This window comes from Pseudoneobacillus rhizolycopersici, from assembly GCF_054786815.1.
In genome coordinates this window covers 1-57,671 of record NZ_JBTOOE010000017.1, presented here as the reverse complement: position 1 = coordinate 57,671, position 57,671 = coordinate 1, and the positions used below count along the sequence as shown (strand labels likewise).

The window sequence follows — 57,671 nt, the reverse complement described above, 5'->3', positions numbered from 1 at the left end:
CAATGTTAACATCTGCCAATCTCCTATCTAAACCGCTTAAATCAATGGATTGAAGTTGGCCAATTGCCCCGCCACCAAATCCCAGTTCTACACCCGCCTTATCTTTAAAGGATACCCCAAGTGCTTGCAGCATTCCGACTCCACCATCGTTCGTGGCACTACCGCCAATACCAATTAAAATATTTTTAACACCATCATCCAGAGCAAGTTTAATTAGTTCACCCGTTCCATATGTAGTGGTGAGCAGTGGGTTACGATTCTCTTTTTTAATTAATTCAAGCCCACTCGCGCTTGCCATCTCGATGACCGCTGCTTCTCCGTTGCCAAGCAAGCCGTATTCAGCGATGACCTTTTCTCCTAGTGGACCGATCACCTCGACCTTTTTGATAACACCATTCAGTCCGTCAACTAATGATTGAACGGTTCCTTCCCCACCATCAGCCATTGGAACGATAACACATTCCGCTTCAGGATAGACCCGACGAATTCCCTCCTCCATGGCTAATGCGGCTTTTTTAGCTGTCATACTCTCTTTAAATGAATCTGGAGCCAAGATAAATTTCATTTACGCTCGTCCCTTTTCAATATACACACTCATATTTTCAACTAGTATAATTGCATTAATAAATTGGCTGAGCTATCTTCCTTTATCGTTTGGGATGGGTAGAGATAGACAGAAGGATCACGCTCACAGAGTATCCTCCATGCTTCTACACATCTTGGGTCAAAATGAACTCCTTTTTGTCCCTCGATGAATTTCATTGCTTCTTCATGTGTCCATGCTTTCCGATAGGAACGATCAGAGGTAAGTGCATCATAAACATCTACAACGGCCACAACTCTTGCAAGAAAAGGTATTTTCTCTCTCTCTAGTCTATCGGGGTATCCTGACCCATCCCATTTTTCATGATGAGATCTAATGATGCTCATTTCTTCTTTCATAAACCCAATATCTCGGCACATTTCATAGCCATATAAAGGATGCTGCTCAATGACGATTCGCTCCTCTGGAGATAATCTGCCCGGTTTATTTAATATGGAATCAGGGATTCTTATTTTCCCAACATCATGAAGAAGAGTCCCTTGAGCGATAGCACGGAGCTGCTCAGGGTTTAGCCGAAGAGCTTCCGCTAATTTTAATGCATACATCGTTACCCGGTATGTATGACCAACTGTATAAAGGTCCTTTTCCTCTGTTTTCATAACAAGCTTTCTAACACTTGGAGAAACGCTACTTGTGATTCTTTCAAGAAGGTCATTGGTAAATATTGCTTTCAGCGCAGCTGATAAAGTACCTTTTTCAACATATTGATTTTTTAATCCAACCAGCATAACAATCATTGAAGCAAGCAATAAGAAATGGTATAACCACCAGCTTAACTTCCACAATTCACCGTTGATCATGATAATTTGTGAGACAATTAACCATCCTGTACTGTAGACAATCGATATTTGCAATGAAAATCTTGTAAACCGATACGACTGATAGTAGCGAAACATTGTAATGAGATTTAACACAATCGTCATAAGCATAACTATATAGTTTAATGGCCTAACGGTTAACGGGATAAAGTCCACAATATGAGGGTTTAGCATCGTAACTACACCAAATACCATTAACATTAATATCCAGATTGGCAACAAACGTTGTATTCTTCGTAAAAAAAAGACAACTATTTTATTATCGGTTGATAAGGAAGAAAGCCAAAGCCAAATCGTCGCTAACACCATGCTTAATTGGGCAGCAACACTTGGTAGGTGAGACATCTCTAGTATAAAATTTGGTGTTGATAACCCGTGAATCGCAAACAATTGCGCTAAGGAAATGAAGGCCAATGATAGAAAAGTAATCTTAATATTTCTTAGTCTGTAACCAACGAACCCAATAGCTATGGCAAAAAATGTCGCAAGTAAAGATACTGCTGTTACAATATAAAAATGACCAAAAGGCATTGGTAAGTTGGGATCTACAAACAAACCAGATCTTAAGCTTTCAAAAAATAAATACGGAAATATCATCGCTAATATTGGACCAAAAAGCCTATGCCTTCTCACGCAATTTCCCCCAGAAATGTATAAAAATGAAAAAGAATGACTTTATATTAGCATAATTCTTAATAGTAGAAAACTATATATTGACAAAATAATTAGAAAAGTGGCAAATTTCGACATGAAATTTGCCACTCCTTTCTATTCTTTTTCTTCTAACATTAATTCTAATATTAGTTTATCCGTTTGCAGCGTCCCTTGGTTTCCAAGTTTACAGAAACTTTCGATGCTTTTTTCAACATTATTATGAATAAACCCATCCGTGGACTGGATTTTTTTCTGATTCATTGCAAGGAGGGCTGATTGGACCGCTACGTTGGAACAGGTAGAAACCTTCATGGCACAACCAGCTTTCGCTCCATCACAAATCATCCCGGTCACATTGCCAATTGTATTTTGAACAGCTGCTTCTACTTCATTAAGTTCACCGCCAAGGAGATAAGCAATCGCTCCACTTGCTCCCATTCCGGCTGCTGTTACCCCGCATAACGCTGAAAGTCTACCAAACTTTGATTTAATATGAATTGTCAGTAAATGACTTAAAGCAACTGCTCTAATCATTGTTTCCTCATCGACATTTAATTTCTCAGCAACCGCCACTACAGGAAGCGTTACCGCTATGCCCTGATTTCCACTACCCGTATTCGCCATAACCGGCATTGTGCTCCCAGCCATTCTAGCATCAGATCCCGCGGCTGCAAGCGACATCGCTCTAGTAGCAAGATCATCAGATAAGTAACCCTTTTCAACATTTTCTTTTATCGTTTTTCCGACGCTTAATCCGTAGGAATTGGCCAAACCTTCAAGACCGATCGCCTTATTCAACTCAATGCTCTTTTTCACAAGATATAGCTCATCTATCTGTACAGTTTTAATAAAATCAAAGATTGTTGTGATCGTTAAATCAGTCAATAAATCAGGATCTGAGAGAATCCCAATATGCTCACACCCCCCTTGATACAATAGTTGGCCGTTTCTTTCTATTGATTCAATATTGGTGTGATTGTCGGCGATGACAACCTTTATCGTGTCTATTTCAGATGTTGCGACTACTTCTATATATAGTTTTTTTGGTGACTCAGAGATAGAAACAGAAATGATTCCTTTTTGTATTAACTGTTTCGCTATTTCCTCATCCTGATCTGTAATGTTTTCCAACACTTCTAGCTTTTTATCAGGATTACCGGCAACGAAACCAATTGCCGCTGCAAAATCAATTCCTGTTGACTTCATTCCTGGAATCCCAACAGCTTTCGCATTTTTTAATATGTTTCCGCTTACCTTTACTTGAAGACCCTCTACTTGACCGGAAAGATATTTTTTAGCTGATGCAGCTGCTAATGCAATCGCAACAGGTTCAGTGCAACCTAAAGCTATGACTAATTCCTGTTCTAATATATTGACTATTTTTTGCTGGTCCATGTTTATCCCCTTTGTCCGAAAAAATGTAACCGTTTGCTAAAATTATACTTGGCTAAATAATAAATTGCTATGAAAAGAGCTTATTTTGAGAGTTTTCAGATTTCATCCTATTCATATCGATTTCAATTCGTTATAATAATATTTTAGCCTTTTCAATTGGTACTATTAATGATTAAAGGTGATGGGGAATGAATAAAACAGTTCGATATAAAACATTGCTTGATAACCTGAATCAATATAATTCAGGTACAAAAGGGATTACTAGGGTTGCCTATACAAACGAAGAACAAGCATGTACCCATGCGTTTATCAGGTTATGTAAGGCAGAAAATCTAGAAATCAAACTTGACCCGTGTGGAAACTTAATTGCCAGAAGAGAAGGAAAAATAAAAGGATTGCCACCAGTTGTGATGGGGTCTCATTTGGATACGGTATATCAAGGTGGAAAGTATGATGGTGTTGTCGGAGTAACCGCTGCTCTTGAAGTTATCAAGCGCTTGAATGAAAAGGGGATTGTAACAGACCATCCTATCGAAATCATTTCTTTTGCCTGTGAGGAATCTTCCCGATTTGGTGTATCGACAGTGGGAAGTAAGGCGATGGTAGGTTTAATTAATAAAGAAAAATATCGTCTATTAAAAGATCGAGATGGCATTACGATGGAAAAAGCATTTGAGTTATGTGCTCTTGATTATGATTGCATCGAATCTGCGAGCAGAGTCGGTGAAAAATTCAAGGCATTTTTTGAATTACATATAGAGCAGGGACCTGTTCTTGAAAACAATCAGAAAAAGATTGGAATTGTTACTGGAATTGCGGCTCCTGTACGGTTTCTATTAAAAATAAATGGTAAGGCATCCCATTCTGGAACTACCCCTATGGCTATGAGAAATGATGCCCTTCTTGGTGCTGCAGAAATTGCTTTAGAGCTAGAGAAAGCGGCATTAAACGAGCAGGAATACGAGACGGTTGCTACAGTTGGGATAATAGACGTTCTAGCTGGTGCGATGAACGTCGTTCCTGGTGAAGTAGAGGTAAAAGTTGATTTACGGTCAACATCTGTTGCATCACGACAAAGAGTAGTTGATGATTTATTTCAAACCATTACTAATATAGAAGAAAAGCGGAAGCTGAAAATTGTGTCCCAGGAAATTAGCTGCGAGGAACCTGTGCTGCTTTCATCCGAATTGATGGAATCAATTGAGGAAATTTGTCAAAAGATGAATCTATCCTATCAATATATGCATAGTGGAGCTGGGCACGATGCGATGAATATGACAAGACTCGGACCAGTTGGATTAATCTTTATCCCCTCAGTTGATGGATTAAGCCATCATCCTGATGAACATACCGAATTAGAAGACATTATATTGGGAATTGATTTGTTGGAGGAAGCTGTACTTATTTATGCGAGAGCAAATGGGGTTCAGTAAATAATTGATTAAATCGAAAACGTCAGTACATTGTGTACTGACGTTTTTTCATGAAGCCTGATTGTTATGATCTTTTACCTTCCATAACTGTTCCAGTAAAATGGCTACAAACGTACCCATTATTAAACCGTTCTTTACAAAAAACTGAATAAAATTCGGTAGGTTATTTAACATCTCATTTGGTTCAAACATAATACCTATTCCTAATAATAATGAAATTCCAATAATGATAATAGTACGGCTATTTAAGGCTTGCTTTTTCATAGAACGAAGGGAGATTTTAAACATATCAATTAAAGTTGCTAATAGTACCGCACTTGCAACAGGTAACGGAAGTGATGCCATAAATCCCACAATGCCTGGGAACATGGAAACAATCATTAAGATTCCACATGCAAAGAGAAAAGGTTGAATCTTGTATTGCTTTGTTATTTTTACAAATCCAGCAGTTGCAGGTATAGGTACGACCGCTATTGTGGAAAAGATAGCAGCCAAAAGATGCGAAACTCCTCCTACAAATGTTCCAGTAACCAGCTTTTCCCTTATTATGTTCTTCTCAGTGGTGATTACTTCCCCAGCTGCAGAAATAGCAGCTATTGTGTTTGAAATTAGTAATAGAGTAAATAAAATGACTGTAATCATCATGCCACCATTAAATTCTGGGAATCCCCAGGCAAAAGGCGATGGTAATTTTAACAATTCCCCCCCATTGGAAATGGTTGAATTAACTTTTCCGAAACACAGAAATACAGTCCAACCCCAAAAAATGCCTATAAGGATGGCATAACTTTTAAGCCAACTTTTCCCTTTAGTTATAAAAAGAACAATCATAACGACAACAAGTAAGGCTAACAAAAAGCTCAATAGATCGATTTGTCCTGTTTCACTGTTTTTGGGCATCATTCCACTAATAAAAACGACACTTAACTGGACTGCTAAGATGAATAGAAAAATTCCCGTCACGATGGGAGTAAATAGAAATAGCAATCTCTGCACCTGTTTAGTCATTCCCAATAGTAATAAAAGCAAGCCTGCGATGATGATGCCCCCGGAAAGAATCTGCAAACTGTTTTGCATGGTGAGTCCCTGTTGCTGTCCAATAGAAGCATAAATGACAAAGATGCTCACCCAAGAACCTGCTGGTCCATCTGCAAGGGGAAAGCGGTGGCCAAATTTCGCTTGGATAAATGAACTGAGCCCTACGATAAAAAACATTCGTTGCATAAGTTCCGATATTTCAGACGATGTCAGTTGGAACACATTGCCGATAACAATTGGAAGGGCAATAGAGTTCACAAGTAAGAAGATAAACCATTGAAAAGTACTTAAGAATTTATTCTGTTTAATCATATTGTAACTTGCACCTTCCGATTTATTCTTCTGGTTAAAATGAAATCCGGCCCTAAACAATAAAGAGCCGGATAGAAAAATATTTATTTTCATTGTACAATTTGCATAAAACTAGAATATGTTCAAAATAACCAAAAATGGAAGGATCCGTTTAGGCAATTTGCACAACTATTGATTACGCAACAATATGAGTTCCAGCTTCCTCATTAATAGCTGCTTTTAAGCTTTCAGGATTTGTAATAATGACTCTAGAGCCATTGTTCTCTAAAAAGCTTAAGCTCGCTTCAATTTTTGGTAGCATACTTCCAGGTGGGAAGTGACCTTCAGCAACATATTGTTTTGTTTCTTCAATTGTAATCTTTTCTAACGCTTTTTGATTTGGTTTACCAAAGTTAATACATACTCTTGATACACCGGTTGTAATGATTAATGCATCAGCTTTAATTTGCTCGGCTAATAGACTAGTAGCAAAGTCTTTATCAATAACAGCATCAATACCTTGGTAGGTATTATTATCCGATTTCACAACTGGAATCCCGCCACCGCCAACCGCGATGACAACAAATCCAGACTCTATTAATGTTTTAATGGCTTCCTTTTCCACAATATCAATAGGTTTTGGAGAAGGGACAACACGTCTATAACCACGGCCGGAATCTTCAATGAAAACCCAATCTGGATGATCTTTTTTCATTTCTTCTGCTTGTTCTAATGTAAAAAAGGATCCTACAGGTTTTGTTGGATTGATAAAATTCGGGTCATCCTTGCTTACTTCCACCTGAGTAATCACAGTAGCTACTTTTTTGTTAATACCCCTTTTAGCAAACTCATTCGTTAAGGCTTGTTGAATTTGATAGCCGATTCCACCTTGTGTATCTGCACCACAATTCACAAGCGGAACTTCTGGCATTCCTGCTACTTCATTGGCAATTTCTGATCGTCTAAGTCCAAAGCCTACCTGAGGTCCATTGCCATGTGTTACAACTACGTTATAGCCTTGCTCAACCATATCAGCTATATTAACTGCCGTTTCGACAACTGCTTCATATTGATCTTGAACGGAGTCACGTCCGTTATCACGAACTAATGAGTTGCCTCCGATAGCAACGATAACTACTTTTTCCACTTTTTAACCTCCTAATTGGTATTATTTTTTAATTTCCGAGTAATTCTATCGATTTTTGTTTATGAGAATGATATAAAGGATTTGTCGGGTCATTGGCAATCGCATTTTCAATTGCTTTAATCGCCTCTTCGTGTCTTCCTAAAGATCTTAAGCTATTGGCTTTATGGAAAGAGAAATCATAGCGATTCGGCATTATGGTTAATAATTGATTCATTGCCTGCACTGCCTCTTCATGTCTGCCAAGCTCTCTTAAATAATTTGATTTATGATATAGATAGAACGTATCATTAGGATCTAAGGCAACTGCCTTATCGTATTCAGCTAAGGCTTCTTCGGATTTTTTCATTAATCGTAAGCAATTAGCAGTATAAAAATAGAAATCTAAGTCATTGGGATCAATAGCCAAGGCATTTTGATACTGTTCTAGCGCTTCTTCATATCTCTTTAATTCCTGGAGGAAATGCCCTTTATAGTAGATTAAATCAAGGTTTTTCTGATCGCTTTCCAGAGCTTTATCGATTAAAGCTGTTGCTTTCTCATATTGGTCAGCTCGTGCATCCGATTTTGCTTGCTTGATATTTTCATTACTTTCAACATATTGTTTCTTTAAAATTTGCACAACCTTAGCCTGCTTTAGTTCAATTGCGTGCTGAAGCGAAGACTTCCCATCCCGATCTGGCAAATTTATATCCGCGCCTGCCTCAACAAGTAATTCAATTACGTCAGAATAAAGACGCCCACCGTTCCCTAAAATAACTGACTCTAGTAACGCAGACCAACCTAAGTCGTTTGCATGGTTTACTGGTATACCAGCATCTAAGCATCTTTGTACCGTTTTTAAATAGCCTTTTTCACTGGATGGCAATAATGCTGTTCCTCCGAATCGATTGACACTCTTTAAATCAGCACCATAATTCAGCATTAAGCTTAGTATTTCGTGAAAACCGTTTGCACCTGAACAAATAAATGGTGTCAATAAGGTGATATCTCTTGTGTTTACATCACTGCCGGCTTCTAACAATACCTTTACAACCTCGATATGATTTTTTTGGGTTGCGGCCATTAGTGCCGTACGGCCATCAGCATCCTTAAAGTGAACATTTGCCCCTTCTGCTAAGAGCTGACAAACTACTTCTATATCCCCTTGTTCACTTACCTTAATAAGTTCTTGATCTTTATTTTCAGTCCTCACAATCGTTTACACCTCTTTAATGACTAGTAATCACTAGCGCTCATACAAAATGGTAAAACGTATCTATTATTCTATTTAAAAAATACGTCCGGTATTGTCGTTCACAATACCGGAGAATGATGAATAATAATTCAACGTTATTTATTTAATTTATGGAAAAACTCAAACAAATCATCACAATCTGCTCTTTGCTCCACTTTAACCATATTGAGAACACTTTTATCTTCACCTGTTAAATACTTACGTAAATGCATATCAGAGAATCCGTGTTTATCAGCATCTTCACTCGTATTACAGTAATATACTTCTTTAATACCTGACCAAATAATCGCAGATACACACATTGGACAAGGTTCACAAGTTGCATAGATAACACAATCTGACAAATCCATCGTTCCAAGTTTTTTACAAGCCTCACGTATCGCAACCATTTCAGCATGAGCAGATGGATCAGTATCTCTCATCATTGTATTGCTTACGACAGCGATAATTTCATCACCTCGTACAATGGTTGCACCAAATGGTCCACCAACTTTGTTTGCCATACCAACAGTCGTTGCTTCTGCGGCTAATTTCATATAATCCATAATAAGATTCCTCCAATTCAGTATTACTCTGTAACAGGACCAATATTTTCTTTCTTATTTACATAGAGTTTATAAACTAAAAACGCTGCAATTAGTAAATATCCCCAAACGAAAGGCATAGCAGTCGCTTGTGCAATTCCAAGAGTACTTGTATGAATGGCACCAACAAAAGTTAACACGGCTCCCAGCACTGCGGCTATGATGCCACCAATAGGCGTGTTACGGATGGTAAATACCGCTATACACCCCCAAAGTACACTAGTAATAGGAGCACCATTACCTAGAGCAAGCAAACCATCGTAGAAAAGTCCGGCATTATGCAGAGCACCTGAAGAAACTTGATTGGCAGCATCTCCCACAGACATACCAGCAGCTGAAAGTGCATTATTCACAGCAACTAGTGCCCAGTTCGCAACCCATGGGAAGAAACAAACAAAGATTGCCGGAGCTTCAAATTTCGGACTTTCTTTCACAACTTGATGCCCTGTTACAATCGCAATAAACACGAGCATCGGAACAATAGCAGCAATTGGAACTACAGCAAGTAAAAGACCCATTAGACTGAAAATCGATAATAAGAATATGGCAACAGAACTAGCAATGGAATAGCCTAAACCTGCACCAACTTCTTTCCAACCAGCATGACCAACATATACGGTTACAGGGAATGGGTTACCACAAAGGCCACCTACTAAAGTAGAAAAACCGTTTGCAATCATAACGTCTCTAGTATTGTATTCATCTCCAACAACTGCAGCAGCTTCAACGTTTTCTAGATTAAAAATGAAGTTTGATAACCCTAGAGGTATAGCAGTCAATAAATATGGCAAAGCGGCTTCCATATGGTCGAAAAGCCCATTTAAATGCAACATTGGAGGATTAAAGCCAAATGACTTTAGAGCTTCCGTAACATCAGCAGGATTTTGATATCCAGCGATCCAAGCAATGGCAGTTCCTATTACGATCAATAATAAACCTGTAGGAATTTTTCTAAATATTGGATGTTTACTTAACCAGTTCATAAAAATAATGATTAATGCAACAAATGCCACTACAGGCATTTCAAAAGATTGAAGCATTGGGTTCATTCCTAAGAAAACAAATGCCAAACCTGCCAGGGCTGCTAGCAATACAGTTCTTGGGACGATCTTTCTAATTGTTTCACCTATAAATGCACCTACAAATAAAATGGAAGCCTCAACAAAGCCCCAAAGCACAGCGACTGATGTTGTAAAAACAGCATCCTGTGTTTGATGATATAAAGGAAGCATAATGACAAATACGATAAGAAAAATACCAGGTGAACTAGAACCTGATGGTAGTGCGGTAATATCTGTTCTACCTGTTTTCTTAGCTAATTTATAGGCAAAATAAGCAAAAATAGTACCGGATATCAATACCGCAAATCCAAAGCCAGGAACAATTCGTTTAAAAACAAACTCTGCTGGCATGCCAACTACACCGATTAGTAGTGAGATCATAACCAAAAAGTCTGTCAAAACATTAACGAACAAACCGAAGGAAGCAGCAATGTCTCCTTTTTTCCAAAAAGCTACTTTTCCCATAAGAATTCTCCTTAAAATGTATTATTGGGAGACACCAGGGAAACCTAGTATTTGCTAGCTTCCCCCATGTGTCGTTAAAACCTAGTTAATATTTTCACTTAATGCTAGGATCGCTTTTTCAAATGCTTCAACTGGTGGATACGTAATACCCGCACCAATCATACCGATTCCAGGCTCTTTATGAGCAATAGCCGTATTGATTACTGGCTTAATGCCTGTTTGCATAACTTTTCGAACATCGATACCTGTTGGAACACCCATAAAGTTTAATAATGGAATGGTGACATTTGGATTTTCAGTCGTTGTAATTTCTTTCATTTGAGTAGAGAAGCCAATAGCTTCATCTACTGTTCCTCCAACTAGGGCGACAATGGCAGGGGCTGCTGCCATGGCAAATCCGCCGATACCATATGTTTCTGTAATCGCAGAGTCACCGATATCTAAACCAGAATCCTCTGGCTTGTAACCAGCAAACATTGGTCCAATAACCTTTTGAGCAGGTCCTGTGAACCATGTATTTCCTGCCATACCGCTAACGCGAATTCCGAATTCCACCCCGTTACGAGCCATTGTTGTGACAACGGTACTATTCTCAATTCCATGAGCGGCATCCATGGCACACTTAGACATGGCCATCCAAGTTGGTCCAGAGAAATAATCGCTACTTGCAACGAACTCAAACACTTCACGCTTTTGCTCCGTTGTGAAACTTGTTTGTAAAATATAAGGGGTTAATGCTTGAATTAATAGCGTTGTACCAGCAACGTTACGGTTATGACACTCATCACCCATATGAAGAGCTTGGGCAAGCATTAAACGTAGATCAATTCCAGTTGGATGAAGCTTCATTGCTTCGCTTAGGATTGGACCAAATACGTCTCTCATCCAAATTAGTCGGTTAATAACGCTTTCATCATTTGCACCCATACGTAAAATCTTTGATAGCTGCTCACTTAGGTTTGTATAGGCAATGTTTCCATACGTTTTGTTCTCAACAATATGCATATACATCGATGCAGAGGTAACCCCAGCCATGGAACCTACACAGTTATGCTCATGGCATGGTGCAAATGTAATTTCACCTGATGCAGCAACTCTGTACGCATCCTCAATATCTTTAGCTAAGCCTTCGAATACTAGTGCACCTGTAACCGCACCTTTCATCGGACCGCTCATGTTTTCAAATGCTATTGGAGGACCCGCATGAAGAATCGTTGTTTTTGTCATTCCAGGAACACAGTTAATGGCTTGTTCAAAACCGATTAGAACTGGCTGAGAATTAATAATTCTCTCAACAGCAAGCTTGTTTGCTGCTTCAATTTTTTCGACAACGCTAAGGTCTTCCAACTTATCTAAAGCAGAGATGATTTCTGGTTTCCCACCACCTGGTGGTTTCCATTCAAGATGTGTCGCACCAGCATTTTGTTTTAAGATGTCATCTTTAAAAAATTCAATTCCAACATTGATGGCATGAATTTTACTATTGAAAAGTTCGTTAATTTTAGTCATAACTATTCTCCTTTCACAACGAATTCACGAGCTAGTAACCCAGCGTTTTGGCTACTAGATGCATGCGTTGCCCCTGAAGCTATTAATTTATCAATTTGTTCTTGATAGTTTTGTTGGTCTAATTCTGTTCCAAGAATGTATCCTAAAATTTCTAGATGTCTACCTTCTTGTTCCGCTTGTTGTTTTGCTTCGATAATATGTGGAAGCATCACTCCAACTGGATCTTCGTGTGAACCGAAGCCAAGTACGAAATCCATAACGATAACTCCAACAGAAGGATCTTTCGCTTCTTGCTTAAATCTTTCGATTCGTGTAGTTGGATCAATCATCGGATGTGGTTTACCTTGGGTAAATTCATCATCCCCGAAATCAATAAAGGTGTGTTCTTGGGATACATTATTATCTTTTAAAAGGTACTCAGGATTTTTCTGAATGTTGCTGTACACATTATCGAATTTTTCCATTGCCGTGTACATCGCTTCATCACATAAAGTTCCGCCACAGAATAAGCCACGAATGTATTTCTGTTCCGGAGTTAATTTTGCACGAACTTCATGAACTAACGGAATGTTAAGCGCTTTTTTATTGATTTTGCTCTCATCAGCGCCAGTTAACAGGACAGCCTTTAGTGCTGCTTCTTTAGACATTTTTGCAAAATGTCCACCTGCTGCGGAAACCTTTTCTTCGTTTCCGCCAATAAACCAAACGACTACTGGCTTAGAGCATTGTTTGATTTGGGCACAAATCTTGTCTTCCACACTTGGTGCAGGTGGCTTAGATACTAGAACAATCGCTTTCGTTGCTTCGTCAGCTTCTAAGGCTCTAATGCCGTCAAGCATCATGATTCCGCCCACTTCTTCACTTAAATCACGGCCGCCTGTTCCGATTAATTGAGAGATACCGCCGCCAAATTCATGGATACGTACACTTACTTCTTGGCTACCTGTTCCAGATGCACCAACTATTCCAATACTTCCATTTCTAACTGCATTAGCAAACGCTAAACCAACATTGTTGATAATTGCTGTACCGCAGTCTGGCCCCATCATTAAAAGGCCTTTTTCATGAGCAAGATTCTTTAACGCGATTTCTTCTTCTATACTTACATTGTCGCTGAAAAGCATAACGTGAAGATCATTCTCAAGCGCCTTTTTTGCTTCTCTAGCCGCATAAGCACCGTTAACAGAAATCACCGCAAAATTCGCTTCAGGAATACTGTTTGCAGCAGATGAAATAGTGGAATATTTCACTTCACCTTTCCCACCGGTTGAAGTGTCCTTTTTCGTTAATATTTCTTCAATTTGAACGAAAGCGTTTTCACATAATTCATCAGTTGCCGCCTTTACGACAATCATCAGGTCACTTGTTTTTGCTTCCTCAACCTCTGGAGTCATTAACCCGACGTTTCGGATGACTTCTTTGTTCATTTCCGTTCCCATTGCGATGATCGCTTGGTCAACGCCTTCAACTTGATTAGCCTTGGTTGATAAGGACATTAAAGAAACGGAATCAACATATGTGTTTGGTTTAATTAATACTTGTATAGTCATACTTGACCTCCTGCTTTCATATTGGCTACTAAACCGTTGTAAATACCTAAGGCAATATCTGTCCCGGATGTTGAGCCGATAGTTAATACTTTATTTAAAGAGAGAATAAACTCCTCATCTTTACCAGTGAAAATAGACTTTACTAAATGAATGATTGATTCTCTTGTTTGGCCAACTGACGCTTTCTTTAGAGCCATATAGCTGATATCATTGGTTAATGTTCTGGCCTCATGTACCACTAGATCCGCCAAAGTTCGATAACAAAACAACGGACTATTAGAGATATTCAGGATAGTAAATAATCCGACTAGATAATCATCCCCTGATGGCGTTAGACCGGGACCAAGACCAATCAATCTAATAGCACTCTTGGAAGCATCGGAGATTTCTTTATTTAACAAAGCTTCATGTAACATAGAGATTCTTTCTTCGATTATTTTTGACATCTCCGTATCAAAGGGGCTTTGTGGTTTGAGTGTTTTTTTTATTCCTCCATCCTTTCCATGAAGGTTAATATACTCTTTCATTTTTGAAATATTTTTATAGAATATCTCAGGATTGGTAGGATATTTAGGTAGTTTACTCTCCCACAACTCTGCCTTTTCAACCGATATGACCATTTGATTGCCGATATATAACTTTTGATTTTCAGTAATTACCGAGGTATTTACCGCAAGTTCGATATCACCAAATCGTTCCCTTTCAATTACAAGCGTATTTGGGCCATTGTCTATTTGGTTACATGCAATCGTATATAGCTCATCATTTTCAAAGCATTGAAGATTTATCGTGCGGTTAAATGTGCTGTGGATATATCCGCTAAAACTTGAATCTTTAATCCGCTTAATAAAATCGACATCACCAGATCGCGCATATGTCACTAGTGTCACTTCCTTTAAATGATCTACCTCCAATAATGAAAGTTTTTCTTATTAATGTTGTAGATTTAACAGAAATCCTATAAATTGATAGTTAAGCAATTTGCTTTACAATCGTTATTTTAGACTTCATGCATAAATTAATCATTGTTTACCAAAACCAAAAAGTTTCGAACCTATTTGTGCAAGGTATACAATGGTCTGTGATCATTCTTTGACAAGGAAGTGAGAAAATAATGTTAACAGTTAAAGATTTGTTTGAGATTAAAGCGATTGATGGACTTAAAATTGTTGCTGGAGATAAGGGGATAAATAATGAAATTTCCATTGTGAATATCATTGAAAATCCAGAAGCTTTTGACTGGCTGTCACCAAACGAACTTCTGTTATCGACAGGTTATATTTTTAAAGATAATGAAGAGTTGCAAAATCGAATTATTAAAGAGCTATCCGAAATTAATTGTGCTGGTTTAATTGTGAAAATGAAACGATATTTCGAAAAACTCCCTCAAAATATGATCGATGAAGCAAACAGATTAGGGCTGCCTCTTATAGAATTGCCCTTTGAATATACTCTTTCTAAGGTCATATCGATAATCAATGAGAAAGCTTCTGGCAGATACGATTTATTAAATCGAAAAACCTTAGATATGCATAATTTATTTTTTAGAATCACCCTAGAGGGTGGTGGAATTGAACGAATTTCTTCGTTACTTTCTGAAACGATTATGAATCCGATCGTTCTTGTCGATAGGGATTGGAAGTTGTTGCATTTCACGGAACATAAGGACAATAAGGTTCCATTAGCTTATTGTCTTGATCTTGTTAAAAATCGTTCGGTATTTAAAAAGTCATTCATTGAGTCCATTCCTAACAATATTAGTGAAATAAAAAAATCAATTAAACGAATCTATCATCTAGAAGGTATGGAAATAAAATGCCGCATTCTACCTGTTGCAGTAGCAAATCATATCTACGGATATATAGTCGTTTGGCAAACGGTAAAGGAACTATCGGAGTTTGATTATATTATTTTGGAACAGGCATCTACTAACATGGCACTGGAACGGATTAAGGCAAAGGAAATCGAGGAAGTGAAGCTAAAGATCAGGCAAGACTTCTTTGATGATTTATTAACCGGAAAAATAACTTCAAGTGAATCGATTCAGACTTTAAGCGAATTACATGGTTTAAATTATCAATACAAATATTTTTGTGCGGTCGTAAATATTGACTCACAAGAGCTTCATTTAAGTGATGATTTTATTGCCAGGAAGGTTCAACTAGAGAATAAAGCGCGCAAATGCGTGGATTTAGTATATGAGCAGACAAATTTAATTCCAGGTGAAATTACCTGTTTCCACCGAAACAACCGAATCATTATTTTAGTAGGCCAGCATGAAAATAGACCCACCATTACTACTCATGAGGCAAAAAAATACGGAAATGACATTTTCGAAATACTTAAAAAGCATGTTACGGAAACAATGTTCCTAGTAGGAATAGGTGGTCAATATGATACCATTCAATCTCTTCATAAAAGTTTTTCTGAAGCGAATGAATCGATCAGACTTATGCAAAAATTCGAAGACAGAGGCGGGGTCTCCCACTTTGAAGATCATTCTGTCTATCACTTTTTAGATTCCAATATTAAAGATTTTGAGCTTGAAGGCTTTTTCATGAAAAGCCTTGGTGCTATTTATGAACATGACCGCTTACATGGGACAAGCTATATTGTCACATTAGAAAACTTTTTCAGCAATAATCTAAATATAAGCGAAACCGCCAAAGCAATGTTTTTGCATCGAAATACACTCATTTATCGGATTGAAAAGATTAAGGAGATCTTAAATAGCGATTTAAAAAACTCAGAGGAGCTCTTGCAAATCCAATTGTCATTAAAAATTTTTAGACTTCTTAATAAGAGCTTTCAAAAAGGCAGTTGGCATGAGAATATGTAAGCAAAAGGAAGGAAGCCTCAATTTGAAACAAGGCTTCCTTCCCTTTTACTTATATTTGTCCCGATACTACTTTTCCTCTGAAAATGACCGCTTCCCGTTTCGGAGTTCTGGCAACTGCCTCAGCCGTGCACGAGGCATCAACAAGAACAAGATTAGCCTCATCACCTTCAAGAGGCCAAGCAACTTCACCATCTGTCGTTAAGCTGATTAGCCCGCCTGTTGCGAATTTAAGTGACTGACTCAACGATATTTCATCACTTCTACGGTAAAGCTCACAATAACGTGTTACTTTTTCTAAAAGATCGCCCGTACCATACGGAGACCAAGAATCATAGAATCCATCGCAGCCTAAGTAGACCTTTACTCCTTTTCGATCTAATAAATCGATGGGAGGAAATACACGATTAATTGGAATCGTTGACATAATTGACATTCCTAATTCACCTAACTTCGTAGCCATCTCCTCTTGTTGTGTTACAGGCACATCACCTAAACTAAACGCATGACTAACAGCCGCACGATTATGCCATTTTGCTTCTTCAACCAATTCAGTTAACTTATCAATAGTATAAAAACCAACATGACCACCATCATGAAGATGGATATCAATATCGGCATCAAATTCTGTTGCTAAGTTCATTGTTTCATAGAGGGATTTTTCGATATTGCGGTCAATTCCCGCTGGGTCTAGGCCTCCAACGATGTCTGCTCCTGATCGCATTGCTTCCTTTATGAGAGAAATCACATTACCACGAAAAAGTCCGTGTTGTGGGAAAGCGACAATCTCATAAGTGAGTTTATCGGAATAAGCCTCTAAAGCTGTACGAATCCCTTCTAAATTCTTTAAACCGATATATGGATCAATGTTGACATGGCTGCGAATATGTGATGCTCCATGTGAGAGGAGTAATTCAATCATCTTACTTGCTCTTTGTTTAGCTGTTCCTGCAAGTTCTTCTAGTTCAAGTGCTTCTAATTGCAAGCGCTCTCTCAAGTTTTTCACAGGGGTACAAGCCGTCCAATCAAGTGAAAGATACGTTTTATCTAAGTGATTATGCATTTCTTTAAAAGAAGGCATCGCCAACAATCCTTTAGCATTAACCGTTTTCTCCCCTAAAGGGACCGCAATGTTATCTCCTTGTTTCTCAATGATTTTTCCATTTTCAAATTTCAAATGAAAAAGCCCTGTTTTCGTAGCATAGGCACCATTTTCATCTTGAACATATCCCGTTTCTAGTCGAACATTCGTTAACCAATAGGAAGTCGTCATATTAATATCCTCCTAAACCTGAGCGGCATTTGTTTCATTCAATTTACTTTCTACTTTTTTCCCTTTAAAAAACAAAGCCTCCACTGAAGCTCTTCTGGCAATGGCTTCAGCAGAGCAAGTTGCATTCACAAGCATCATCGTCGCATTATCGCCAACCTTCGGCCATACCCGGTCACCTTGTTCATTTAATGGGGTCACACCACCAGAGGCATACTTTAATGCTCGATTAAGTGAATATTCATCAATCATTCGAAATCTTTCCGCTAATACGCCTAACTTCTGAATTGAATTTCCCGTACCAAATGGCGACCAGTGGTCAGTAATACTATCGTGCCCGGTAGATATCTTAATTCCTAGTTGATCAAGTGTTGGAATTGGAATGGTTGGGCGATTAACCGGGACAGTGGTCGTGACATCTATTTCTTGCTCTTTTAAGATAGCAGCCATTTCTGTTAGGGCCTCTCCTTGTAGATCTCCTAATGCAATACCATGGCTAATGGTAGCTCTACCTTTAAGACCTGCATCACCAGTATAATGCGCCATTCTTTCAAAGGTAAAAGCACCTAGTGAATTCGGGTCATGAAGATGAATGTCGACACCTTTGTTATATTCAACCGCTATTTCAAAAATAGTTGCCAATGATTTTTCAATGTTTCTATCAACCGTTGCCGGGTCAACCCCGCCAACTAAAGTTGCTCCATTTTTCATCGCATCACGTATTAATTGTACAGAATCACTTCTAAGCAACCCATGCTGTGGGAAAGCGACGATTTCATATGTAAGCACGTCTTCATATTTTTTTAGCGCATTTACTGTCGCTTCAAGGTTTCCCAATCCAATAACTGGATCCACGTTGCAATGAGTACGAATATGGGTGTGTCCATGTTTCAAATACAACTCAATCATTTTTTCGGCACGTTCTTGTGCAGTAGGAAGTAGCTTCGGCAAAAGTTCTTTTTCTTCTTCTAATCTAGTAAAAATTCCTTTAGTAATGGGCGTACAAGCTTTCCATGGCCCACCGTAATAAGTTTTGTCGATATGAATATGCATGTCCCTTAAAGATGGAAGAAGCAATTGTCCATTGGCATCGATTTGGTTTTCTGTATAATCCGGTACCTGCTGAGTGATTTCAGAAATTTTCCCGTCTACTATTTTCAAATGGCAAATTTCTGTCTCAGTGCCAACAACTCTGTCATTTTCATAAATAAACCCTTTTTCTAAACGGACATTCGTGATCCATAGAGTACACATACGAGCTCCTCCTATTTAGCAAATGAAGGAAAAGTACTTTTGAAGTTGCAAAAGTACTTTTCTCTCTTTAACTTAGATTAGATATTTAATAAAATTCTACTAAACTATTTACTTAATAACGACATCGTTAATCATTAAATAGCTAGCAGGGTTTAGCCAGAAGCCACTTACATTTTTACTGTATGCAGCTATATGTTCATAGTTTCTGATTGGAATATAGACGGCATCCTCCAATTCCATTTGCATAACTTGTTCATATAATTGTTTACGTTTATCGTTATCCGTTTCCTGTCGAGCTGCTTCAATCAATTGATCTACTTTAGGATTACTGTAGTAGAAATGGTTTCCAGGAGCACCTTGGGATGCAGAATGGAATAGATTGTATTGATTATAGTCCCCATCTCCAGTTGCATTTCCCCAACCGCTTATAAATAAATCATGATCAGCTTTTTCGATCATACCAATAAATGCTCCGTACTCCATTACTTGAATCTTCACATTGACACCAATCCCTTTTAATTGAGATTGAATAACTTCGGCCATATTGATTCGTTCTTTGCGGTCACTTGTTAGCAGGGAAAGCTCGAGACCATTTTCATAGCCTGCTTCCTTCAAGAGTTTCTTGGCTTCATTTAAATCATAATCATATGGCTTAACGTTATCACTGTGTCCAAAAACTTTCGGACTCATTGCTGCGTTTGCTAAAGTACCAACATTGTTATAAACGCCGCTTATAATAGCTTCTCTTTCAATAGCATAGCTAATAGCTTTACGAACACGCACATCGTTCAATGGCTTTTTCTTCGTATTAAAACCAACAAATTCTACTGCAAGCCCTTCCGTACGATAAAGTCCCATAGAATTAGATGCTTCAATGCGCTCAATTTCGGTTACAGGAACTTGGTCGTTGATCTGTGCTTCACCTGTTTCAAGCATGGCAAGTCTTGTTGCATCTTCCGGTACTACTTTAAAGACAACACGGTCAATCTTCGCTTTTTCTCCCCAATAATTTTCATTTTTAGTTAAAGAAATTTCTTGACCGGTTTTCCAAGCTTCAAATACAAATGGACCTGTCCCAACTGGATGCTGGGCTAATGTTTCCGGATTCTCCTTGATAGCTTTAGGGCTAATGATACTTCCTTCATTACTAGCTAAAATCGATAGAAGTGGAGCATATGGATAATCAAGTTTTAGCTGTACTGTGTAATCATCGATTACTTTTACTTCATTAATCATGGCAAACTTTTCATATTGTGGTGAACCTGTGTTTGGATCTAGTAAGCGGTCGAATGTCGTCTTGACAGCCTCTGCATTGAATGTTTCTCCATCGTGGAAGGTTACTCCTTCTTGGAGTTTAAATTCCCAAGTTGTATCATCGATAATTGTCCACTCTTTCGCAAGAAGTGGTTGAATGTTCATATCTTTGTCAGGTGCTACTAGTCCCTCATATACTTTTTGATAGACGATATTGGCAGATGGAATATCAGTAATAAAATGTGGATCTAATTTCGTTGCATCAGATAGCCGAACTACCGTTAACGTTCCCCCTCCCTTTGTTTCTCCTGCTTGATTAGCAGCCTCTTTAGAATTGTTTGATTTCGTCGAACAAGCTGACGAAAACACCATCATTAATCCGATTAAAACAAACAAAATTCCATTTCGTATTCTTCTTTTCATGTTTATTTCCTCCCTTTTAAGTTTTTAAAATTCTGACATTTAAACGTTTGGGTTATTCCCACCCTTTCGCAAATGCTTATTTGCATTATAGAAGATGATTGACTGGAATATTTACAGAATATTTACACGTTTTTTAACTATTTCGACAAATAATTTGAAAATTATTTACTTTCGAACTAAATTTGATAATTTGTATCTAATCCATCAAATTTAGTTTTATTTGAATTGGAGGAATCAGTTAGGAGGGATTAAACATGTCAGTTGAAGTAAAAACACAATCAGAAATGTTGGCTCAACCAACCCAAATTCAACCAAAAGAGTCAAAATGGAAGGATTTCCTTTCTATTATGATGTTAAACAAAGCGGCAATGGTTGGAGCAATTATTATTCTTTTCTATATTTTCGTTGCTCTCTTTGCTCCGGTACTCGCTCCCCACGATCCATTTGAAATTAAGCTAGAAAATAAGCTGTCTCCACCTTCTTTAGAACATTGGATGGGAACCGATGATAAAGGAAGAGATATTTTAAGTAGAATTCTTTATGGCTCGCGTCTATCGATGGGAGTAGGTTTTGCAGCAGTTGCCTTTGGTGCATTTTTCGGAATTATTTTTGGACTTATTGCAGGTTACTATGGTAAATGGGTTGACTCAATTATTATGCGTATCATGGACGTCATGCTTGCCTTTCCAGGAATTCTTTTAGCTTTAGCGATTATTAGTGCACTTGGCCCAAGCTTGATTAACGTGACGATTGCGGTAGGTGCTTTCTCGGTTCCATTGTTTGCCCGAATTGTTCGCGGTTCTACTTTAGAGGTCAAACGACTTGAGTATATTGATGCAATTCGTTCCCTTGGGGCAAATGATTTTACGATCATTGTAAAACACATCTTCCCAAATATTCTTTCACCTATTATCGTCCAAGGAACACTTCGTTTAGCTACGGCGATTCTCTCGGCTGCCGGCTTGTCTTTTTTGGGACTTGGAGCACAGCCACCATCACCTGAATGGGGAACGATGCTTTCCAATGGACGTGATTTCTTATTCTCTGCACCATATATTGCGTTATTTCCCGGTATGACTATTTCCATTCTCGTTCTAGGTTTTAATATTTTCGGAGACGGCTTGCGCGATGCCTTTGATCCTAGAATGAAAAAATAATTTTTTTGAGGGGGTTTGTACGATGTTAATGTTTATTTTGAGACGATTAGTTCAAACAGTACCAGTTATTATTGGAGTTACTTTCGTTGTATTCTTTATCATGCAGCTTGTCCCTGGGGATCCGGCTGTCCTGCTTGCAGGTGAAGGGGCATCGAAAGAAACGATTGAAGCAATTCGGGAACAATTAGGCTTAAATCGCCCTTTATTTGTTCAGTACTTTGAATATTTAATGAATATTTTCCAGGGGGATTTAGGAGTTTCCTTGAAAAATAGTCAGCCAGTTCTTGATGAAATACTAGTAAGACTTCCGATTACATTGGAATTATCGTTTTATAGTATCCTGATCACGATTATTTTAGGCATGAGCGCTGGAATCATTTCTGCCGTGAAGCCTTATTCTATGCAAGATGTTGGAGTCATGCTTGTTGCGCTTATCGGAATTTCTTTACCTAGCTTCTGGTTCGGATTAATGCTCATGTATTTCTTCTCAGTCAAACTGCAAATATTACCGGTTGCCGGATGGGATAGCTTGCGACATGTGATTTTACCGGCATTAACATTAGGTGCTGGTGGTGCCGCAATTGTTGCAAGAATGACCAGATCGAGTATGCTAGATGTCATTCGTCAGGATTATATACGAACAGCACGATCTAAAGGACTTCGTGAACGTCTGATTATTTATAAACATGCTTTAAGAAATGCTCTAATTCCTGTTATTACCGTGGTAGGTCTACAATTTGGATCATTACTTGGCGGAACGGTTTTAGTTGAATCTATATTTGCCATTAACGGGCTTGGTCGAATGATTGTCGATTCCATCAAAATGCGTGACCTTCCTATGGTACAAGGGGGAGTATTGTTTGCGGCCCTCATTTTCGTTATCGTCAACTTGTTCGTGGATATATTCTATCGATTTTTTAACAAACGAATTGAAATAAATTAATAGGCGGTGATCACGTGACTAATAACAACCCAATATTAGAAGTTAAAGGATTAAAAACATATTTTACAACTAAACGTGGGGTAAGCAAGGCCGTAGATGGAATAGACTTTACGCTCCATAAAGGAGAAACTTTAGGCATTGTTGGAGAATCTGGTTGTGGTAAAAGTATCACTTCCCTGTCAATCCTTCGACTTATCGCCTCCCCCCCTGGAAAAATCGCGGGGGGATCGGTTCTTTTTAAAGGAAAAGACTTAGTGACTTTATCTGAAGAAGAAATGCGCAAGGTTCGAGGAAATGAAATCTCAATGATCTTTCAGGAACCAATGACATCTTTGAATCCGGTTATCCCAGTCGGCGAACAAATTGCGGAAGCGTTAAGATTACATCAAAGGCTGGGGAAAAAGGAAGCATGGGCGAAATCAGTGGAAATGCTTAAGCTCGTTGGAATTCCTTCTCCAGAAAAAAGAGCGAAGCAAGAGCCTTTCCAGCTAAGTGGGGGAATGCGTCAGCGCGTTATGATTGCGATGGCCCTTGCCTGTACACCCGAGGTTTTAATTGCTGATGAACCGACAACGGCACTTGATGTAACGATCCAAGCACAAATTTTGGCGTTAATTAAAGAATTGCAATCCAAAATTGGTATGGGTGTCATTATGATTACTCATGATTTAGGAGTCGTAGCTGAAACTTGCGATAAAGTCGCTGTAATGTATGCTGGAAACATTGTCGAATATGCGACAACGGAACAATTATATATGAATCCGAAGCACCCATATACACAAGGATTGCTCGCTTCCCTGCCTAATATTTATGAAGATCAGGATGAATTACAAACGATCGAAGGAAGTGTGCCAAGCCCATATAATATGCCAGCCGGTTGCCGATTTGCTTCAAGATGCCCATTAAGGAAGCCGATTTGCACTTCCTTACAACCAGAATTAATTGAGAATAGGGATGGCTCTACAGTAAGATGCTGGATATACAGTGAAGAATGGACAAGTCAAGTCGAAAAAGTGAGGGGGATCTAAAATGGAGCAGACTATCGAGAAAAAAATATTACTAAAAGTAGATCATCTGAAACAATATTTTCCCGTTAAAGCGGAATCCATTTTTAAACCTAGGACGTACGTTAGAGCCGTCGATGATGTCTCCTTTGAACTTTTCGAGGGCGAAACACTTAGTATTGTAGGTGAATCTGGCTGTGGCAAATCTACCACTGGCCGAGCCATTTTACGATTGGATGAACCAACAGATGGTAAAGTTTTTTTTGATGGGCAAAATATACTAGAAATGAAGCAAAAAGATATGCGTAAGCTGCGTGGAGATTTGCAAGTGATTTTCCAAGATCCGTTTGCCTCCTTGAACCCACGGCAAACGATAAAACAAATTTTAAATGAAGCGATGGCTATTCAAAAGGTCGTTGAAAAGTCTAAAAGAATGGAGCGGATGCTCGAATTACTCCAATATGTGGGACTACCTCCTGAAGCCCTTGATCGTTATCCTCACGAATTTAGCGGTGGACAACGACAACGAATCGGTATTGCCAGGGCACTAGCAGTAAATCCTAAGTTAATTATTTGTGATGAAGCCGTTTCAGCTCTGGATGTATCGATTCAAGCTCAGATACTGAACTTATTGAAAAAGTTACAAAGACAGTTCCAGTTAACGTTTTTGTTTATTTCACATGATTTGAGTGTTGTACGTCACATTTCAGATCGAGTGATGGTGATGTATTTAGGTAAAGTGGTGGAAATCGCGGAGAAAAAGGATCTTTTTGATTCACCCCTTCATCCATATACAAAAGCATTGTTATCCTCGATACCCGTTCCAAATCCAACCATGCAACGGGAACGCGTAATTTTAACTGGAGACGTCCCTTCACCAATTAATCCTCCAGCGGGATGTCGCTTTCATACACGCTGCCCATTTGCAACAGAAAAATGTAAAAAGGAAGAACCGGCTTTGCGAAAATTAGCAAAAAATCATTTTGTTAGCTGTCATCTTGTCGAAGAAATAGTACAATAAAAACTTATTAAAGGGAGATTCTATCCTCCCTTTTTTCTATCATTTTTAGGAAACGGAGAATTTAGTCCGATGCTTACAATTGAACCTTTCTCCATTTACATTATGTTATGTGTATTGGCCCCTTTATTAGGTGCCTTTACTTTATTATTTCTATTTATTTTTGAAAAACGAATCGACTTATTGGAACAACAAACACGTGAAATAGCCCTTGAAAGAGAATTGCAAACAGCTCTTTATAATCAATTAAACCAAGAGATCCAACCCCACTTCTTTTTTAACACATTAAACTCGATACTTAGCTTAGCAAGGTTAGATCGGAAAAACGAATTAATTCGTTCTATTGAAACGCTCTCAAAGTTGCTGAAATTTAAGTATCAAACGAGTGATACCTTTATAACAATTGAGGAAGAATTGACATACCTAGGCTACTATTTAGACATCCAAAAAACAAGATTTCGCGATCGACTGCACTATGAAATACAGACAGAACCAGTTGTTAAACAAGCCATTATTATCCCGTTTTTAATTCAAACGCTTGTAGAAAATGCCTTTAAGCACTCGTTTGAAAAATATTCCGGAGATGCATTGTTAAAAATTTATATTAAGAAAATCGAAAAAGAAGTACAGATCATTGTTTGGAACAGCTCCAATGAAAGTGACTCACAGGGCTCTCCCAATGGTGGAATTGGTTTAGAAAATATCGTTAAAAGGCTTGAGCTTCTGTTTCCAAATTCACAATCAGATTTACAATTATCGAATGACTACGGTGGTACCAAGGTTATCGCAGTTTTTCCTTTTGTTATGAAAACAGATTATAAAGAGGTGCAAAAAAATTGAACATTCTGTTAGTCGATGACGAGCCACTTGAATTAGAGCAACTCGAATATTTATTACTGAAGAAATTTCCTAATTGGCAAATATTTAAAGCTGGGGATGCTTCCAAAGCACTACAAATGGTAAAACAGCAAAATATCCATTTATCATTTCTTGATATTGGACTCCCTGGTAAATCCGGTTTAGATTTAGCAGCGGAGCTTTCGGAATCTAATACAATGGATATCATCATGGTCACTGCTTTCCAGAATTTCGAATATGCCAAAAAGTCAATACGACTTGGGGTCGTCGATTATATTACTAAGCCCGTCATTGAAGAGGAACTATTAGCGGTATTGGCACGTTACGATAGAGTCGGGAGATACTCTGAACAAATAATCATGGCCCTACAAATTATAAAGCAGGAATACAGTGAAAAGTTAACCTTAAATTATTTAGCATCTAAAATTCATATTAATGCTGCCTATTTAAGTAGAAAGTTTCATGAAGAGGTTGGCATGGGCTTTTCTGAATACTTAAATGATTATCGTCTAAAAGAAGCCCAAAAGATGTTAATTGATTTTCCTGATTTAAGTATAAATGCCATCTCAGAAAGATGTGGATTTAACAGTCAGCACTATTTTAGTCAAATTTTTCGGAAGGTGACTGGACAATCGCCTCGGGAATACCGTTTAAAGGAGATTTACCGTTGAAGCGTAGTGACTATGAATTTTATATTGCTGGAGCAATTAAGCTCGGGGTAGGATTTGGAGTCGTTAGTTTATTAGCCAGATGGGTAACTGGAAATACGATTCTTTCCTCACCAGAAACGTTAATCAAATATGGATTAACTGGCGGAATTGGCTACTCTCTTATGGGTGCATTAGCTCTTATTTTATTTGGGTTTATCGCCAAAAAAATCCGTGAAAAGTATCCTGAACATTTAACGATTGGTGATATATTACGTCAAAAACTAACCCCATTAGGCTATTGGTATATGATCACCATTCTTTTGATTACAAGTATGGATTCATTATTTGTACAGGCCATGGGTGCAGGGATCTTACTCCATATGATTTCCCCATTTCCTATTTTTGTCGGAATGCTATTATTTTTAAGCTTTTGTTTTTTCGTTGGCGGTGTCGGTGGGATTCAAAGAATTCATCAGTTGGCAGGCATCAATGTTGCTCTGATTTTTGGTGCCGTCATCATTATTCCTGTTTACTTTTATATTCAAGAAGGAGTCTATCCTGTTTATGAAGGAATCAAGCTTTACCACCCTTATTTGTTATATATAAAAAATCATGAAGCCATTTTGTTTATTTTTACAGCGATCTTAATTGGCTTTGGACAAATGCTAATCGATCGTGCCACTTGGCAACGAGTATATATGATCAGTAAAGAAAAGATTAAGCTTACCTTTACGTTAGCCGGAATTATTTGGGCTACCATTCCGCTTGCCTTATCGTCATTATTGATGATTATCATTTTTGGTAGAAGCTATGAAAACATTTACTCTTTGATTTTTAAACTAATCGAAAAAATCCAATCTACGGTTCTAATCGTCTTGTTTGTTTTATTTTGCTTTAGTGCGATCTCATCTGCGATTAGTGCGGAAATCCACGCCACTTCAACTCTACTTGTTCGTAATGTATTAGAAGTATTTCGCAAACTGACTAATCGCGAAAGATGGAGCTTCACCTATCTTTTTGCTGGTACAATCTGTCTATTTTTATTAATCATTGTTAGTTTGTTGACGCCTAACCCGCTTGAATTATTATTTTTCTTTGGAAATATTTATAGTTCTATGATAGGACCAATGCTCTATATCATATTAAGTAAACAGCAACTGCCTGCTATTATACCGTTTGCTTCGTTTATGGGGACAGCCGGTGGGTATATATTAACTTCGTATTCCAGCCATTTAATCGGAATTTGGATTAGCTTTCTCATTTCGATTGCGATTTGTTTAACTTTTAAAGCATACCAATCGTTTAAAAAGGGATGAATAGCATTCATCCCTTTTTGGCAAATGAAAAACATGTTAATTTAATAAACCGGTTACGAGATTCCCTTTATAGAAAACAGCCTGACGCTTTGATCGTCTGGCAACTGCTTCTGCTGAACAACTTGCCTCGATTAATACCATGTTAGCCACATCCCCTACCTTTGGCCAAACTTGAATTCCTTCTTTATTTAAAGGCGTTAACCCACCAGTAATATATTTCAGTGATTGCGAAAGGGCGAATTCATTCGTCCATCTATACTTTTCAATTAAGCGGCAGAGTCTCTCTAAAACATCACCATTTCCAAGAGGGGACCATGTATCGAAAATATTATCGTTACCCACAGCGACTTCCACTCCGCATTCTGTTAGTAGATTAACAGGTGGAATATTGCGTCCGATTGGTACGCTTGTGACGATGGAAATCCCTGCTTCTTTTAAAACTTGCGCCATTTCATAGGCTTCAGCTGTGGATACATCGCCTAGCCCAAATGCATGACTAACAGCCACTCGCCCTTCCCAGCCTGCTTGCTTTGTTAAATAGGCAAGCCTCCTCATCGTGAAAGTTCCAAGATGACCTGGATCATGTAAATGTAAATCAATATTAGCATTACCCTCAACGGCTATATCCATTAACTCGACTAGCGAAGCTTCAATATTGTTATCAACCGTTGCCGGATCCACAGATCCAACAATTCCCGCCCCGTTTCTAACCGCCTCTCTGACAAGCTTTGCAGAATTGGAACGAAGCAAACCGTGTTGGGCAAAGGCAACTATTTCGGAGCTAACCTTATTCGAAAATGTTTCAAGTGCTCGTTTCACACCTTCCAAATTCTTCAAGCCCACTTCTGGATAGATATCGACATGTGTACGAATATGGGTTGAACCAAAATCAAGCAATCGTCCTAGTAAAACTTCAGCTCGCTCTTGAGTAGAAGTTGGAAGCGAAGCTAAAACATTTTTTTCAATCTCACATCGGCCAACAACATTTTTCGCTGGAATATTGGCCAGCCAATTATCCCCCATTAACGTCTTATCCAGATGGACGTGTTTTTCGACAAACGATGGTAATAGAAGCATTCCTTGATCTTCCATTACTAGTAAATCATCCAATTTATTATCTGCTGATTTCACTATTTTCGAAATTGTTCCATCCACTATTAACAAATCAAATAGTTCTGTCATGGTTCCGACAACATCATTATTTGATTTTTCATAACCTGTTTCTAATCTTACATTTTTCAGCCAAAACATTCTTTTTCCTCCTTTTTTGTCATAAGAATATCGAACCCAATGCGGTCATTTTCTTTGAACTTTATTTTAATTATAGAAAAAAGTTGTATGTTTGTATTGTCAAAATTATTAGCCTTTTTTGAAACATTTCTACTTTTGACAAAATAAGAAAAGATGGCTTAGGATACTATAGGACGACATACTTGGGAGTGAAATGGTGATGATCAAGAAAACCATTATATATAAGAAAGACTCTTATTTTAAACTTAAGGCAGATTTTTATGGAACTGGAAGCGATTCCGCACCTGTAATCGTTTATATTCATGGCGGTGGGTTAATTTGGGGATCAAGGGAAGATATTAGTGAAGAAATGATCAAGATATATAAAGACAACGGTTTCGCCATCTTTTCTATCGATTATAGGCTGGCACCTGAAACTAAATTAACCGACATTCTTAAGGATGTAGAAGATGCCTTTATTTGGCTAAAGACTGAAGGGGTTAATCAATTTTCAATCAATCCAGACAAGATAGCGGTAGTAGGTGGTTCAGCAGGTGGTTTTTTAGCTCTTCATACGGGTACTTTTAATATTAAACCATCTGCCATTGTCTCTTTTTATGGCTATGGGGATATTAGTGCCAAATGGGCTATTAATCCAAGTACTATTTATCGTCAAAAGGAATTGATTCCTCATGAACTTGCCATGACTCTTTTATCAGAGGATGTTATTTCCGAAGGGCCAGTGGAAAAACGTTATCTTATCTATTTGTATGCTAGACAGCAAGGGATGTGGGTTCAAGAGATTACCGGTCTTAATCCCTCTTTTGATAGAGAAGCTATCGTCAATCTGTGTCCGATTCACTCGGTCGATCAAGAGTTTCCACCTACGCTATTTTTGCATGGAACTGCTGATACGGATGTTCCCTATGAGCAATCCGTTTTTATGCGGGCGGCTTTGCTGAAAAAAGGAGTAACAACTAGATTCGTTACGATTCCTAACGGGGAACATGTTTTTGAAAAAAACTTTAGTGATCCAATTGTTCAGGATGCCTTAAGACAAGTCATAGAATTTCTAAAGGTATCGCTATAGTATGAATTCCAAAAAAGCCAATTGAATATGCCAATTGGCTTTTTTTGATAAAAACTTTCACAAAGAGACTTAGTCTCCACTTCTTTCTAAAGAACCAGAAGCCAAATTGCCCTTATGGAGTACCGCAACTCGCTTTGGCAATCGGGCTACAGCTTCTGCTGAACAGCTAGCAGGGACAAGGACAGCTGATGCCTCGTCGCCAATCTTTGGCCAAACTTGTTTTCCATTTTCATCTAATGGAGTAATTCCACCTGTAGCTAGTGATAATGACCGAGACAAATTGTATTCATTGCTCCAATTATACAATTATGCTGCAAGATGGGCCTTTTGAAGAATATCGCCAATTCCAAATGGTGACCAGTGATCGGTAATACTATCATTCCCAAGTAAAATATTTACTCCCTGCTTTTGGAGCAAAGGGATTGGCATGACAATTCTACCGATTGGAACAGATGTTGCAATGGAGATTCCTAATGTGGCTAGACGATTGGCCAATTCTACAGCCTTGCCTTCTGCTAATGAAGCAAGGGAGAAAGCATGGCTAATCGTTACTTTATCCTCTAGACCAGCTTATTAACAGCATATAGGAATTAGCAGTACTATGTACGTTTTTATACGATAAAATTTTATCTTCCCTCACCATCAAACAATCCTTCTCCTTTGGAAATTCTCGTTAACAACATTATTCATCATTTCATTGAACATGTGGCTCAACGTGAACATGTACATTATATACTTCATGTTTTTCCTCTAATTCATTCTCCACATTTGTAGCGATATTGTGAGCTTCCTTAAGACTTAGTTCAGATTGTACTAAAATCACCACATCAACAACCTGATTATTCCCGTAATACCTCGCTTTAATATCTTTAACGGCTCTAACTCCGATAGTGTTAAGAATCGTATCCTTATACACTAGTATTTCTTCTTCATCAAAACCATCAGTTAAATGGTGGGATGCTTCCCTAAAGATTTCCCAAGCTGTTTTGCATATTATTAGTCCCACAATCACAGCAGTCAATGGGTCTAACCATGGAAGTTCCAGTTGCGCACCAATTATTCCAATAACTGTTCCAATACTGACTAAGGCATCCGATAAATTGTCTTTAGCTGCCGCCATAACAGACTGACTCTTGATTTCCCTAGCAAGGTTCCGATTATAGCGATAAACAAAGTACATGACTACAGCAGAGAACAGGCCAACCCATGCAGAAATTAATCCTGGCGATTGATAATCGCCAATAATAGATTTATGAATCGCCTCATAGACAACATGAATCCCAACAGCTGCCATAATAAATGAAGCAACCATGGAAGCAACCGTCTCGGCTTTCCAATGCCCGTATGGATGATTTTTATCGGCTGGTTTCTGGGCAAATTTTAATCCGATTAATACCGCTACAGAGGCGACAATGTCGGTTGCATTATTAAGACCGTCTGCTTTTAAAGCCTCTGACCCTGCCAAATTACCGATAATCACTTTTAATGCGGACAAAAAAATATAGGAAATAATGCTAATAATGGCTCCGGTTTCTCCGCGTTTAAGATCGTTATATTTAGCTTCCTCCAAAAAAATGACCTCCCTTTATTGCCAATCTATAATAGCAAAGTAAATTTGGGTGGGTCTATAGCAACCTTTTTTCCATAATAAACAACTCTAAGAGGAAGAAAACTATGTTTCGTTAGGGCAAAAAAGCCAATCGAATTTTTCGATTGACTTTTAATTAGTTTCATATCTATCAATTATTCCATCTAATTTTTGTGAATGATATAGTACGACCTTCACACTTAAGCAACTTTTCTAAATTTATTGGAATTCTTTTTAGTAAATAGTTGATCGACTGATAATAACTTGCTATCACTAATTACAAGAAATACTGCCATTGCAAGAAAAGCTAAATCTAATTCATATCCTGCCATTTGTCCATTACCTAAAATACCAACGGAAAGTTTTACTTTTAGGATCGCACCAATCATCAATAATGCGTATAATGCAGAAACATATCTAGTAGCCAAACCAATAATTAAAGCGATACCACCGATGATTTCAAGCAATGCAACTCCATAAGCCATAAATCCTGGTAGCCCTATGCTGCTAAACCAACCTACTATATTCTCAATTCCTCCCTGAAACTTTACAATCCCATGAATTAAAAATAATGCACCTAATGTTAGTCGTAAGATAAGTGCCCCGATTTCGTTTTTATTATTCATTGTTATTCTCTCCTTATTTATGATTTTATTTATAAATCTCAAAACTAATTATTGTTAATTCGAGATAAATAGGAAAAATTAATATTTAACTGCTACTCCTATAATTTCTTTAGCTTTCGTTTACCAAACCTCCTCGTGCATTGAAGTTTCTCTATATGAATCTTTGTTCTTTAATAAAATACCAAAGGTAAATATGGCTTGTCAACGATTTTTTTGTTAATATGAAATAAAGTTCACTTTTAAGAAACTACTTGAGGTGATTAACATGGATATCGGTTCTCAAATACGCTCCATTAGAAACAGGAAAAAAATTACGATTGCACAAATGTGTGAGGGAACGGGGCTGTCAAAAGGGTTTATCAGTAACGTTGAAAACAATAACACTTCTCCATCTATAAATACCTTACAAACAATTGCATCTTTCTTAAACGTTCCTTTACCTTATCTTCTTTTAGAAAAAGATGAACACATGAATGTTATGAGAAAAAAAGATCGAGAAGTAACGACTACAAATGATTTAAATTTTAAAGTAGAGCATTTAGCCTCCAGAGGTGGACTAAGCCTTAGATTGGTGGAATTTGCCCCAGGTGCTTCTACTGGAGGAAAAAATGCACATGAAGGGGAAGAATGTCACTTAGTCCTGAAGGGCAAAATTCTCGCAGAACAAGGCGAGGACTCCTATATTTTAGAACAGGGTGACACATTCAGTTGGTGTGCAAGTGTCCCCCACTTCGTTAAAAACATTGGAGATGAGATTGCCAAAGTTTTAATAGCAGTCTATACCGTAGAATCTAAATAAACGTGGGATCGTAAGTTCCCCAAATTAATTCAAGCAATTTACACTATGTCCAAGTGCTATAGATGTTGTAACACGTCCTTGAGAATGTAAATAAGCAGAAAATATGCACAAAAACTTGCATATTTTCTGCTTATTATTTTTCTTATAATTAGATCCTTAATACGGATTTCTAGGTTGTTGTTTACCACTAGTAAGATGGGCATCAAACATATCAATTATTTCTAAGAATCTATCTGCCTCCCTGAAAACATGGTCTGCTAGTAGTGGATGGATAATACTTTTTATTTTACATTGCTCAATTAAATCTCTTGCAGTCTTCTTAAAATCCCGAAGAGACGAAACTGATACGCGGTTTTGATCTAAAAATTGATCCAAAAGGGGAACTGTTTGAGATTGTGGTCTCATAGAATCCAAATCTCTGGCTTGGTACAATAACTCATCAAAATCATTACTGAAATTCCGTGCTACATCAATTAATTTCCTTTCGGACGGATCTAGCAAATGACCAATAAATTTAGCATGGTCAGCCATTATCCGTAAGAAGAAGACATTTTCTTTAATAATCGCATCTGGTAGGGCATCCAATTTTCCTTCATTTAATTGGATTAATCGTTTTCTAAAATAATTAGCTTCCCTACTTATATGATCAACAAGTAGTGGAAAATTATTTGCTCCAGGCAACTTACATGTAAGAATTAGCCCAAGTACCTTTCGTTTAAATAGATAAATATTTGTTGCTGCTTGTTGAACTTCGGAATTAAATCTCCTAATTTGTTCTGGGTCTGTTTGATTAGTAAATGACTGTGCGGAATTTTCAATTTGTTCAAATGTTCGGTAAAATTGATTAGCCTCTTGAATTAATTGTGTATCCTCTGCCCTAAAACCCAATCGTAGAAAAAAGGAGTGTTCTTTCATTATCCTAGCCCAAAAGCGTATTTCATTTAAAGACCGTTCAACAAACAATCCAGAAGTAACACCTGTATCAGCATGTAATATGGGTTCATTACCGTTCATCACTCTGAATCCTCCCCCAATACTGAAATTGTTCTATTCTTATTAACTAAAGTACCTAAATATACCTAGTACCCTTAGATAAGTTTTGGCAAAAAAACTCAGACTTACAACCTAATGCCTATAAGAGTAACCTTGACTAAGTTTTTATTATAATGATATAGTTATTTAGGTAGATATTTAGAGTCACGAAATATATTCCCTAATAGAGTCATGTGTAAAGGAGTGAAACCAGTGAATCAGTCATCTAGATTATGGACAAAGGATTTTATTAGTATTTCATTAAGTAATTTCTTCTTGTTTATGACTTTTTATTTTTTACTAGTTAGTTTACCTGTCTTGGTTATTCAACAATTTGGCAGCTCGAAAACGGAAGCAGGGTTAATGACCACTGTTTTTTTAATTTCTGCGATTATCATTAGACCGATTGCAGGCTTTGCGATTGAACGAATCGGATTAAGGAAAATCCTCGTAACTGCTTTATTTATTTTCCTAGGATCATCGTTGCTGTATTTTGTTGCTAATACAATGCCAGTGCTTCTTATCGTCCGATTCTTACATGGAATTGGATTCGGGATGGCAACAACAGCAGCTGGTGCACTTGTGGCTAGTATTATTCCAAGAGCGCGTAGCGGGGAAGGTATGGGATATTTTATTATGTCGACCAATTTAGCGATGGTCATTGGACCGTTTGTTGGGTTAACTGCCATTCAACGTTGGGACTCCACTGTATTATTCATTATTAGCGTCATCTGTGCAATTTTAGCTCTAATTGCTGGCTTAATTATTAAAGTGCCGAAAAATCAAAGTAATAATACCATCCATACTGGTTTCCATATTAAAAACTTTTTTGAAGCTAAAGCAGTACCAATATCCATTGTAGGTGCTTTTTTTGCGATAGTTTATTCAGGAATTCTTTCGTTTGTTTCCGTTTATGCAAAGGAAATTGGTTTACTAGAAGTCTCCAGTTTATTCTTCGTCGTATATGCTGCTGTACTACTATTATCAAGACCTTTTACAGGAAGATGGTTTGACCAATTTGGAGCAAATATCATCATTTACCCAGCAATTTTTCTTTTTTCTATTGGTATGCTTGTATTAAGTGGCGCGCAAACAGCTTTTGCCTTTCTAATAGCAGCTGCTTTGATAGGAATTGGCTATGGAACGATTTTTCCATCTCTTCAAACAATTGCAATCGCAAAGGCGGAGCCTGCTAAACGCGGTACAGCCACCGCGACATTTTTATCGATATTTGACACCGGAATTGGCCTCGGTTCGTTTATTGTTGGGATGATAGTTGCTGATGTTGGGTTTAGGGCATTTTACCTTAATAGCTCACTATATGTATTAATCGGTATTGCTGTTTATTTTGCATTACACGCAAGGAAGCAACCTCTCATTCAGAAAAAAGCAACCAAGGATATTTCGGTATAAAAAAGCCAGAAATGTCGTAGAGAATCGTGTTCTACGACATTTCTGGCTTTAAATATGATCATTTTTGTTGTAGAGAATGCATTTATGTCGTGTTAAAACTGAAAGCAAATATTGCTCAATGTTCCAAATTCGTAGTTTCTAAAAATAACCTTTGCATTGGCTAAGGAGTCTGCTGCTCCCATGGCAATGAATAGAGGCACAAAATGCTCCGGCCTTGGAACTGCCGTCCGGGCATGTGGAGCTAAGTTTTCATAATCAAACAGCGCAGCCACATCCCCTTTTCCCATATTTTCAATTAACCAGTCATCAAATTCAACAGCCCAATCTTCAGGAGTAGTTTGCCCCCATTTGATGATTCTTAAATTGTGAACAGTTACACCGCTACCAATAATTAAAACTTCTTCATTACCTAGACCGCGGAGTACTTTACCAATTTCATATTGCTTTTCTGGATGCAAAAATGGATGGACAGAAATTTGAACAACCGGAATGTCGGCATTTGGGAACAATCTGCGAAGTAATGTCCAAGAGCCATGATCTAGTCCGCGTGTCATATCCTTATTAACAGGAATACCTTGCTCAGTAAATTCTTTAGCTAACCTATTCGCGAGCTCTGCCGAACCTTTTGCAGGATATTTAATTCGATATAATTCTTCCGGGAAACCATAAAAATCATAAATTGTATCATAGGTTTGATCAGAGGAGGATATCGTTAGGACCTCGCTTTCCCAATGAGCAGTAAAAATAACAACGGCCTTAGGTTGCAAAGTTTTACCAAATTGTTCAAGAAATTGGGTGTACTCTTTATCCTCGATCGCATTCATTGGTGAACCGTGCGCTAAAAATAGTGATTGCATCATTATCTCTCCTTTACTTACTTATCGTAAGTAAGTATAATTATATTATGAATATACGTCAAGTAAGTATTTTTCTAAAGATAAATATGTTATTAAAAATAATATTCGGTTATAATAAAATAGAGAGGTGATGTAAAATGGATCAATCTTCTACGTTATGTCCTAGATTTGAAAAAGCAATGAAAATCATGAGCCAACGTTGGACAGGTTTAGTTATATATCAACTACTTAATGGACCTAAACGCTTTTGTTCAATTGAATCTTCGCTACCAATTAGTGGTAGACTTCTTTCCGAGCGTTTAAAAGATTTAGAACAAGAGGGTATCGTAAAAAGGGAAGTTTTTCCTGAAACTCCGGTGCGAATTGAGTATTCCCTAACAGAAAAAGGAATGGCTCTCGAACCAATTTTACGCGAGCTTGAAAACTGGTCAAAAGACTGGCTGAAGCTTGAAGAACTAGAAAAATAAAAAGGTGATTCCCGTTAGTTTGGGGAATCACCTTTTTTTATTGGTGATATTTAAAGAATGCACGGTGATGACCTCGGTTTGGGAATAAATCTAATTCCTTTAACTTATCGCCATGATTACGAATAATTTCATGGAAAATTTCCTCTGTTGTTTTATCCTTTGTATGAATACCTAGTTTTTCTGCAGCTCGGAGAACTCTTGTCTCCCAAACCTCTTTTGCCAAGTCACGAATGTCTTTTCCTTCTGTCGATATTCCTAATTCTTTTGCTTCTTTTTTAATTTTCGCTTCATACACTTCCTTGGCTAAGTCACCCATGGCTTTGCCCTCAGTGCTAATCCCAAGTTCCTTGGCATCTTTTTTCAAATGGGTTTCCCATACCTCTTTCGCTAGTTCCTTCAGGTCCTTTCCTTCTGTTGAAATCCCTAATTCTTTTGCTTCCTTTTTGATCTTTGTCTCAAATATTTCCTTACTTAAAGTCTTAGCATCTTTTCCTTCGGTTGAGATGCCTAATTTTTTTGCTTTTTTAGTAAGATGATGTAGCATGATTTCCTTTTTTAATGATTCCTCATCTTTACCTTCTGTTTTAATTCCTAATTGTTCAGCATATTTTTTGAGGGATTCCATATCTCCTTTAAAATGGTGCTGGTGAAGACCCTGCTCAGCTTTAGCCTCTGGTATAAGGATCTTTGTTGAAGCGACAACCGGAATGGTTCCTACAACACCAATTGTTAACACTCCGGACACTACATATGCTAATAACTTTTTGCTAAACATTGTAACTCTCCTTTTAAGGAATATTTTTACAACGTTAGCTTATCCAATTTCTTGTGAAAAAATTATGAACTAGTTGATTCGGATTTATTAATTTTCTTGAGAAGATTTTCGATTTAAGATTAGTTTGTGTCTTGGTTGCTTTTTAGTGTTAATGCGACTGTTATTAGTTTTCCATCCCGATAAAGCTTTAAGGTTACCTTATCTCCCACTTTAGTATGGGCATACATATATTTTCGAATATCTCCTGAATTCTTAACCTGTTGACCGTTTATAGAAACAATGACATCCTCAACCTGTAAACCGGCTTCCTTTGCCGCCGAATTTGAATCAATGTAAGTGATGATAGCGCCATTCTCGACTGAATTAGGGAGGTTTTGTAAGTAACTGCGTGGAACCTCCTCGATATTAGCTAAGCTTACTCCCATATAAGGTCGTTTAATTTTTCCACTTTCAATTATTTCATTCACAATCGGCACCACATCATTGCTCGGAATGGCAAAACCTAAACCTTCAATCCCGCTTTCAGAAATTTTCAAACTATTAATCCCAATTAATTGGCCAGTGGTATTGATCAGTGCCCCTCCACTGTTCCCTGGGTTAATCGCTGCATCCGTTTGGATGACGTTTAAATCCCATGCTCCTGCTGATGTGTCAACAGCAACACTTCGATTAACCGCACTGACGATTCCTTGTGTTACAGTGCGTGATAGATCTAAGCCGAGTGGATTTCCAATCGCAAGTACCTGGTCTCCAGGACGAAGTTTGGAAGAGTCACCTATTTCTAATAAATGCGTTGCAAATTTAGCATCCACTTTAATAACCGCTAAATCTGTTAAAGCATCCGCCCCAACTACCTGTGCGGTTGTCTTTTCGCCGTTATAGAAGGAAACTTCAATTTCTGATGCCCCCTCGACGACATGGTTGTTCGTCACAATATAGGCACTTCCTCCTGTCTTTCTGAAAATAACCCCCGAGCCAGAACCACTCTCTACCGGTCCTGAACTTCTTGAGAAAAAGTCTTGGCGTGTCTGTTTATTGACGATTCCGACGACAGCTTTTGAGGCATTTTCAACAATGTCAGCAATAGAGGTAGAGTTTATACCTGCTTTAACAGACGTTTGAGTTGGAACGATTCCTGAAGTATTAGTTGCTGCTTGATTCATATTTTCTGATGCCTTGTTTTCTACCGCAGCTTCTTTTTGGAAAAAATCCGTTGTAAAAGGTGCCACTGTTAACGTTAATGCAGAGCCCACCATTCCCGCAGCTACTAAACTGGCAAAACTTTTTACTTTTGATGGGCCTTTCTTTTTTACCTTTACTGGTTCTTCAATTGAATAAGGATTTTGTGGTAATTGATTAAAATCAGACATCCTAGACCCTCCTTGTGTTCCTTTATATAACCTTATTCTAGACAGAAGTTATGACCAAATTATGAACAAATAGTTAAGAGAATTAGAAATCTCAGGGAAAAAATTATTATCAATTTCCATTTATTTTCTATTAATCGACAGGAATTTGACACAGTTTCGTTGAATAATTTTAAGATACCGACTACCTAGTCAGACAAAAGGGGGATTTGTGTTGTTTTTATTGAAAAACATCGGGAGGAGTGTTTTCACTTGGTTGATCGCATCTGTCCTGATAATATTGATTATTTTAATGCCTCGGGATGCAAAGTACGAACAGACGGAAGAAGGGGTTTTTTTAGGGGCCGAATATGTTTATTCATTTGACAAACATGTTCAAGCGGTTAAGGAAATTGTAAGTTTTGTTATCGAAAATCATTCGTTAGGAATGTACAATGATTATTACTCGATAAATGATATTTTGATATTATCCGTTACTAAAAGTTTCGGTGTTATTATTCCGGCCATCATTATCGGCTTTTTTCTCGGATTACTAAAAGGAATGCTTGATTATAGGCTGAGCTTAAGCAAATGGAATATTGTCGGAAAGGGAACTACCTGGTTTTTCCTATCGGTGCCAGATTTTTTTGTTGTGATTTCGATTCAGTTAGGATTAATGTATTTATACGAAAAAGGTTTATTCTTTTATGTAGACGTTTTCGGTAGTGACAAGCCTGATAATTTTATCATGGCTACGATTTATCTGATGATTTATCCCCTTTTCTATATTGCTAGAATTGTTTCCACTGCTTTTGAGGTCGAGGAGCGTAAGGACTATATTCGAACAGCCAAATCAAAGGGGATTTCTTATAACAAAATACTTTACAAGCATGTACTTTGGAACTGTTGGGTTACGATAATGACTAATTTAAGCTCGATAACCTTGTATATGCTTTCCAATTTATTTATTATTGAAAAATTTATGGGCTACCAAGGGGCAGGATATTATTTCTTTAGTTCCATTTTTCCTTCTGCTATGGTGTTTGTAGGTGGAACACGTGATCTCGGCGTTGTTCCGTTAGCGATTGCCTTTACGCTTATTTTTACCTTTTTTATCTTAATCGTTCATATCATTAGTCATTTTGCTATTTTTAAATTCGATAAAAATCGGACGGAGGAAACAGTATGAGAAATCTTCCTTTATTGATTGGCGGCTGTTTCTTCTTCATTTTACTAGTATTTGCAACCGTGGGACCATATCTCCCATTTATTGATAATCAATTACAAGAAGTGTTAATAAAACAGGATGAGTCAGGAAGATTCCGTATTCCTCCCTATGCTCCCTCTCAAGATAATTTGCTAGGGACTGATTATAATGGGCGAGATATGCTTAGTCTTTTAGTCATTGGGACAAGGGAAACATTAATGATTGTGTTTGCAGCTGGGATAATGAGATATCTTATCGCCATTCCGCTTGGGGCTGCAGCAGTTTATTTCAAGTTTGTTCGCTGGCTTTTAAATGGCTGGAATTATTTATTATCCTTTATCCCACCAATCTTTTTAGTAGCACTATTTATCGGTATCCCATTTTTTTATTTTTCTGACCATTTATTTTTTTGGTTTTTATTTATTATTGCCATAGTAGAAGTTGGAAGAGTCGCAGAAATTTTTCGAAATCAGATCGTTTATCTTTCGGGAAATGAATTTATTCAGGCAGCTGTGACCACTGGAACAACGAGGTTTGGACTAATGTGGAGACATTACCTTCCTCACTTAAGACCGCAGATTATCCAACAATTTGTGATGGACCTTGGGCGTGTGTTATTTTTAATGGCTCAGTTAGCAGTAGTAGAAATATTTATCAGTAGTGAGTTTGTCTCACAATTAGGCGGAGGGTATAAACCTCTTAATACCTCCCTTGCTTATCCGGGATTTTTGCAATCGATTATGAGGGATATGTGGATGAAGCCGTGGATTCCATATTCAACTGTCCTGTTTATTTCATTTATGATTATTACCTTCTTGATGCTTAGCGAAGGTATTAAAAATTATTACAAGAAAAAACATCGAGCCATGTAAAAAAGTCGCAGAATAAGCGACTTTTTTTACATAGGAATTCTTATTGTGAATTTGGTCCCTCTGTTCGGTTCACTTGTCACGTTAATTTCGCCATTATGTAGTTGAACGAGTTTCTTGACGATTGAAAGTCCTAGTCCGAATTCTCCATAAGGATTAGTTGTCCTTGAAATATCAGCTTTATAGAAACGTCGCCAAATATTTTCGATTTCAGCAGGACTAATGCCGATCCCGGTATCTTCTATTTCGATAATCGTTTCTTTAAGACCAGCTCCCCCTCTTAAACTAATTGTTCCTTGTTCAGTGAATTGAATACTGTTTTTTGTGATATTCATGATGATTTGCACTAGACGATCATAGTCAGCATGAACGAAAACATCCTCAGGTACATCCAGCAATATTTCGTTTTGCTTTTCTTCAGCCAAAGGGTCTAATTGCTCTTTTATAATCTCTAAAAGTTCAAATAATTGGATTTCCTCTTTAAATAGCTGAACCTGATTGGAACGAACTTTTTCATAATCCAAGTTCTCATTTACCAAACGAATAAGCCTTTTGGTTTCTTTACTGACAAGTTGAATGCCTTTTTCCTTTTCATCTTCGGCAATCATATCATTTCGAATTCCCTCGATGACACCGCTTATCGTTGTTAATGGCGTCCGTAGTTCGTGTGAAACATCGGCCATAAACTGACGCCGGCGATTTTCCAAGCTTTCGATTTCTTCGTTAGAGCTGTTTAATTTTTCAACCATATGGTTAAAATCCTCTGCCAATTCTCCAATTTCATCAAAGTTGGAAGAGTCTAATTTAACCGAATAATTTCCGGCTGAAACAAGAGAGGTAGCCTCTTGAATTCTTTTAATACGATTCACATGGATTCTAGACAATATCCAACTAAGTAAAAAGGAAATTCCAAAGGCAATAAGGACCGTGTACAGCAAAAATTGATTTATTTTTGAAATGACTTCAGTAGAACCGCTGATGGGAGAAGTCAGTAATATTCCACCTATAAGCTTATTATTGACTAAATAAGGTAGGGCTACTAACGAAACGTCTTGATCAAAACGTTTTAAATCTTGTTTAATGGCAATTGTTTTGCCCTCGGTGATTTTCCTCCATTCTTCCTCGGTTATTTTAAACTTTGGCCCTGATTGGTTTCGCGGAAATAGAATAAGCCCGTTTTGGTTAAATACACTTAATTGGATATTTCTCCCTAATAAAACATTATAGTTTTGAATTAGCACCTCATCTTGGCTAATACGTGGATCTTGAAAATCATCAAGGATGTTTTGTCCAAAGTCGAGGAGCTCTTCCACCTTATTTTGGTAAACCAAGTTTTCAATATAATGGGAAAATAACAAACTAAGAACTAAAAACGCAACGATGATGATGCTAATATGACTTAAAAATTGCTGATAAAAATACTTAATTTTCATTAGAATCTACCATTGATTCATCAAACTTATAGCCGACACCCCAAACCGTATGAAAGAAGGGCTGATTCGGTGTGCCGATTTTTTTCCGAAGACGTTTAATATGAACATCAACGGTGCGTTCGTCTCCGTAGAATTGATACCCCCAGACTCTTTCTAATAATTGCTCACGAGAAAATACTTGACGGGGATGCTGAATAAAATAGTAAAGTAGCTCAAATTCCTTTGGCGTTAAATTAGGGACAGGTTCATTGTTAATTAACACTTCTCTTGTGTCCTTATTGATTTTAATATACTTTGATTCTAGCCCCGATGATTCCTGTGTGCCTGCTAGCCTCTGATTATATCTGCGTGCTACCGCCTTAATCCTGGCCATTAATGCTAATGGACTAAATGGCTTTGTTACGTAATCATCAGCTCCCATCTCTAGACCAAGGACTTGGTCAGATTCCGTATCTTTAGCGGTGAGCATAATAATGGGAATCGAGTTGTTTTCTTGCCTAATTTTTCGACAGATGCTTACGCCATCCATTCCTGGGAGCATCCAGTCGATAATTAATAAATCCCAGTCCCCAGTCTTATAGCGGTTATAACCATCTGTCCCATTTGTGACGAATTCAGCTTCGATTCCTTCTTTGGAAAAAAACATTTCCACCATCGAGCAAACACTCTCATTATCTTCTATCATTAAGATTTTCATATCGTAAATCACCTCGTGATAAAGATTCTTCTTCTTTATATAAATTAAAAAGTGATTTCAAGAGAATAGCAACTCTTTTCATATTATTTAACGGATTCTTCCATGTTTAGTCATAGTTTATTCATATTTGGTTTCGTCATGATATTACCATCATCTTTGCAATATCTTTACAAAGTTCCTCCTATTATCTATGTTAAAATATTAATAATTATATGGATAGTATGGAGGATAACATGAATAGAAGTACCTTTGGATTGTTGCTGGAAATATTTATTGTGTCAACACGGCTTGGACTCACATCCTTTGGTGGACCTGTCGCCCATTTAGGTTATTTTCATGAAGAATATGTTCGAAGAAGGAAATGGCTGGATGAGCGAAGTTACGCCGATTTGGTTGCTTTGTGTCAATTTTTACCGGGACCTGCCAGTAGCCAGGTGGGGATTGGAATTGGGGTAATGCGTGCAGGAGTGGCAGGTGGCATTATTGCCTTTCTTGGATTTACCTTTCCATCTGTCCTCGCACTTATTCTTTTCGCTTTATTCCTTCAAGGATATGAGGTAAGTGATGCTGGATGGATTCATGGTTTAAAGATTGTCGCAGTTGCGGTTGTTGGACATGCCATTTTGGGTATGACGCAGAAATTAACTCCGGATGTTAAACGAAAAACATTAGCCTTATTTGCGATGGTAGGGACTCTGCTTTGGCAAACGACGGTCACCCAAGTTGGCATCATTTTACTTGCAGGTGTAATGGGCTACTTTTTATATAAGCAAGAAAAGAAGGACGAGGATGTTCGGATTAATGTCCCAATCTCCCAATTATTTGCCTTCTGTTGTTTAATTCTTTTCTTTTTATTATTAGTTTTTCTTCCCATTTTAGCAAAATCGACTTCTTATGAATGGTTAATCATGTTTGATAGTTTTTATCGGGCTGGATCGCTTGTATTCGGTGGTGGTCATGTCGTTTTGCCATTACTTGAAGGCGAGCTTGTTCCCACGGGCTGGATTGCCAAGGAAGGATTCTTAGCTGGTTATGGTGCTGCACAGGCAGTTCCTGGTCCGTTGTTTACGTTTGCTGCCTATTTAGGTGCGGTTATTAGTGGATGGAAGGGTGGATTATTAGCAACAATAGCGATTTTTCTACCTGCCTTCCTATTAGTTTTTGGAACATTACCGTTTTGGAGTTCGTTACGAAATAATTTAAGGGTTCAAGGTGCTCTAAACGGTGTAAATGCTGCTGTGGTCGGAATCTTAATAGCAGCTTTTTATCAGCCGATATGGACTAGTTCAATTATAGGACCAATTGATTTTGCCTTAGCAGCCGTTTTATTTATTATGCTAGCAGTTTGGAAAAGTCCCCCTTGGGTGGTTGTTGTCGTAGGAGCCATTTCAGGTTCTATACTTACATTGTTTTAATGGTTTTGAGGCTAATATAGCCTCATTTTTTTATTTCATTTATTTCCGATATTTTTACTTTGAAAAATTTAATAAATACCCATTGACAATTTCATGGATGCATCATATAATTTATCTCAGATTGATATATCTTGAATTTGAGATAATTAGATTTAAACAATCATAAATTAGGAGGAATTTTAAAATGACAAATTCAAAATGGGCTTTAGATCCAGCACACTCAAGCGTGGAGTTTTCAGTAAGACATATGATGTTCGCAAAAGTAAATGGTGCATTTAACAGCTTCGATGCTACTATTGAGGCAAATCCAACTGATTTAACAGCGGCAAACATTGAATTCACAGTAGATGTCACAAGTGTTGATACACGTAATGCTGATCGTGATAATCATTTAAGATCTGGGGATTTCTTTGATGTTGAGAATCATCCAAAAATGACTTTTAAATCAACAAATATTGTTAAAACTTCTGAAGGTGTTTATGATGTAACGGGTGATTTAACCCTTCGTGGTTTAACACGTCCAGAAACATTTGTTGTAACGTTTGAAGGTACAGGTAAAGACCCTTGGGGCAACGAAAAAGTTGGATTCAGTGCAGAAGGAAAAATCAAACGTAGCGAATACGGCCTAACTTGGAATGCAGCACTTGAAACTGGCGGAGTCCTAGTCGGCGACGACATCAAAGTATCACTCATCATCCAAGCTGCCAAACAAGCATAAAACTTTAATACATTAACACGATAAAGCATGTGTATCTTTCAAAAACGCTTTAGCGCTTTAAAGGATGTGGGGACTGTCCCCACATCCTTTAACGTATTATGGCGTTAAAAGGTGCATATGCTTTTATGCGTTGAAGGGGTATATTTTTTAAGGGTTCTATTTAAAATATGTATGTCTCTAGTGTGTTTATTTAGATGATTGGATGTGATGTTTTGGATAGGACTTTAGGGTATTTGCGGGAGACTCTGTCGAATTATACGGAGCAGTATTCCATAGGTCAACAAATATATACAAAAATGAAGCAGCAAAACTACTCTTCAGAAGGGGCATTTATTAAGGACCTTTCCGAGGAAGAAATCGATTTTCTCAATAAAATTCTTCCTGATGAGATTCAATATGCAAAGGCAGAGCAGGATGAAAAACGGGCATATGAATTGAATGAGGTATTTGAATTATTATTTTAAAGGAGAATATGATCAATGAAAAATTCTACACCAAAGGATAACAACCTAGATTTAGCCGGAAGACATTATGATGTAAGCGATTATCAAAAGAAAGACCAGCTTTCTTCAGGACTTGCAACGACACATGAACAGGTTAGCGACGCCTATATGGAAGGCGATAGTGATCCGCTCATTGGTGATGTTAACGGAAGGAATATTGAATTAACCTCAGAAAACCTTAAACAACAGCCATAAAATTGAAAAAACAAAAAACAGCTTTCATCAAAAGCTGTTTTTTTGTTTGATTGCTAGGCTTTCTTAGTCATCCTTCTTTTCCACATATGGGTCATGCTCATAAGCCGGAAGGTCACCAAACGTTGTCATAATCCCTTCTTCATCTAATGCCGATTCATATTTCTCATGTTGCTGGTTCGGATAGACAGTGACATTTTCTCCATACATGTCATTTCCAATAAAGTTTTCATAATCCTCTACGTAACCTACATTTTCATCGTTTTCAATGAAAGCATCGTTATAGGCATCGACAGGAAAGGCTAAATCAGATGGCGTTTCAGATGTTCCCCACCCCGCTACCTCTTGCCAAGAATCTTCAGCATCAAAGGCGACATCTTCATCTTGTTCATCCATATCAAATTTTCCAAAAGGAGTCATCAAAACGCCTTCTTCCAATGGTCTTTTATTAGACGTATGTTTGTCTGGACTATGCTTAATACAAAAGGTTGTCGTTGGTAATGCCTCCAAACGCTCAACCGGAATGTCCTGCCCACAGACCTCACATTTACCATATGTTCCTTTTTCTATTGCCTCAAGGGCATGATGGATATTAGCTAATTCGAGTTTCGCATGTTCCTCAAGAGCAATATCCTTTTCCCTTTCAAAAAGCTCCGTCCCATCATCAGCTGGGTGGTTATCGTAACTAGATAATTCTCCCATCGATTCATGCCAATAACCTCTATCTAAACCAAAATTGTCATTTTGTTTTAATTCTTGTTCCACACTTTCCTTTTGTTCCATTAAGGACCTTTTAAACGTTGAAAGCTTTTCAGCAGAAAGCATATTGGTACCCCTTTCCATCGTTTGTGAAACACTATATATTTTATTGTGCCGTTACGAGCCATTAACATTCAAAATTATTTTAAAGAATAGAAACCCTTATGTTCGAAAAAAATAAGCCTACTCAAGATAAAAGGGGAATCAAATAATGGTTAATCCAAACTTCAAAAAATTTCGTGAGGTACAAGAGAAACATAAAGGAGTTTATATTGGCGGAAAAAACGGTGAAAAACAAACGCCTGGCCTTAATGACGATAATTATAATAATCCATCCAATACCGATAAATCGGTTGGTGCTACTGGTCGAAATGTTGGGAGGTAAAAATTACCTCCCTTCCCCTATTTTGTGAACTTTTACTCCTTGCTAGCAACCCTTATGTTAAAATAGGAGCAAATATTATAGGGAGGCTCTTTACCTTGGGTGAAAAAAAGAGGCAATTGCCATTACAGACTCTAACTTTGATCGTTTCCTTCATGGTTTGGGTGATTATTTCTTCATTAATACCTAACATTCGCACCGATATTCCCCTTACTGATAACCAAGTATCAATTGTTACCGCCATCCCCGTTATCTTAGGATCGATTTTACGCGTACCATTAGGCTTTTGGACCAATCGATTTGGCGCTAGAATCATGTTTATGATTTGTTTTGTGGCCTTATTATTCCCAGTATATTATTTAAGTATTGCCAATTCATTCCTGGATTTGATTGTTGGAGGCTTATTTCTAGGTCTTGCAGGGGCTACCTTCTCAATCGGTGTTACATCACTGCCAAAATATTATCCAAAAGAGCGACACGGATTTATTAATGGAATCTATGGTGTCGGGAATATTGGGACGGCCATTACAGCTTTTTCTGCTCCAATTTTGGCAAATTCTATTGGTTGGACTGCAACAATCCAATTACTATTAATTCTTTTAGCCCTTTTTGTATTGCTCAACTTTTTATTTGGCGATAGACAAGAACCGAAGCTGAATACTTCACTATTGGAGCAAATGAAGGGTGTTTACAAAAATGAAAAGCTATGGTTTTTAAGTATATTTTATTTTATCACCTTCGGCTCATTTGTCGCCTTTACTGTTTATTTACCTAACTTCCTCGTGACAAACTTTGGGTTAGATGCAGTGGATGCAGGATTTCGTACCGCCGGTTTTATTGCCTTGACCACTTTTATTAGACCAGTTGGAGGCTGGTTAAGTGACCGGTACAATCCGTTTGCCATTCTAATGTTTGTATTTCTTGGGTTAACTTTATCAGGAGTGCTGTTATCATTTTCTCCAACCATTGAAATCTATACAATTGGCTGTTTAACTGTTGCTTTTTGTTCTGGCATTGGTAACGGAACTATTTTTAAACTGGTGCCAATGTATTTTTCCAAACAGTCCGGGGTTGTCAATGGAATTGTTGCGGCGATGGGTGGTTTAGGTGGTTTCTTTCCCCCGATTGTCTTAACACTTGTTTTTCAGCTTACTGGCCATTATGCAATCGGCTTCATGGCATTATCTGAATTTGCACTTGCTAGCTTCGTCCTTGTTGTGTGGATGTTCTATCAAGAAAAATTAAGTTTAGAAAGTAAAATAATTGAAAGCACAATCGAAGGTATGATGGTAACCGATATGAAGGGCTGTATCCAAAAAATAAATCCTGCATTTACAAAGGTTACGGGATACCAAGCGAATGAAATCATTGGCAAAAACGCAAACATATTGAGATCAGGTAAACATGACAACGTTTTTTACAAGCGCATGTGGGAATCCATTAGGAGTGAGGGATCCTGGCAAGGGGAAATTTGGAATAAACGAAAGAATGGGGAAATGTATAAAGAATGGTTGAGTATCACAGAAATTAGAAATGAAGCTAATCAAGTAAAGTATTATGTAGGGATTTTTAATGATTTAAGCAAATAAAATAGCGTCCAAGGCTTAAAACGCTTTGGACGCCATTCATTTTTATAACCAAGCTGCTCCAACAATGATTAGTAAGATAAATAGAACGACGATTAAAACGAAAGTTCCACCGTATCCGAAACCGCCACCATATCCATAACCACAGCCACCGTATCCAAATCCATACATAGCATATGCACCTCCCAAATTAATTAGGAAAAACATCTCCTGTATTAATATATGACATGCACTAAAAATGGTTTGGGCTTTTGACTTATTATGTTATTTACCAAGGGAAGACTCCTTCTTTTTGTAAATCAGCTGAGGAAAAATACTCCATATTTACCTGAGGGACAAAAGTTTTCTTTACCATATTTAGCCCTCCCGAACCATAGGTTGGGTCTTGTTCTTGCCAGCTTCCGGAAATCTTTACTTCATTCCACGCATGGCCCTCCCCATAGACGACTTTCGATTCAATACCAACTGCACGATGGAGCGCTGCATTTAAATGAGCATAACCTGAACAGAGAGCAACTTTAGTTCTCAGTGTTTCTAATGATGAGTAATAACGAGGATTTTCTGGATCCTTAAAATATCCCTTTGCATCATACTCAATATTTGAAGTAACCCATAAGAAAATCGCCATTGATTTTTCTTTATCTGTCTTGAGTCCAGCTGTAATCTCTCTAGCTAATTGAATGATCTCAGGATGATTATTTTGGACCAAAGCGCTTGGTAATAGATATTCACTTTTATCTGAAAAGGAAATAACTGATTGTACAAAATTAGTCAAACCAAAATGCTGATTTGATCGATATAAACTGACCTTTTCCAATAAAGATAGTGTCCAATTTCCTTTTGAGGCAAGAACTGGTGAAGCCTGAAGTCCACCGATTAAAAAACTGATTGTAACAATAAATATCATCCATTTTCGCTTCAACTCAATCCCCCCAATACGATAATTATTATAATATAACGGTAATAAAAATTAAAAATATCAAAATAGTGTTAAACTATTAAAAAAACGAGCGAATATTCATATATTCAGATATTGACTATTATACTTCTAACCTTCACGGAATTGCCACTATTTTGTCACAGATTTGACAAAAATTTCACTCGGCAATTTCTCCCTTTTAGGATTTAACTTGATAGTAAATACTAATAAAAGAAATCTAGGAATCCGTAGTAAGGTGGTAAACTATGCATCATTCATTGTACGTCTTTTTCTTACGTCTGCCTCCGTTGTTACGAATCTTTCTAATTGCTTTGGCATTTATTCTTTTGTTCGGCTGGGTTATCCACTTGATAGAACCTGAAAATTTTAAAACGTCATTCGAGGGAATATGGTGGGCAATTATTACGATGTCAACAATAGGTTACGGTGATTTTGTGCCAAAGACGACTTTAGGAAGAATCATTGGAATCATCCTAATTTTGTTTGGAGCAGGATTTATTTCTGCCTATTTCTTTAACCTTGCAACATCGGCCATTTCTAAACAAAATAAGTATATGGAAGGGAAACTAACCTTTCATGGGGAAGGGCATCTAGTCATCATAGGGTGGAACGAGAGGGCAAAAGAAATTACTCATTCCGTATCTGAGTATGATCATTATAAAAATATTGTTTTAATTGATGAATCTTTAAAAGAAAATCCATTACCAGGGAAACCTATTCATTTTATTCAAGGTCGCCCCTCTAACGATGAAGTTCTACTGAAAGCAAATCTGCAATCTGCCAGTAAAATTATCATTACAGCCGATCAGAATAAAGACGAATACCAAGCAGATATGAACAGCATCCTAGCACTTATTGCGATTAAAGGCCTCTGTCCAGGTATCACCTGCATCATTGAAATCCTAACAACCGAACAAATCAAAAACGCAAAGCGTGCCGGTGCAGACATCATCATCGAAACCAATCAAATCGTCAGCAAAAACATACTAACCAATATACTTTAACACTTTAAAGCGTGTGGGGACTGTCCCCACACGCTTTAAAGTGTTAAAGTATTGATTCTAGTTCTTTTAGGAGTGTTTTGCCTTTGTCAATGAGGTTAGATGGGACGTCCCCATCTTTTTCGACTGGTTCTTGGAATTGGTTGAACATCGCTGATGCGTTACCGATACTTGAATGATCTTCATCCACCCCAGCTTCATACACATGTGAGAGCAGGAAAGGTGTTTCTAGCTCGACTGTACAGTTGCGTGCATCAAGTTGCCCATCAACCGCCCGGAAAGGCAAACGTAAATAATGATAACCATCCTGATTATCTATTTTGTAATCAAAATAGCCGTGGTCATAATCCCAGTTCCCACCAATCGTATAACCGATTGGCTTCAAAAGCTGCTCCAATTTATAAAGATCATACTGCTTGCCTATTATGGATGATGATAATTCAATCACAAAAGTCCCTCATTTCGCTTTTTCTTTAGTTTCTCCATTAGGGAACTTTTTAATTTAAGCTTTTTCTATGAATTTAATCGTTTTTCTAACTCTGCTTTTTTCTCTTCATACCCAGGTTTTCCTAAGAGGGCAAACATATTTACTTTATAAGCTTCAACTCCAGGCTGGTCAAACGGATTAACTCCTAGCAAATATCCACTCATCGCACAAGCTTTTTCAAAGAAATAAACTAAGTATCCGAAGGTATATTCATCTAATTTTGGAATGGAAATAATTAAGTTAGGTACTCCACCATCAGTATGGGCTAATAAGGTTCCTTCAAACGCCTTATTATTAACAAAATCAACGGTCTTACCAGCCAAATAATTCAATCCGTCTAAATCATTTTCTTCCGCTTCTAAAACTAACTCATGGCGCGGATTTTCCACTTTAATAATCGTCTCGAATAAATCACGGCGTCCATCTTGAACGTACTGGCCTAGTGAATGCAAATCGGTTGAAAAATTTGCGGAAGCAGGAAAAATGCCCTTTTGGTCCTTCCCTTCACTTTCTCCAAATAATTGCTTCCACCACTCAGAGAAATACTGTAAGCCAGGCTCGTAATTAATGAGCATCTCAATTGATTTCCCCTTATGATAAAGAGCATTTCTAACTGCAGCGTATTGATAAGCTAGATTCTCATCTAATTCCGAAGGGCTAAAATCTTCTCGTGCTTTTGCTGCACCATTCATCATTGCCTCAATATCTGCACCACTTACAGCAATCGGTAATAGGCCAACAGCGGTTAATACAGAATAACGACCACCGACGTCATCCGGAATAATAAATGATTCAAAACCTTCTTCTGATGCTAACGTTTTAAGTGCTCCACGCTCCTTATCCGTTGTTGCATATATCCGTTTACGCGCCTCCTCTTTTCCGTACTTCTCTTCTAAGAGTTTTCGGAAGATGCGGAAAGCTATGGCTGGTTCGGTAGTGGTTCCTGACTTAGATATCACATTAATTGAAAAATCTTTTCCATCTAAAAGATCCATTACATCCTTCATATATGTAGAGCTAATATTATTTCCGACAAAAATAATTTGCGGTGTTTTTCGCTTTTCTTTAGATAAGGAATTATAAAAACTGTGCTGCAATACTTCAATAGCTGCCCGTGCTCCTAGATATGAGCCACCGATTCCGATCACCAAAAGTACTTCCGAATCTGCCTTAATTTTTTCAGCAGCCTTTACGATTCGGCTAAACTCTTCTCTATCATATTCCAGTGGTAAATCTATCCATCCTAAAAAGTCATTCCCTGGACCTGTTTTTTCATGAAGTGAATGATGAGCATTTTTCACAAAATCACGCAAATTAGTAAGTTCATGTTCGCCAAAAAAAGATAAAGCCTTGGTATAGTCAAAACGAATATGTGTCATTTATAAGTGAACCTCCGTTTATTTGGTATCATTATCACTTTAAACAAACTGGTAATAATATTCAAGTTCCCACTCTAAGTGAAAGCGTCGTCATTTTGACAAAAAAATGACTCCTCCCTTTCCACAAGAGAAGAGTCCGTTTCTAATTAAAGAGATGCACGATAAATTGATAACACATCTTCGCGGTTCAGCTTTTTAAAATTACCAAACTCTCCATTTATCATTGCCTTATCAGCCATTACCTCGATTTGACTATCGTCAATTTGGTAATCCGCTAAGCGGCTAGGTGCACCAATACTGTTCCAAAATTCACGAAGCTTTTCGATCCCTTCAAGTCCCGCTTCCTCATCTGTTTTTCCAGTTGGATCAACCCCAAAAACGCGAACAGCTAACTGCTTAAAGCGAGCTGGATTTTCTTTCAAACAATGTTTCATCCAGTTTGGAAATAGTATAGCTAAGCCGCCTCCATGCGGGATATCGTAAACAGCAGATACCGCATGCTCAATATTATGGGTCGCCCAATCGCCGCGGTACCCCATTTGCAGCATGCCATTTAGAGCAATCGTTCCGCAATATAGAATGGTTTCGCGCAAGTCATAGTTTTCTAAGTCGCTTACTAGCTTCGGAGCTGTTTCCATCACCGTGATTAGGGTTGATTCACATAAGCTGTCTTGCAATGGGGTGTTTGGAACTTGATGAAAATATTGTTCAAAGACGTGAGACATCATATCAACCATGCCATAAATTGTTTGGTCCTTAGGAACTGAAAAGGTATAGGTTGGATCGAGAATCGAAAACTTTGGAAAAGTGAAGGGGCTTCCCCAGCCATACTTTTCATTTGTTTCCCAATTGGTAATGACCGATCCTGAATTCATTTCCGATCCGGTTGCAGCCAAGGTTAATATCGTTCCAAACGGAAGAGCATCGGTGGCAATTGCTTTTTTAGTTACCAAATCCCAAGCATCGCCATCGTACTTCGCACCTGCAGCAATCAGCTTTGTACAATCGATAACACTTCCGCCACCAACGGCCAAGATAAAATCAATGGATTCTCTTTTACAAATATCTATTCCATTTCGAGCTGTTGATACGCGTGGATTGGGCTCCACCCCAGATAGTTCAAAAACTTGGGCACCCATGCTGTTTAATTCGCTCATAACCCCATCATAAAGACCATTTCTCTTGATACTACCGCCTCCATAAACGAATAAAACCTTCGTACCATACTGAGGTATTTCTGTTTTCAACTGTTCGATTTGGTCTTTGCCAAAAATTAATCTCGTTGGATTCCAATAGGTAAAATTTTGCATCTTCATCACCCTCCACCAATAATTATGAAAGAAAAAATATTTTTTTGCAAAAGTACCGTCCTTACTCTCTTCATTTTCATCAGAATTATGCATAAAAAAAACTCTACTTACTTATGCTAATGATTGTAATGTACTTCATATTAGGAGGAAACTCATTATGACAACAATCCAGCGTTTGGCCTTAATATTTACGATTATCGGCGCCATCAATTGGGGCTTAATCGGATTTTTTGGCTTTAATCTAGTAGCCGCTATTTTTGGTGATAACTCAGCCATATCTAGGATTATTTATAGTATCGTTGGTCTGGCTGGACTAATTAATTTAGGCCTGCTTTTTGCACCTCGAGAAAGCTACAGTCGGGTTCCCGAAACGGATTCTTAATCCAATAATAAAAATCCTTGCCAATGGCAAGGATTTTTATTATTGAATGTATTTTATACCCAACCTCTAAATCGAGACGCTTCCGACATTTTGCGAACTCCGACCATGTATGCCGCTAAGCGCATGTTTACATTGCGGGTTTGGGCTGTTTCATAAACATTATTAAAGGATTTAACTAATACTTTACGAAGTTTTTCATTGACTTCTTCTTCGCTCCAGTAATAGCCTTGATTATTTTGAACCCATTCAAAGTAAGATACCGTAACCCCACCAGAACTTGCTAAAACATCCGGAACAAGTAGAATTCCACGCTCAGTAAGGATTTTCGTTGCTTCTAATGTAGTAGGGCCGTTTGCAGCCTCAACAATAATGGAAGCTTTAATATTATGAGCATTTTTGGCAGTAATTTGGTTCGAGATTGCCGCAGGAACTAAAATATCGCAATCAAGCTCTAACATTTCCGTATTCGTAATCGTATTTTCAAACAAGGTTGTCACAGTACCAAAGCTATCGCGACGGTCCAGTAAATAATCAATATCCAAGCCATTTGGATCATGTAGAGCCCCATAGGCATCGGAAATAGCGATTACCTTTGCACCGGCATCATGTAAGAATTTTGATAAAAAGCTACCCGCATTACCGAATCCCTGTACGATGACACGTGCACCTTTAATGTCAATGCCGCGCTTTTTCGCTGCTTCTTCAATACAGATGACTACACCCTGTGCTGTTGCTTTTTCACGACCTTGAGAACCACCCAATACGATCGGTTTACCTGTAATAAATCCAGGAGAATCGTACTCACGAAGACGGCTGTATTCATCCATCATCCATGCCATTATTTGGGCATTAGTATAAACGTCTGGAGCTGGAATATCCTTATTTGGTCCAACAATTTGGCTAATCGCACGAACATAACCACGGCTTAAACGCTCAATTTCCCCCATTGACATTGTACGCGGATCACAAATGATTCCACCTTTACCACCACCATACGGTAAGTCAACGATTCCGCATTTTAAGCTCATCCACATGGAAAGAGCCTTTACTTCTTCCTCATCAACCTCTGGGTGGAAACGTACGCCACCTTTTGTTGGTCCAACAGCATCATTATGCTGTGCACGATAGCCTGTAAAAATTTTCACAGATCCATCATCCATACGAACTGGAATACGAACGGTAAGCATTCGTAAAGGCTCCTTTAAAAGCTCATACATATCTTGGTTGTAACCTAGCTTCGATAAAGCTTCATTAATAACCACTTGTGTTGATGTTAATAAATTTAGAGATTCTTCCATTTTTTGATCTTCCTTCTTTTCTGAGACCCCTACTGTTCCCATTACGGCACCTCTGTCCAATTGTGATAGATACCATACTATTATAAGAGGTATTATCTACTTATTCCACCCTTTAAGGATTTTTTCGTAAATTTGTTGATTTTAAATATTATTCAGACAACCTTCTAGTTATTTGAACCACATCTCATCAAATTAATAGACAAAAAATGCCACAATGGATAACAATGAGAGTTCCTTAAAGTGTCAAAAACAAGCATTCTTTACGTATATTAGCCCTAAGCCAAAACTTTTTGAATTCGCTCGATTGCCCAGTCTAACTCTTCTTTTGTGATAACCAGTGGGGGAGCGAAACGGATCACAGTATCGTGTGTTTCTTTACATAACAGGCCTTCCTCTTTTAAGGATTCGCAATATGTTCTTGCCGGTTCATCCAGTTCGACTCCTATAAATAGGCCTCTACCCCGTACTTCTTTAATTTTGGGATTTTTAATTTCTTTTAACTTGTTTAAGAAGTATACCCCTAAATTCAATGAACGCTCTGAGAGATTCTCCTCGACTAGTACGTCAAGGGATGCGATGGAGACCGCACAAGCCATTGGATTTCCACCAAAGGTTGAACCGTGTGAACCAGGATTAAATACGCCTAAGATATCTTTATTGGCAACGACACAAGAAATCGGGAATACTCCTCCTCCTAATGCTTTGCCTAAAATGTACATATCTGGATCAACATTTTCCCATTCGCAGGCAAACATTTTTCCAGAGCGCCCTAAGCCAGCTTGGATTTCGTCGGCAATGAACAGAACATTGTTTTCCTTGCATAGATTGTACGCAGCTTTTAAAAAACCAGGTTCTGGAATGATGATTCCAGCTTCTCCTTGAATAGGCTCAATCAAAAACGCTGCTGTATTAGGTGTAATAGCGGCTTTTAGGGACTCTAGGTCTCCATAAGGAATTAATTTGATTCCAGGCAGCATTGGACCGAATCCACGCTTATAATCCGGGTCGGATGATAAGGACACCGCCCCCATTGTTCGACCATGGAAATTGCCATTACAAGCAATAATTTCAGCTTGGTTATCCGCAACACCTTTTACATCATAAGCCCAGCGACGAGCTGTTTTTAGTGCCGTTTCAACCGCCTCTGCACCCGTGTTCATCGGAAGTGCCATATCTTTATTCGTTAGCTTACAAATCTTTTCATACCATGGTCCCAATTGGTCATTATGAAATGCGCGTGATGTTAATGTCACACGATCAGCTTGATCCTTTAAAGCCTGGATAATTTTTGGATGTCTATGTCCTTGATTGACCGCAGAGTAGGCACTTAACATATCCATATATTTGTTTCCTTCAGGATCCTCCACCCAAACACCCTCAGCTTTTGAAATCACAATTGGTAGCGGATGATAATTATTCGCCCCAAACCTCTCCGTCTGCTCAATAATAGAATTAGTCTTAATCATCAAAATTCCTCCCCTAAAAAAATACTTTAGCGCTTTAAAGTAAGTGGGGACTGTCCCCACTTGCTTTAAAGCGTTGATGTGTTAAATTAAAACATTTCTGATGTTGTTTTGGCTTGCATGTGTAGTAGTAAGTAGTCTGGGCCGCCTGCTTTGGAGTCGGTTCCGGACATGTTGAAGCCGCCGAATGGTTGGTAACCAACGATGGCTCCTGTACAACCACGGTTGAAGTATAAGTTCCCAACATGGAAATCTTCACGTGCTTGCTCAATCTTCGCACGGTTGCGAGTAAGAACAGCACCTGTTAAGCCGTATTCGGTGTTGTTTGCGATTTCAAGCGCATGATCGAAATCACGTGCCTTACAAATCCCCACAACTGGACCGAAGATTTCTTCTTGCATAATGCGCGCTTGTGGGTCAAGGTCTGCAAACACCGTTGGTTCGATGAAATAACCTGTTGTGCTATCACCATTTCCACCAGTCACTAAACGGCCTTCGCCTTTACCGATTTCAATGTACTCCATGATTTTGTTGAATGCACTTTGGTCGATTACTGGTCCCATGAAAGTTTCTTGAAGTTCAGGGTTGCCATATTTCTTTTCTTTGGTAAGTTCCTCGACGCGGCTCAATACTTGATCATACACGTCTTCTACGATAACCG

The 57,671-nt window shown here is 38.0% G+C and carries 58 protein-coding genes (1 of these 58 running past the window's edge); 24 read left to right on the top strand and 34 right to left on the bottom strand.

Features of this window, described 5'->3' with window-relative positions:
* From ACX9YW_RS16160 to ACX9YW_RS16150, 3 genes are all read right to left on the bottom strand, one after another.
* Positions 1-565: the start of a glycerate kinase family protein gene (locus ACX9YW_RS16160; protein ID WP_460348276.1), read on the bottom strand. The gene continues 575 nt to the left of window position 1, outside the view; the window shows 565 of its 1,140 coding nt (coding positions 1-565); the start codon lies at positions 563-565; the stop codon falls past the left edge of the window.
* Positions 566-606: 41 nt separating this feature from the next.
* Entirely contained in the window at positions 607-2,055 is a 1,449-nt protein-coding gene (locus tag ACX9YW_RS16155; RefSeq protein WP_460348273.1) for an HD-GYP domain-containing protein, read from the bottom strand.
* Between the two features lie 135 nt (positions 2,056-2,190).
* Positions 2,191-3,471 (bottom strand): L-cysteine desulfidase family protein, encoded by a 1,281-nt coding sequence (locus ACX9YW_RS16150; RefSeq protein WP_460348270.1) that lies wholly within the window; start codon positions 3,469-3,471, stop codon positions 2,191-2,193.
* Between the two features lie 188 nt (positions 3,472-3,659).
* On the opposite strand from ACX9YW_RS16150, the gene ACX9YW_RS16145 reads away from it, so the two are divergent.
* Positions 3,660-4,904, top strand: coding sequence for a M20 family metallo-hydrolase (locus ACX9YW_RS16145; RefSeq protein WP_460348267.1), 1,245 nt, complete (start codon positions 3,660-3,662; stop codon positions 4,902-4,904).
* Between the two features lie 48 nt (positions 4,905-4,952).
* Here the strand turns inward: ACX9YW_RS16145 and ACX9YW_RS16140 are convergent, their stop codons facing one another.
* The 8 genes from ACX9YW_RS16140 to ACX9YW_RS16105 all read right to left on the bottom strand — a co-directional run bounded on the left by ACX9YW_RS16140 (position 4,953) and on the right by ACX9YW_RS16105 (position 14,664).
* On the bottom strand, positions 4,953-6,254 hold the full coding sequence (locus tag ACX9YW_RS16140) for a purine/pyrimidine permease (RefSeq protein ID WP_460348264.1): 1,302 nt from the start codon (positions 6,252-6,254) through the stop codon (positions 4,953-4,955).
* 175 nt (positions 6,255-6,429) lie between these two features.
* Positions 6,430-7,380, bottom strand: a complete 951-nt coding sequence (gene arcC / locus ACX9YW_RS16135) for a carbamate kinase (protein ID WP_460348261.1) — start codon at positions 7,378-7,380, stop codon at positions 6,430-6,432.
* Positions 7,381-7,408: 28 nt separating this feature from the next.
* A complete protein-coding gene (locus ACX9YW_RS16130; RefSeq protein ID WP_460348258.1) occupies positions 7,409-8,572 on the bottom strand; it encodes an ankyrin repeat domain-containing protein in 1,164 nt (387 codons plus the stop codon).
* A gap of 137 nt (positions 8,573-8,709) precedes the next feature.
* Positions 8,710-9,159 (bottom strand): nucleoside deaminase, encoded by a 450-nt coding sequence (locus ACX9YW_RS16125; RefSeq protein ID WP_460348255.1) that lies wholly within the window; start codon positions 9,157-9,159, stop codon positions 8,710-8,712.
* A 23-nt stretch (positions 9,160-9,182) separates the two neighbouring features.
* Positions 9,183-10,724 (bottom strand): xanthine permease, encoded by a 1,542-nt coding sequence (locus ACX9YW_RS16120; RefSeq protein WP_460348252.1) that lies wholly within the window; start codon positions 10,722-10,724, stop codon positions 9,183-9,185.
* An 81-nt stretch (positions 10,725-10,805) separates the two neighbouring features.
* Positions 10,806-12,233: a YlbE family protein gene (locus ACX9YW_RS16115; RefSeq protein ID WP_460348249.1), complete on the bottom strand. Its 1,428-nt coding sequence runs from the start codon at positions 12,231-12,233 to the stop codon at positions 10,806-10,808.
* A gap of 2 nt (positions 12,234-12,235) precedes the next feature.
* Complete coding sequence (gene fdrA / locus ACX9YW_RS16110; protein WP_460348246.1) at positions 12,236-13,783, bottom strand: acyl-CoA synthetase FdrA; 1,548 nt, start codon at positions 13,781-13,783, stop codon at positions 12,236-12,238.
* Positions 13,780-14,664, bottom strand: a complete 885-nt coding sequence (locus ACX9YW_RS16105; RefSeq protein ID WP_460348243.1) for an oxamate carbamoyltransferase subunit AllH family protein — start codon at positions 14,662-14,664, stop codon at positions 13,780-13,782. The genes fdrA and ACX9YW_RS16105 overlap by 4 nt, the downstream gene beginning before the upstream one ends.
* A gap of 233 nt (positions 14,665-14,897) precedes the next feature.
* On the opposite strand from ACX9YW_RS16105, the gene ACX9YW_RS16100 reads away from it, so the two are divergent.
* Positions 14,898-16,622 carry a PucR family transcriptional regulator gene (locus tag ACX9YW_RS16100; RefSeq protein ID WP_460348240.1) on the top strand — a complete coding sequence of 575 codons (1,725 nt, stop codon included), beginning with the start codon at positions 14,898-14,900 and terminating at the stop codon, positions 16,620-16,622.
* A gap of 49 nt (positions 16,623-16,671) precedes the next feature.
* On the opposite strand, the gene ACX9YW_RS16095 is transcribed toward ACX9YW_RS16100, so the two are convergent.
* From ACX9YW_RS16095 to ACX9YW_RS16085, 3 genes are all read right to left on the bottom strand, one after another.
* Positions 16,672-17,892, bottom strand: coding sequence for an amidohydrolase (locus ACX9YW_RS16095; RefSeq protein WP_460348237.1), 1,221 nt, complete (start codon positions 17,890-17,892; stop codon positions 16,672-16,674).
* Positions 17,893-17,904: 12 nt separating this feature from the next.
* Entirely contained in the window at positions 17,905-19,143 is a 1,239-nt protein-coding gene (locus ACX9YW_RS16090) for an amidohydrolase family protein (RefSeq protein ID WP_460348235.1), read from the bottom strand.
* 108 nt (positions 19,144-19,251) lie between these two features.
* Positions 19,252-20,820, bottom strand: coding sequence for a glutathione ABC transporter substrate-binding protein (locus ACX9YW_RS16085; protein WP_460348232.1), 1,569 nt, complete (start codon positions 20,818-20,820; stop codon positions 19,252-19,254).
* Positions 20,821-21,074: 254 nt separating this feature from the next.
* On the opposite strand from ACX9YW_RS16085, the gene ACX9YW_RS16080 reads away from it, so the two are divergent.
* The 7 genes from ACX9YW_RS16080 to ACX9YW_RS16050 all read left to right on the top strand — a co-directional run bounded on the left by ACX9YW_RS16080 (position 21,075) and on the right by ACX9YW_RS16050 (position 27,766).
* Positions 21,075-21,977: an ABC transporter permease gene (locus tag ACX9YW_RS16080; protein WP_460348229.1), complete on the top strand. Its 903-nt coding sequence runs from the start codon at positions 21,075-21,077 to the stop codon at positions 21,975-21,977.
* A 22-nt stretch (positions 21,978-21,999) separates the two neighbouring features.
* Complete coding sequence (gene nikB, locus ACX9YW_RS16075; RefSeq protein WP_460348226.1) at positions 22,000-22,920, top strand: nickel ABC transporter permease; 921 nt, start codon at positions 22,000-22,002, stop codon at positions 22,918-22,920.
* 14 nt (positions 22,921-22,934) lie between these two features.
* Positions 22,935-23,948 carry an ABC transporter ATP-binding protein gene (locus tag ACX9YW_RS16070; protein ID WP_460348223.1) on the top strand — a complete coding sequence of 338 codons (1,014 nt, stop codon included), beginning with the start codon at positions 22,935-22,937 and terminating at the stop codon, positions 23,946-23,948.
* Position 23,949: 1 nt separating this feature from the next.
* On the top strand, positions 23,950-24,945 hold the full coding sequence (locus tag ACX9YW_RS16065; protein ID WP_460348221.1) for an ABC transporter ATP-binding protein: 996 nt from the start codon (positions 23,950-23,952) through the stop codon (positions 24,943-24,945).
* Between the two features lie 69 nt (positions 24,946-25,014).
* Positions 25,015-25,782 carry a sensor histidine kinase gene (locus ACX9YW_RS16060; RefSeq protein WP_460348218.1) on the top strand — a complete coding sequence of 256 codons (768 nt, stop codon included), beginning with the start codon at positions 25,015-25,017 and terminating at the stop codon, positions 25,780-25,782.
* Complete coding sequence (locus tag ACX9YW_RS16055; protein WP_460348215.1) at positions 25,779-26,471, top strand: response regulator transcription factor; 693 nt, start codon at positions 25,779-25,781, stop codon at positions 26,469-26,471. Before ACX9YW_RS16060 ends, ACX9YW_RS16055 begins: the two co-directional genes overlap by 4 nt.
* A complete protein-coding gene (locus tag ACX9YW_RS16050; RefSeq protein WP_460348212.1) occupies positions 26,468-27,766 on the top strand; it encodes an SLC5/6 family protein in 1,299 nt (432 codons plus the stop codon). The genes ACX9YW_RS16055 and ACX9YW_RS16050 overlap by 4 nt, the downstream gene beginning before the upstream one ends.
* A gap of 36 nt (positions 27,767-27,802) precedes the next feature.
* On the opposite strand, the gene ACX9YW_RS16045 is transcribed toward ACX9YW_RS16050, so the two are convergent.
* Positions 27,803-29,017 (bottom strand): amidohydrolase, encoded by a 1,215-nt coding sequence (locus tag ACX9YW_RS16045; protein ID WP_460348209.1) that lies wholly within the window; start codon positions 29,015-29,017, stop codon positions 27,803-27,805.
* Positions 29,018-29,216: 199 nt separating this feature from the next.
* Here ACX9YW_RS16045 and ACX9YW_RS16040 point away from each other — a divergent pair, with 199 nt between their 5' ends.
* The gene (locus ACX9YW_RS16040) at positions 29,217-30,086 is read left to right on the top strand and encodes an alpha/beta hydrolase (protein ID WP_460348206.1); all 870 of its coding nucleotides are present in this window, start codon (positions 29,217-29,219) and stop codon (positions 30,084-30,086) included.
* A 69-nt stretch (positions 30,087-30,155) separates the two neighbouring features.
* On the opposite strand, the gene ACX9YW_RS16035 is transcribed toward ACX9YW_RS16040, so the two are convergent.
* Entirely contained in the window at positions 30,156-30,365 is a 210-nt protein-coding gene (locus tag ACX9YW_RS16035) for a hypothetical protein (protein WP_460348204.1), read from the bottom strand.
* A 27-nt stretch (positions 30,366-30,392) separates the two neighbouring features.
* Positions 30,393-30,515, bottom strand: coding sequence for a hypothetical protein (locus ACX9YW_RS16030; RefSeq protein WP_460348201.1), 123 nt, complete (start codon positions 30,513-30,515; stop codon positions 30,393-30,395).
* Between ACX9YW_RS16030 and ACX9YW_RS16025 the strand changes: the two genes are divergently transcribed.
* A complete protein-coding gene (locus ACX9YW_RS16025; protein WP_460348199.1) occupies positions 30,514-30,663 on the top strand; it encodes a hypothetical protein in 150 nt (49 codons plus the stop codon). The two genes, ACX9YW_RS16030 and ACX9YW_RS16025, sit on opposite strands and share 2 nt — an antisense overlap.
* A gap of 117 nt (positions 30,664-30,780) precedes the next feature.
* On the opposite strand, the gene ACX9YW_RS16020 is transcribed toward ACX9YW_RS16025, so the two are convergent.
* Complete coding sequence (locus ACX9YW_RS16020; protein WP_460348196.1) at positions 30,781-31,656, bottom strand: cation diffusion facilitator family transporter; 876 nt, start codon at positions 31,654-31,656, stop codon at positions 30,781-30,783.
* Positions 31,657-31,874: 218 nt separating this feature from the next.
* Positions 31,875-32,300: a DoxX family protein gene (locus ACX9YW_RS16015; RefSeq protein ID WP_460348193.1), complete on the bottom strand. Its 426-nt coding sequence runs from the start codon at positions 32,298-32,300 to the stop codon at positions 31,875-31,877.
* 265 nt (positions 32,301-32,565) lie between these two features.
* On the opposite strand from ACX9YW_RS16015, the gene ACX9YW_RS16010 reads away from it, so the two are divergent.
* Entirely contained in the window at positions 32,566-33,099 is a 534-nt protein-coding gene (locus ACX9YW_RS16010) for a helix-turn-helix domain-containing protein (RefSeq protein WP_460348191.1), read from the top strand.
* Positions 33,100-33,255: 156 nt separating this feature from the next.
* On the opposite strand, the gene ACX9YW_RS16005 is transcribed toward ACX9YW_RS16010, so the two are convergent.
* Positions 33,256-34,113 carry a DUF2935 domain-containing protein gene (locus tag ACX9YW_RS16005; protein WP_460348352.1) on the bottom strand — a complete coding sequence of 286 codons (858 nt, stop codon included), beginning with the start codon at positions 34,111-34,113 and terminating at the stop codon, positions 33,256-33,258.
* A 231-nt stretch (positions 34,114-34,344) separates the two neighbouring features.
* Here ACX9YW_RS16005 and ACX9YW_RS16000 point away from each other — a divergent pair, with 231 nt between their 5' ends.
* On the top strand, positions 34,345-35,544 hold the full coding sequence (locus tag ACX9YW_RS16000) for an MFS transporter (protein ID WP_460348189.1): 1,200 nt from the start codon (positions 34,345-34,347) through the stop codon (positions 35,542-35,544).
* A 92-nt stretch (positions 35,545-35,636) separates the two neighbouring features.
* Here ACX9YW_RS16000 and ACX9YW_RS15995 read toward each other — a convergent pair whose 3' ends face one another.
* Positions 35,637-36,404 carry a DODA-type extradiol aromatic ring-opening family dioxygenase gene (locus ACX9YW_RS15995; RefSeq protein ID WP_460348186.1) on the bottom strand — a complete coding sequence of 256 codons (768 nt, stop codon included), beginning with the start codon at positions 36,402-36,404 and terminating at the stop codon, positions 35,637-35,639.
* A gap of 134 nt (positions 36,405-36,538) precedes the next feature.
* Between ACX9YW_RS15995 and ACX9YW_RS15990 the strand changes: the two genes are divergently transcribed.
* Complete coding sequence (locus ACX9YW_RS15990; RefSeq protein ID WP_460348183.1) at positions 36,539-36,868, top strand: winged helix-turn-helix transcriptional regulator; 330 nt, start codon at positions 36,539-36,541, stop codon at positions 36,866-36,868.
* Positions 36,869-36,905: 37 nt separating this feature from the next.
* Here the strand turns inward: ACX9YW_RS15990 and ACX9YW_RS15985 are convergent, their stop codons facing one another.
* Together ACX9YW_RS15985 and ACX9YW_RS15980 are read right to left on the bottom strand one after the other, a co-directional pair.
* On the bottom strand, positions 36,906-37,643 hold the full coding sequence (locus ACX9YW_RS15985; RefSeq protein ID WP_460348180.1) for a hypothetical protein: 738 nt from the start codon (positions 37,641-37,643) through the stop codon (positions 36,906-36,908).
* A 119-nt stretch (positions 37,644-37,762) separates the two neighbouring features.
* A complete protein-coding gene (locus tag ACX9YW_RS15980; RefSeq protein WP_460348177.1) occupies positions 37,763-39,013 on the bottom strand; it encodes a S1C family serine protease in 1,251 nt (416 codons plus the stop codon).
* Between the two features lie 211 nt (positions 39,014-39,224).
* On the opposite strand from ACX9YW_RS15980, the gene ACX9YW_RS15975 reads away from it, so the two are divergent.
* Together ACX9YW_RS15975 and ACX9YW_RS15970 are read left to right on the top strand one after the other, a co-directional pair.
* On the top strand, positions 39,225-40,178 hold the full coding sequence (locus tag ACX9YW_RS15975) for an ABC transporter permease subunit (RefSeq protein WP_460348174.1): 954 nt from the start codon (positions 39,225-39,227) through the stop codon (positions 40,176-40,178).
* Positions 40,175-41,068 carry an ABC transporter permease gene (locus tag ACX9YW_RS15970; protein ID WP_460348172.1) on the top strand — a complete coding sequence of 298 codons (894 nt, stop codon included), beginning with the start codon at positions 40,175-40,177 and terminating at the stop codon, positions 41,066-41,068. The genes ACX9YW_RS15975 and ACX9YW_RS15970 overlap by 4 nt, the downstream gene beginning before the upstream one ends.
* A gap of 26 nt (positions 41,069-41,094) precedes the next feature.
* On the opposite strand, the gene ACX9YW_RS15965 is transcribed toward ACX9YW_RS15970, so the two are convergent.
* Positions 41,095-42,498: a sensor histidine kinase gene (locus tag ACX9YW_RS15965; protein ID WP_460348169.1), complete on the bottom strand. Its 1,404-nt coding sequence runs from the start codon at positions 42,496-42,498 to the stop codon at positions 41,095-41,097.
* Positions 42,488-43,195 carry a winged helix-turn-helix domain-containing protein gene (locus tag ACX9YW_RS15960; RefSeq protein WP_460348166.1) on the bottom strand — a complete coding sequence of 236 codons (708 nt, stop codon included), beginning with the start codon at positions 43,193-43,195 and terminating at the stop codon, positions 42,488-42,490. Before ACX9YW_RS15960 ends, ACX9YW_RS15965 begins: the two co-directional genes overlap by 11 nt.
* A gap of 233 nt (positions 43,196-43,428) precedes the next feature.
* Here ACX9YW_RS15960 and ACX9YW_RS15955 point away from each other — a divergent pair, with 233 nt between their 5' ends.
* The 4 genes from ACX9YW_RS15955 (at position 43,429) to ACX9YW_RS15940 (ending at position 46,026) form a co-directional block, all read left to right on the top strand.
* A complete protein-coding gene (locus ACX9YW_RS15955) occupies positions 43,429-44,610 on the top strand; it encodes a chromate transporter (protein WP_460348164.1) in 1,182 nt (393 codons plus the stop codon).
* 184 nt (positions 44,611-44,794) lie between these two features.
* On the top strand, positions 44,795-45,328 hold the full coding sequence (locus tag ACX9YW_RS15950; RefSeq protein WP_460348162.1) for a YceI family protein: 534 nt from the start codon (positions 44,795-44,797) through the stop codon (positions 45,326-45,328).
* A 212-nt stretch (positions 45,329-45,540) separates the two neighbouring features.
* Positions 45,541-45,792, top strand: coding sequence for a sigma-G-dependent sporulation-specific acid-soluble spore protein CsgA (locus ACX9YW_RS15945; protein WP_460348160.1), 252 nt, complete (start codon positions 45,541-45,543; stop codon positions 45,790-45,792).
* Between the two features lie 15 nt (positions 45,793-45,807).
* Positions 45,808-46,026, top strand: coding sequence for a YozQ family protein (locus tag ACX9YW_RS15940; RefSeq protein WP_460348158.1), 219 nt, complete (start codon positions 45,808-45,810; stop codon positions 46,024-46,026).
* A 63-nt stretch (positions 46,027-46,089) separates the two neighbouring features.
* On the opposite strand, the gene ACX9YW_RS15935 is transcribed toward ACX9YW_RS15940, so the two are convergent.
* Positions 46,090-46,848, bottom strand: coding sequence for a TraR/DksA C4-type zinc finger protein (locus tag ACX9YW_RS15935; protein ID WP_460348156.1), 759 nt, complete (start codon positions 46,846-46,848; stop codon positions 46,090-46,092).
* 145 nt (positions 46,849-46,993) lie between these two features.
* On the opposite strand from ACX9YW_RS15935, the gene ACX9YW_RS15930 reads away from it, so the two are divergent.
* Both ACX9YW_RS15930 and ACX9YW_RS15925 read left to right on the top strand, forming a co-directional pair.
* The gene (locus ACX9YW_RS15930; protein ID WP_460348154.1) at positions 46,994-47,167 is read left to right on the top strand and encodes a hypothetical protein; all 174 of its coding nucleotides are present in this window, start codon (positions 46,994-46,996) and stop codon (positions 47,165-47,167) included.
* A 95-nt stretch (positions 47,168-47,262) separates the two neighbouring features.
* A complete protein-coding gene (locus ACX9YW_RS15925) occupies positions 47,263-48,753 on the top strand; it encodes a nitrate/nitrite transporter (protein WP_460348152.1) in 1,491 nt (496 codons plus the stop codon).
* Positions 48,754-48,795: 42 nt separating this feature from the next.
* On the opposite strand, the gene ACX9YW_RS15920 is transcribed toward ACX9YW_RS15925, so the two are convergent.
* Both ACX9YW_RS15920 and ACX9YW_RS15915 read right to left on the bottom strand, forming a co-directional pair.
* Entirely contained in the window at positions 48,796-48,921 is a 126-nt protein-coding gene (locus ACX9YW_RS15920; RefSeq protein ID WP_460348150.1) for a YjcZ family sporulation protein, read from the bottom strand.
* Positions 48,922-49,018: 97 nt separating this feature from the next.
* Entirely contained in the window at positions 49,019-49,672 is a 654-nt protein-coding gene (locus tag ACX9YW_RS15915; protein ID WP_460348148.1) for a transglutaminase domain-containing protein, read from the bottom strand.
* Positions 49,673-49,935: 263 nt separating this feature from the next.
* Here ACX9YW_RS15915 and ACX9YW_RS15910 point away from each other — a divergent pair, with 263 nt between their 5' ends.
* A complete protein-coding gene (locus tag ACX9YW_RS15910) occupies positions 49,936-50,694 on the top strand; it encodes an ion channel (RefSeq protein ID WP_460348146.1) in 759 nt (252 codons plus the stop codon).
* A 43-nt stretch (positions 50,695-50,737) separates the two neighbouring features.
* Here the strand turns inward: ACX9YW_RS15910 and ACX9YW_RS15905 are convergent, their stop codons facing one another.
* From ACX9YW_RS15905 to ACX9YW_RS15895, 3 genes are all read right to left on the bottom strand, one after another.
* Positions 50,738-51,139 (bottom strand): YugN-like family protein, encoded by a 402-nt coding sequence (locus tag ACX9YW_RS15905; protein ID WP_460348144.1) that lies wholly within the window; start codon positions 51,137-51,139, stop codon positions 50,738-50,740.
* Between the two features lie 65 nt (positions 51,140-51,204).
* A complete protein-coding gene (locus ACX9YW_RS15900) occupies positions 51,205-52,557 on the bottom strand; it encodes a glucose-6-phosphate isomerase (protein ID WP_460348142.1) in 1,353 nt (450 codons plus the stop codon).
* Positions 52,558-52,703: 146 nt separating this feature from the next.
* The gene (locus ACX9YW_RS15895) at positions 52,704-53,867 is read right to left on the bottom strand and encodes an iron-containing alcohol dehydrogenase (protein ID WP_460348139.1); all 1,164 of its coding nucleotides are present in this window, start codon (positions 53,865-53,867) and stop codon (positions 52,704-52,706) included.
* Between the two features lie 157 nt (positions 53,868-54,024).
* On the opposite strand from ACX9YW_RS15895, the gene ACX9YW_RS15890 reads away from it, so the two are divergent.
* Positions 54,025-54,249 carry a DUF378 domain-containing protein gene (locus ACX9YW_RS15890; RefSeq protein ID WP_460348137.1) on the top strand — a complete coding sequence of 75 codons (225 nt, stop codon included), beginning with the start codon at positions 54,025-54,027 and terminating at the stop codon, positions 54,247-54,249.
* Positions 54,250-54,302: 53 nt separating this feature from the next.
* Here ACX9YW_RS15890 and ACX9YW_RS15885 read toward each other — a convergent pair whose 3' ends face one another.
* The 3 genes from ACX9YW_RS15885 to ACX9YW_RS15875 form a co-directional block, all read right to left on the bottom strand.
* On the bottom strand, positions 54,303-55,547 hold the full coding sequence (locus ACX9YW_RS15885; RefSeq protein ID WP_460348350.1) for a Glu/Leu/Phe/Val family dehydrogenase: 1,245 nt from the start codon (positions 55,545-55,547) through the stop codon (positions 54,303-54,305).
* Between the two features lie 275 nt (positions 55,548-55,822).
* Positions 55,823-57,013 carry an ornithine--oxo-acid transaminase gene (locus ACX9YW_RS15880; protein ID WP_460348135.1) on the bottom strand — a complete coding sequence of 397 codons (1,191 nt, stop codon included), beginning with the start codon at positions 57,011-57,013 and terminating at the stop codon, positions 55,823-55,825.
* Positions 57,014-57,099: 86 nt separating this feature from the next.
* Positions 57,100-57,671 (bottom strand): aldehyde dehydrogenase family protein (locus ACX9YW_RS15875; RefSeq protein ID WP_460348133.1); only part of this gene is annotated, 572 nt, incomplete at its 5' end.

Excerpts from the sequence above, each read along its gene's own strand:
- ACX9YW_RS15970 (WP_460348172.1), top strand. The coding sequence starts at position 40,175 with ATGAGAAATCTTCCTTTATTGATTGGCGGCTGTTTCTTCTTCATTTTA.
- ACX9YW_RS16150 (WP_460348270.1), bottom strand. The coding sequence starts at position 3,471 with ATGGACCAGCAAAAAATAGTCAATATATTAGAACAGGAATTAGTCATA.
- ACX9YW_RS15965 (WP_460348169.1), bottom strand. The coding sequence starts at position 42,498 with ATGAAAATTAAGTATTTTTATCAGCAATTTTTAAGTCATATTAGCATC.
- ACX9YW_RS15935 (WP_460348156.1), bottom strand. The coding sequence starts at position 46,848 with ATGCTTTCTGCTGAAAAGCTTTCAACGTTTAAAAGGTCCTTAATGGAA.
- ACX9YW_RS16090 (WP_460348235.1), bottom strand. The coding sequence starts at position 19,143 with ATGTGTACTCTATGGATCACGAATGTCCGTTTAGAAAAAGGGTTTATT.
- ACX9YW_RS15990 (WP_460348183.1), top strand. The coding sequence starts at position 36,539 with ATGGATCAATCTTCTACGTTATGTCCTAGATTTGAAAAAGCAATGAAA.
- ACX9YW_RS15955 (WP_460348164.1), top strand. The coding sequence starts at position 43,429 with ATGAATAGAAGTACCTTTGGATTGTTGCTGGAAATATTTATTGTGTCA.
- nikB (WP_460348226.1), top strand. The coding sequence starts at position 22,000 with ATGTTAATGTTTATTTTGAGACGATTAGTTCAAACAGTACCAGTTATT.
- ACX9YW_RS15940 (WP_460348158.1), top strand. The coding sequence starts at position 45,808 with ATGAAAAATTCTACACCAAAGGATAACAACCTAGATTTAGCCGGAAGA.
- ACX9YW_RS15960 (WP_460348166.1), bottom strand. The coding sequence starts at position 43,195 with ATGAAAATCTTAATGATAGAAGATAATGAGAGTGTTTGCTCGATGGTG.
- ACX9YW_RS16120 (WP_460348252.1), bottom strand. The coding sequence starts at position 10,724 with ATGGGAAAAGTAGCTTTTTGGAAAAAAGGAGACATTGCTGCTTCCTTC.
- ACX9YW_RS16085 (WP_460348232.1), bottom strand. The coding sequence starts at position 20,820 with ATGAAAAGAAGAATACGAAATGGAATTTTGTTTGTTTTAATCGGATTA.
- ACX9YW_RS15900 (WP_460348142.1), bottom strand. The coding sequence starts at position 52,557 with ATGACACATATTCGTTTTGACTATACCAAGGCTTTATCTTTTTTTGGC.
- ACX9YW_RS16065 (WP_460348221.1), top strand. The coding sequence starts at position 23,950 with ATGGAGCAGACTATCGAGAAAAAAATATTACTAAAAGTAGATCATCTG.
- ACX9YW_RS15880 (WP_460348135.1), bottom strand. The coding sequence starts at position 57,013 with ATGATTAAGACTAATTCTATTATTGAGCAGACGGAGAGGTTTGGGGCG.
- ACX9YW_RS16140 (WP_460348264.1), bottom strand. The coding sequence starts at position 6,254 with ATGATTAAACAGAATAAATTCTTAAGTACTTTTCAATGGTTTATCTTC.
- ACX9YW_RS15930 (WP_460348154.1), top strand. The coding sequence starts at position 46,994 with ATGGTTAATCCAAACTTCAAAAAATTTCGTGAGGTACAAGAGAAACAT.
- ACX9YW_RS16125 (WP_460348255.1), bottom strand. The coding sequence starts at position 9,159 with ATGGATTATATGAAATTAGCCGCAGAAGCAACGACTGTTGGTATGGCA.
- ACX9YW_RS16040 (WP_460348206.1), top strand. The coding sequence starts at position 29,217 with ATGATCAAGAAAACCATTATATATAAGAAAGACTCTTATTTTAAACTT.
- ACX9YW_RS16060 (WP_460348218.1), top strand. The coding sequence starts at position 25,015 with ATGCTTACAATTGAACCTTTCTCCATTTACATTATGTTATGTGTATTG.
- ACX9YW_RS15885 (WP_460348350.1), bottom strand. The coding sequence starts at position 55,547 with ATGGAAGAATCTCTAAATTTATTAACATCAACACAAGTGGTTATTAAT.
- ACX9YW_RS16030 (WP_460348201.1), bottom strand. The coding sequence starts at position 30,515 with ATGCCAATCCCTTTGCTCCAAAAGCAGGGAGTAAATATTTTACTTGGG.
- ACX9YW_RS15950 (WP_460348162.1), top strand. The coding sequence starts at position 44,795 with ATGACAAATTCAAAATGGGCTTTAGATCCAGCACACTCAAGCGTGGAG.
- fdrA (WP_460348246.1), bottom strand. The coding sequence starts at position 13,783 with ATGACTATACAAGTATTAATTAAACCAAACACATATGTTGATTCCGTT.
- ACX9YW_RS15895 (WP_460348139.1), bottom strand. The coding sequence starts at position 53,867 with ATGCAAAATTTTACCTATTGGAATCCAACGAGATTAATTTTTGGCAAA.
- ACX9YW_RS15920 (WP_460348150.1), bottom strand. The coding sequence starts at position 48,921 with ATGTATGGATTTGGATACGGTGGCTGTGGTTATGGATATGGTGGCGGT.
- ACX9YW_RS15910 (WP_460348146.1), top strand. The coding sequence starts at position 49,936 with ATGCATCATTCATTGTACGTCTTTTTCTTACGTCTGCCTCCGTTGTTA.
- ACX9YW_RS16080 (WP_460348229.1), top strand. The coding sequence starts at position 21,075 with ATGTCAGTTGAAGTAAAAACACAATCAGAAATGTTGGCTCAACCAACC.
- ACX9YW_RS15980 (WP_460348177.1), bottom strand. The coding sequence starts at position 39,013 with ATGTCTGATTTTAATCAATTACCACAAAATCCTTATTCAATTGAAGAA.
- ACX9YW_RS16145 (WP_460348267.1), top strand. The coding sequence starts at position 3,660 with ATGAATAAAACAGTTCGATATAAAACATTGCTTGATAACCTGAATCAA.
- ACX9YW_RS16025 (WP_460348199.1), top strand. The coding sequence starts at position 30,514 with ATGACAATTCTACCGATTGGAACAGATGTTGCAATGGAGATTCCTAAT.
- ACX9YW_RS16100 (WP_460348240.1), top strand. The coding sequence starts at position 14,898 with ATGTTAACAGTTAAAGATTTGTTTGAGATTAAAGCGATTGATGGACTT.
- ACX9YW_RS16010 (WP_460348191.1), top strand. The coding sequence starts at position 32,566 with ATGGATATCGGTTCTCAAATACGCTCCATTAGAAACAGGAAAAAAATT.
- ACX9YW_RS16005 (WP_460348352.1), bottom strand. The coding sequence starts at position 34,113 with ATGAACGGTAATGAACCCATATTACATGCTGATACAGGTGTTACTTCT.
- ACX9YW_RS16095 (WP_460348237.1), bottom strand. The coding sequence starts at position 17,892 with ATGACGACTTCCTATTGGTTAACGAATGTTCGACTAGAAACGGGATAT.
- ACX9YW_RS15985 (WP_460348180.1), bottom strand. The coding sequence starts at position 37,643 with ATGTTTAGCAAAAAGTTATTAGCATATGTAGTGTCCGGAGTGTTAACA.
- ACX9YW_RS16015 (WP_460348193.1), bottom strand. The coding sequence starts at position 32,300 with ATGAATAATAAAAACGAAATCGGGGCACTTATCTTACGACTAACATTA.
- ACX9YW_RS15995 (WP_460348186.1), bottom strand. The coding sequence starts at position 36,404 with ATGATGCAATCACTATTTTTAGCGCACGGTTCACCAATGAATGCGATC.
- ACX9YW_RS15890 (WP_460348137.1), top strand. The coding sequence starts at position 54,025 with ATGACAACAATCCAGCGTTTGGCCTTAATATTTACGATTATCGGCGCC.
- ACX9YW_RS16045 (WP_460348209.1), bottom strand. The coding sequence starts at position 29,017 with ATGTTTTGGCTGAAAAATGTAAGATTAGAAACAGGTTATGAAAAATCA.
- ACX9YW_RS16115 (WP_460348249.1), bottom strand. The coding sequence starts at position 12,233 with ATGACTAAAATTAACGAACTTTTCAATAGTAAAATTCATGCCATCAAT.